Here is a 57671-nt window from a genome sequence, read left to right on the forward strand (position 1 = left end):
CCACGACCAGGCCGAGGCGATGACGCTCGGCGACCGGGTCGTCGTCCTCGACCACGGTCGGGTCCGCCAGATCGGCCCGCCGCAGCAGGTCTACGACGAACCCGCGGACACCTTCGTCGCTGGCTTCCTGGGCAGCCCGCCGATGAACCTGGTACGCGGTGGCGGCGTGCTGGGCGGCGCCACCGACCTGATCCTCGGCGTACGCCCGGAGGATCTGAGCCTCGATCCCGGCGGATCGGTCACGGCGGTCGTCGAGGCGGTGGAGGCGCTCGGCAGCGAGGCCATCCTGCTGACCCGCTGCGACGGCGGCACGCGGCTGACCGTCCGCACCGGTCCCCGGCCCGGCGTGTGGCCGGGCGACGAGGTGCGACTGCGCGCCGACCCAGGTCGGATTCACCACTTCGACGCCGACACCGGGCGTCGCCGGTGAGCACCGGCCGGGTCAGCCGGCCACTGACCGCGTGGGCGTTCCTCGCGCCGTACGCGGTGGCAGTCGCGCTGCTGATCGCGCTGCCCGCACTGCTCAACCTCGGCTACGCGTTCACCGACCACACCGGGTTGACCCGGGACCCGCAGTTCGTCGGCTTGGACAACGCGCGCCGCCTGCTCGCCGACGGCTTCCTCGCCGACAGCATCCGGGCTTCCGCGATCCATCTGGCACTGGCCGTACCGCTGCGGCTGCTGGCCGCCATCGGGCTCGGGCTGCTGCTGGCCGCGCCCCGCCCTGGCGGCCGCTGGTTCCGGGTCGCGGTCTACCTGCCGACCGTCGTACCCGACGTGGCCCTGGCGGTGCTCTTCCTGTGGGTGCTCAACCCGCTCTACGGCCCGCTCAACCAACTGCTCGGGCTCTTCGGCCACCCGGGCATGAACTGGCTCGCCGAGCCCGGCTCCGCACGGGTGGCGGTGGCGCTGATGCTCGCGTTCCCGATCGGCGAGGGTTTCATCGTCGTGCTCGCCGCCCGCCGGATGCTCGACGGACGGCTGTACGAGGCGGCGGCGCTGGAGGGCTGCGGCCCGTTCGGCCAGCTGCGCCGGCTCACGCTGCCGCTGCTCGCGCCGGTGCTGGTGCTGCTCGCCGTCCGCGACACGATCCTCACCCTCCAGGTCAACTTCGTGCCGGCGTACGTCCTCACCGACGGCCGGCCCGCGAACGCCACGCTCTACCTGCCGGTCTACATCTTCGACCAGGTCTTCGAGTTCTCCGGCTTCGCCTACGGGGCCATGATCACGAGCGTCCTCATGGTGGTCACCGGGGTCATCATCACCGGGTTGCTGCTGATGGTGCGACGCTGGCGGGTGCTGCGCTGAGCGTGACATCCTGCTGCGGTGAGACTCCGGATGTTCGCCGTCGTCGTCACGGTTCCGCTGCTCGTCGCCTGCGGCGGCACGGACGCCGCACAGCCCACCGGCCGGGGGCCGGGAATGCTCGCGAACCTGCCCAGCTGCGACCGGGTGCCGCTGGACGACGACGCCGAGGTCGACAGCCAGGTCACCGGCCTGCTCCTGCCCGACGGCGCGCGGGTCACCTCGGTGGTCGAGCAGGGCGCCCTGACCACTGTCGCGGCCACCATCCGGATGACCCCGCTGGACGTCCGCGCCCACTACGAGGGCCGTGGCGACATCGACCTGCTGCGCGCCGAGGATGAGGTGTTCGAGGCCGAGGTGCTGATGCGGGCGCAAGAACGACGGACGTACCTGCGGGCCACCGCGCTCTGCGCGGACGGAACGACGCTGACCGCGGTGGTCGGGCCGGACTCGGACGAGGCCGGCCTGCCCGAGTTCCAGAGCAACTGACCACCGAACCGGCTCGACAGATGTCCTAATCACACAGGTCGAATCGCAACAGATGCTCGGTGACGTCGGTCACTCTACTGTCTAGCGTGCGCACTGGACCACTTTCCGGTCGCCATGGCGCGTGGACAGGGAGACTGCATGAGACTCACGCTCGCCCGAAGGTACCGCGGCCTCGCGATGACAACGAGCATGGGGCTGGTCATCGCACTCGCGGTCACCGCCTCGTCCGCGCCCCGGCCGGTTCAGGAGTCGCTGGCCACCAACTCGCCCACCGGCCCGATGGAAATCCCCGACGAGTGGATGACCGCCCAGCGGATGAGCGACGGCAGCCGGGACCTCTCGGTGGCCAAGTACGCGAAGGCTCGCGGCGAGGCCCACGATCTCAACCTGCGCACCCGCCTCCTCTACCGGGACCTGGCGCAGCGAAAGTGGAACTTCTTCGGGCCCAGCAACATCGGCGGCCGTGTCGTGGACATCGCTGTCGACCCGAAGGTCCCCGACCAGATCTTCATCGCCGCCGCCTCCGGCGGCGTCTGGAAGTCCGACGACGCCGGCGCCACATTCGAGACGGCCTGGCCGGACGACTGGACGCAGAGCATGGGCGCGGTCGCAATGACCAGCGACGGCGTCCTCTTCGCCGGCACCGGCGAGGCCCAGCCGGGTGGCGGCTCGATCACCTTCGGCGGCGACGGCATCTACCGCTCGAAGGACCGAGGGAAGACCTGGCGGCACGTCGGGCTGAAGGACAGCCACGCCATCGGCCGCTTCGCCATCGACCCGAGCAACGAGGACCGGATCTTCGCCGCCGCCAGCGGCAACCTCTTCGTACCGGGTGGCCAGCGCGGCGTCTACCTCTCGGAGAATGGCGGGACCAGCTGGAGGCAGGTGCTCGCGCCGCCGAACGCCACCACCGGCGCCACCGAGGTCGTCATCGACCCGAGTAACCCGCGCCGCATGTACGCGGCCATGTGGGACCACCTGCGCGAACCACATCAGCGCACGTACGGCGGGCTCGGCTCCAGCCTCTGGCGCTCCGACGACGCCGGCCGCACCTGGTCGCGGATGACCAACGGTCTGCCCACCGACGCCGACCAGGGCCGCTGGGGCCTCGCGGTCGCCCCGGACAACCCCCAGCGGCTGTACGCGTACGTCGGCACCGCACTCGGCCCGTTCCGCGCCTTCTACCGCTCCGACGACGGCGGCGACAGCTGGACGCAGACCCCGGTCACCGCCGGTCAGGCATCCCAGTCCACGTTCAGCTGGTGGTTCGGCAAGCTCTTCGTCGACCCCGGCAACGCCGACCACGTCTTCCTCACCGGGGTCAACCTGATGCGCTCGACCAACGGCGCGCAGAGCTTCACGTCGGTCAGCGGCGTACACGCCGACCAGCACGCGATGCGCTGGGACCCGAAGGTGCCCGGCCGGGTCTACCTGGGCAACGACGGCGGCCTCTACCGATCCGAGGTGAACGGCGCAAGCGACTGGATCAAGGCGACCTACGAGCCCTACACCCAGTTCTACACGGTGGACGTGGCGCAGAGCGATCCCGTGCTAAAGGTCGGTGGCGCGCAGGACAACGGCTGCAATCGTGGCTACAACGGCGTCGGTGGCCCGTGGAACGCCATCGGCTGCGGTGACGGCCTCCAGGTGGTCATCCACCCGGAAGCCCCGAACATCGTCTTCGGGTGCAGCCAGTACGGCTCCTGCTACCGGTCGGAGAACTCCGGCGGCACTCCCCGCCAGACCATCGGCACCGGGCAGACGACCTCGGAGCGGCGCAACTGGCTGACCCCGCTGCAGTTCGACCCGAGCGACCCGAATGTCATGTACTACGCGGGAAACATCCTCAACCGCTCGACGGACAACGGCCGCACCTGGACGCCGATCAGCCCGGACCTCACCGGCGGCGGCCCCAACGATCCGAACGGCTACCCGTGGGGCACGATCACCACCGTCGCCGCCGCGCCCACCGACGGCAACAAGCTCTACGTCGGCACCGACGACGGGAGGCTGTGGTGGACCGACGACCTCGGGCAGAACTGGCAGCAGGTCGACCCGGGGCAACTGCCCGGCACCTGGGTCACCCGGGTGGCGGTGAACCCCGCCGACAAGAACATCGCCTACGCCACCTTCTCCGCCTTCCGGTCCGGTAGCGACCGGTCGCACGTGATGATGACCCGCGACGGCGGTCGCACCTGGAGCAACATCGGCCGGGGCCTGCCGGACGCGCCGGTGAACTTCGTCGTCCCGACCGCCGACGGCCTGCTGCTGGTCGGCACCGACGTCGGGGTGTTCATGTCGGCGTGGAACGGTGGCGAGTGGGCGGCGCTGGGCACCAATCTGCCGCAGGCGGCCGTGATGTACCTGCGTTACCACGAGCCGAGCCGGCAGCTCACCGCGGCGACCTTCGGTCGGGGCGTCTACGACCTGGCTGTGCCCCGCTGCCCGGCAGCGTCGACCAGGCTGCCGCTCAAGCGGACCGGTGTCGGCGTGGTCGGCGTGCTCGCCTCCTGCCGAGCGGGCTGATCAACCGGTAGTTCGTCGCGTCTCACGCGGCTCGCAGGCCACCTCCCGGACCCGGGAGGTGGCCTGCCCCTTTGTCGCGCAACGGTCATCTGCGCAGCCGGCGGGCGCAGGGGCCGTCGTGGCCGTCCCGGAGGAGGCAGCGCCGGCCGCCGGGCATCCGCAGGTCGCAGAAGACCCGGTGGCGGAGGAACTGCTGGTCCTCCTCGGAGACGGTCGTCTCCCCCGGGTCGGCCATCGGCAGCACCAGCATCCACCGGCCGATGACCCTGGCCAGCCGTTGCGCGGCAGGCAGGTCGTTGGCGACGACGGGCAGGTGAATGACGTACCGCTGGCTCATCGAGCCTGGCCCCGCTCGTTGCGGGCACGGGCCTGATCGGTCTGCCAGCGACGCAGCGCGCCCTTGATCCGGGCCGTCTCGCGGCGGCTCTCGGCGAGAGCCGCGTAGACGGCTGCCATGTCGACGGCGACCCGGTCGAGGAAGGCGTACACGTCGTCGGGGTTCAGACCGCGACGCAGGAGCCCGGTCGGCGCGAAGCGGCGCTCGCGCACCTGCCACGGCAACAGACTGGTGTACGCGGCAGAACGGTAGGTCGCGCCACCGCCGACTGGGGTTGGTCGCTGGTTGCGAGCGTTCATGTCCATCCGCCTTCCTGATCGTGGACAGGGCGGGCATGCTCGCTCATCCGGTGCGGCAGACACACCCCGCCCGGACACCGCAGCTGCTCTCGGTGGTACGGCATCACGGCCGCTCAACGTGGGTTGTTCGGGGAAGCACGGCGGCCGTTCGGGGGGACCGGCCGGCCGCCGTGCTGGGATCAGCCTGCGATGGGCGGGAGTGGAGACGCAATGTTTCAGGCAGCGATTTCGCCCGTATGCATTGATTTTCTTTGCTGCAATCAGTGTGAGTTGCAGGAGCGGCTGATGCAGTGTTGCGGGGTGGAACGTCAGCGGATTGAGAGCGGGCCGGGGGCGTCGGTGGATTCGCCCATTTCAAGGTTGCAGGCCAATGCCTGCTGTCGGCACTCCTCGACAAGATCATGCTCCTCGTCCGACTGATCGAGGTCTCGAGCCAGCGCCGCGAACGCGTGATGCGCCTGCCGGAAGTCACCTGCGAGCATCAAAAGGTTCGCGAGATCCACTCGTAGCGCCACGATCTCGGTGGCGAGCCGCTCGCCACCTTGCGGCACCATGCGGAGGGCCCGCTCCAACATCTCGGCAGCCTGCACGAAACGCTCGTTCTCGGCGAGCTCCCTCGCCTGCGCCCGCAACTCCACCAGGTTCTGTGGGGATCTCTGCGGCGGAACCGGAACGGGGGCGGTGTGCGGGGCAGTGCTGGAGAACGTGTTGTCCGTTCGGGCGGCCACCAGCCCCGGAGAGTCGCCGTCGTCGAGGAAAGGCATCAGGAGCTGACGAACCTCACCGGCCGATGCTGGTCTTTCCGCTGGGTCCTTGGCCAGCAGGCAGTAGATGAGGTGCGCCAGGTCATCGGGGACGTCCGATCGATATTCAGTGATGATGGGAATGGGCGCATTGATATGACGGCGCATCATCTCCGGGGCGTTTACCGCCTCATACGGAGGGTGCCCACCAAGCATCTCGAAAAGGATGCAGCCCAAGGCGTACAGGTCGGCAGAAGGCCCGACAGGTCCACCCTGGGCCTGCTCGGGTGCGATGTAGGCGGGGGTCCCGAGTGTCCGCCCGGTTGCGGTGAGGCGGGATGCCTCGGCCGGGCCGAGCAGCGCCGCCACACCGAAATCGAGCACCTTGACCACCCTCGACGGGGTGATCATGAGGTTCTGGGGCTTCAGGTCACGGTGTACGAGGGAGGCGGCGTGGGCGGCCACGAGCACCGAACAGACCTGCGTGGCAATGGAAGCCGCCTCGCCGACAGGCAGTCGTTCCTGCTCGGCGATGTGGTCGGCGAGGACGATCCCCGGCACGAGCTGCATGACGAGGAAGAGGTCTTCACCGTGCACGCCCAGGTCGTGCACGGCCGGCACGCCAGGATGGTCGAGCCTGGCGGTTGCTCTCGCCTCCCGCCGGAAGCGCTTGCCCGCCGTCTCGCGCTCGTCCTCCGGCACCTCCAACTGCCGGAGAAACTTGATCGCCACCGGCCGGTCAAGTCGCTCGTCGAAGCCCGCCCAGACCTGACCCATTCCTCCGCGACCGACCGGATACGTCAACTCGTACCGATCACCGATACGATCCCCCGCCTGCACCTACAGCCTCCCCGCATCCCACGCCGACCCGCTGAGCAGGAGCGGCAATCAGGCTAGCTGTCGCTGCACGAGCCGCCCGGTCAGGAACGGGCTGGGCGTGCCGTGCCAGAACACCGCAAGCTCGTCACGCGCACGGGTGGCGGCGACGAACAGCAAGGACCGGTCACGCTGGCGTTCGCGCTGGTAGCGCTTCGGGTCGGTGTCCCGGTGCCTGCTGATCATCTGCCGAGGCACCAGGCCGTCGCTGACCCCAGCGATGATCATGCGCTGGTACTCGAGGCCCTTGAACCGGTGCATCGTGCCGATGTGCACGCCGTCAGGGCGCTTCGGGCCGTCCGGGCCGATCTCCACCACCTTCAGGCCGTCAGCCTCCAGTCGGCTGATGACGTCCGCCGCCAGGTCCTTGGTCGGTACGCAGATGGCAACCGAGCCGTCCGTCGGACTGCCCCAACCGCGTAACTGCTCGACGATCAGGTCCCGCTCCTGCGCCCACGTCGCGGCGCCACGGAACACGGGTCGGCCACCACGCAGCAGCGACCGGTAGCCGGCCAGGTCCTCCTCACCGCCGTCGAGATCGTCGTACACCTCCCCCGTCATGATCTGCAGGGCGTCGGCGAGGATCTGCCGGGTCGTGCGGTAGCTCAGGGTGAGCCGGGACGACCGACCGCGAATGTTGACGCCGAGGCTGCTCAACGTGACGTGGTTGTCGTAGATGCGCTGGTGGGTGTCGCCGGTGAGGAACATGTCGTCCGGGCCCGGGGCGACCATGGCACGCAGCATCTTCCAGTGGGCGGCGCTGAGGTCCTGCGCCTCGTCGACCACCACGTGGCGGTAGCGCGGCCGGTAGAACCCGCCGGACGACTCGCCGGCCACGCCGGTGTTCTGGGCTGTGCGGTCCATTTCGAGGCGGGCAGCCCGCTGTGCCACCTGGCGCCAGGTCCAGACGCCGCGATTCTCCAGCCAGGTGGTGAAGCGTTCGGTCAACTGCCAGATCTGGTCCCGCTCGATTCGCGAGAGGCTGCGACCGCGGTTGGGGCGGCGGGCCTTGAAGTAGTCCGTCCGCGAGTTGAGCACCTGACCGAGGATCACCTGGGTCCACTCAGCGGCAAGGAACTCCGCCTCCCAGGCAGTCTCCCCGGTCTCGATGAGGAACTCGTCCCACAGCTCAAGGGCCCGATTGTCGTCCACCACCCTGCGGCTGCCACCTGCCTTGGCTTCGGCCACCACCCTGCTGGCCAGCCGGTCGATGTTGACGATGTCGACGCGCGACACCAACTCCTGTCCACCCAACGCCATGAGCCGGGTCCGCAGGTCGGCAGCCAGATTCCGGTTGAAGGTGGTGAGCAGGATCGGCTTGTCCGCTCCGTCTGGCAACTGCCGGGCGAGGTGCGCCACGCGGTGCAGGGCGACGATCGTCTTGCCGGTGCCCGGGCCACCACCGACCCGTGCCGGGCCGTTGTAGCGGCGCTCGACCAGCTTGCGCTGAGTAGGGTGCAAGAAGATCTGCCACCGCTCGAAGGCCTCGCCGAGCATCGCCTGCAACGCCTCGTCGTCGGTGGTCACCTGCGTGGCGGGCCGTTCCACTGCCGCCTCGAAGTCCTCGGGGTCGACCGGCTCGTCGGCGCGGACCGGGTCCGTGACCTGTTGCAGCACGTCGTCGTAAGGGGTGCCGTCGAAGAGCGCGAAGAGCACGTCGGTGGTGAGCTGCGGCGCCCGGTCCAGCAGTTCCAGTAGCTCGGCCTCGGTGGTCAGTTCCCGGATCTGTGGTAGCAGCGGCTCGGACACACCGAGATCCAACAGCTGGGAGTCGGTGTACGTGTCGAAGAGCGGTTTCTGCGCTGGCTCCGGTTCCACATCCGGCGGCACCACACGACCGATGATGCTGTCACCAACGGGCGCCATGTCGATGAGCTCAATGCCGCCGGTGATCCGGTTGATGCGGTACGCGTACCGGGAGAGGTCGTCGTACACCTCACCACGGTGCTTGACCGCGACGAGCAGGTAGTCGCGCTCGGAGATGTGCAGCAGCAGCGCGCGGTAGTCCTTGTTGACCCGGGCGGACATCAGCCGGGAGTCGCTGTTGAGCGCCTTCAGGTTGAGCCCCGGGTTCTCCGGGTTGTGCCGGAACTTGTGCATGAACTCGTAGACCGCTCCGATGTCGGCGCGGGTGAGCTTCATGACCTCCTTGTCTGCGCGGTCCAGCATCCGCAGTGTCGTTGCTCCGGTGGTCATCGACGTTCTCCCCCGCTCGTCGCCTTGATCTCTGCGGCCAACTCGTCAACCGACCACTCCCGAGCGGTACGGGCATGCCAGCCCGCTTCCGCGTACGCCCGGTCGCGATCTTCCGTCTCCGGGTCGTCGGACGGACCGGTGAGCACGATCGCGATCCGCCGGTCGGGCCAGGCCAACTCAGCCTGCCAGCCCTGGTCGCCCAACTCGTAACCGACGACCGGTGCGGGCAGATCCTGCCGCGCGAGCTGTTGGACGAGCTGGTCCAGGGTGTTCTCGGCCGGGTCCAGGTAGCGCAGGACGTCCCGCCACGGCGACTCCGTGTCGAGCGTTTCGGGCTCGGCGGCCGCCGGCTGCGCCGAGACGCCAAGCCACGTTGCCGTCTCCTCGTCAAGCGGCAACGCGCGTTGAGCAAGCACGAGCCCGGTGCCCTCGGTGACCGCCATCGAGGCCGGCTCGAAGGCATCAAGCGTGGACACGGCGAGCTGGCCTGCATCGCCGCCACCATTGCCGAGGAACTGGATGACGTTGCCCCAGGCGAGCCACGCGGCCCAGCGGTCCTTGTGGCCCTCGTCCGCCACTGCGGCGGGCAGATCGTCGATGACGGCGAGAGCTGACATCGTCGCCATCGGTTTGCTGCGCGCGTCGAGGACGATCGTCACCGGGCAGCCTGCGTTGTCCTGAGATCGGGCGACCATGATGTGCCGCGCGGTCGACGGGGGCAGAGAGCTTCCACGCAGAGCGGCGTTCAACCTTTCCGCGACGCCTACGGAGTCGGTGGTGCTGTTGTCCCGGGCCTGCTTGAGCATGCCCCACAGAGCGGCTTCCGCCCGCCGCTGCCAACGGTTGGGATCAGGATCGGCGAGGAAGCGCATGAGCTGTTCGATCGGATTGACCCAGATCGTGTCCTCAAGCTCGGCGGGATCCGCGCCAGGAAGCATGCCGCGGAACTTGTCCCTGGCGGTCTGCTTGCTCAGTCCGCCGTACGGCATCCACCGCCCCTGCCCCTCCGCGTTCCCCCAGGTCTTGACGTCGTCCCAGGTGGCCGCGAAGACCAGGTAGCCGTGGGCGCGCAGTCGGGCCCGCTTCTCAGCGTCGTCGGCGAGCCGGTTGTACTGGGATGAGGCGTGGTACTTGAACCCGTCCAGATATACCGCCACCTCGGGTGAGGGGGCGTCGAGGCGCTTGAAGTGGACGTCGGGGCGGGTGCCCCGAACGGTGTTCTGCAGCTTCATCTGCCAGTGGGTGACGCTCTGGCCGTTGTCCCGGACGAACCGAAGGTCGGCGATGCGCGCGCCGTCATGATCGGTGCGCCGGTCGATCCGCAGGCCCGAGTTGGGTGTCTCGCCAAGCGCCAGCAACTTGGTGAGGAAACGCATCTCCAACTCGCTCTCGACCTGGTGGATCAGCGAGATCTCGTCCGTACGGGTGCCCTCCTGGACGTCCCAACTGTCGAGGAGCTTGTCCAGCATGCCCAACGCCTCGTCGCGGCTCATCAGGGCAAAATGCTCGTTGCGCGCGTGACGGAGGAGACAGCGGTGACACACCGCCCTGCCTTCGTTTCGGCAGACGCAGTCGGCAATTCGCTGCCGCGCGAGTTCCAGGACTGCGCGGAACTCCTCCGGTTTGGCGAGGCGGTGCAGATAGCCGGTGCCCTGCGGCTGAGTGTCGTAGACGACCACGAAGTTCCGTGTTCCGTCGCTCTGCCCATCCGGCATGGTGGCCGACACGGCCTGAAGGTGCGCCGGGTCGCCCCCGTACTGCGCGGCGATGCCGAGGCGGATAGCCGCGGCGAACGACGCGATGCGCTCCTGCACGACGGCGGTCGCAGCGGGGATAAGGATGCGCAGCGCCTCGGTTTCCAGCTCGTGGGCGAGGATGAGATCGACGTGGGTGTCTGCAGCGGCAGCCGAGCGCCGGTGCGGGCACCAGGGCCGGTGGTGCTCGGCGCCCTTCACGACGGTCGACCCGGAGGCCTCTGCGGCGAGTTGTTGGCCTACTGCGGGGACGCCATCAACAGTGGTCCCGCCGCATGCGGTGCAGGTGTGGAACCGATTGATCCGCACCTCTTCGCCCGCGAAGAGTTCAGCCGCCCGGTCGTAGCGCTGCGCTCCAAGGTTGAAGTGCCGGATCATCGCGTGCCGGCTGTAGTCGACACCGAACGTGTCATGAGCGTGCCGCCAGGACGAATCAACCTTGGCCGGATCCACGTCGACGGCGACGGTGGTGGCGTAGAACCGTCGGTCCCGGTCGTCGCTGTCGTCACGGATGCGGGCGTCGTCGCGCTTGTCGCGGCTCAGCACCCGGGTCGGCTGGAGCACCTGGAACAGTCGTCCGTGATCGGCGATGCCCGGGTCCGCGCATCGCGGGCAGGCGCTGGCGTCCTCCTTGGCAAGGTGGGTGCGGACGTAGCCACATTGCGCGCAGATCCGCCACTGCTCGTACGCCGGCCGGTCCGCCGGACCGACGTCGAGCCCGGAGATCTCGTGTTTGTAGCCCCGCACGTAATAGCTGTTGCCGGGTGCGATCTCGACCAACGCCTGGCGGGCGGGACGTGCGTACTCGCGAAGTTCGCTGTGGAACCGACGGTCGCCGTCGGTCTTGTCCTCCCAGGTCAGGGTGGCTTCCAGGTCGGTCCGGCTGTCGATGAGCGCATAGTTGGGCAGCAGACCGAACTCGACCAGGGTGCCGTGGGCGGCAGCCGCGCTGACCTCTCGCAGGCGGCGGCGGACCGCCCCCTCCTCGGCCTTCAGCATCTTGATCTCGCGGGCGTGGTCCGGGTCGCTGGGCACCAACGTGCCCCGGGCGGTGGCAAGCTCCTGCATCCGGCGACGCAGGTCGGCCAACCGGAATTCCCAGATTTCGTCGGCTTCTTTGACCCGGTGGACGATGCCATCCACCGCGAACTCACGCAGTTGGTCGGCGGCGGCCCGCAGGACCTTGTCGCCGAAGAGAGCCAGGAATTCCTCCACCAGCCGGCCGCCGTCGCGTCGACCAGCTTCGGCGAGGCCCGTCAGCCAACCCGTCGGGCCGAACAGCACGTGCGCCCGCCGTGGCATCGGCAGCACTCCGGCGAGGCGGCCGCGGGCGGCCAGGTCGATCAGGTGGGCCAGGTACTGGCGGCGCAGGATCTCCACGGCGGAGAGAAAGCAGCCGGGCGGGACGATCTGGCCGGCGATCATGTCGCGGGGATCGGTGAGGTAGTAGCGATCTCGCTCGGTTCGTCCCACGAGGGTCAGCACGAGCGCGTTGCCGCTCTTGCGGCCGGCGCGGCCCGCCCGCTGGACGTAGTTGGCCGGACCGTGCGGAAGCGAGGCGAGCACCACGGCGGAAAGGGCACCGATGTCGATGCCCATCTCCAGTGTGGGCGTGCAGGAGAGCACGTTGGGGTCGGTGTAGCGCTCGCCTTCGCGGAACTGCTTCTCCACCGTCTCCCGCTGGGCGCGGGTGAGCATGCCGGTGTGTTCGCCGGTGACGACCCGGAACACCGGGCTGTCCAGGTAGAGCCGCCGGTAGTAGTCGTCGGCTGCGGTGTCGTCGTGGGCGGCCTGGAGTTGGCCGCGGCAGCGGTACTGCCGGCACGGCTGGCCGATCCAGTCGGCCACCCGGTCGGGGTGCTCGGTCTGCTGCCAGTGGCAGGTGTCGCAGCCTACTCCGGCAGTCACGGCGGAAGCGTCGTCCAGTCGGGTCACCCGCAGGTGGCCGGGCATCAGTCCGTACACCTTGTTGCCGTCCTCGGTGTCGCCAACGGCGACCACGCCGTCTGCGGCGAGGGCCGGCAGCAGCTGGCTGAGGAAGCCGGCAGCGTCACCGGAGTCGAGGCCAAGGCAGCGCGACGTCCAGTCCTGATACCAGTTGCCGCGCGCGGTGATCACGTCGAACTCCGAGCGGGACTTCGGCGTGGCGAGCAGGAACGCGGGCGCGGACAGACCCTTCGGGAACGCGGGCATCCCGGCGGGCCGGCCGCCCCAGATCTGCCATCGGGTGCCGCCGCGCTTCAGGTACGGCACCAGCCACTCGTGGAACACCGCACCCCGGGTCCGTAGCCGTTCCAGCAGACCGCGGAGGAAGGCGAGGTAACGGGCGTCGTCCGGCGCCATTCCGGCCAGGTGACCGGGGCCGGTGAGGTGGACGTCCCGGCAGATCGCGGCGGCCCGCGCCGGATCATCGAGGGCAACCTCGACGGCGACGCTGCGGGTCAACTCCAGGGTGCGGCCCTGCCGGGAACGCAGCCCGGTCTCCATCACGGTCGCGAAGACGAGCCGCTCACTGATCAGCTCCCACGTTTCCCGGCTGCCGCTGTGCTCACCGGCAAGAAGGCTGTCGACACCGGGCTGATCGTGCAGGTCTGGCGGCACCACGGTGGAGAGGATCTCCGGCTGCGCCGCCGCCTCGACCATCTTGGCGAACAGGTCGTCCAACCCGACCGACTTTCCCGACTCCAGCCGGCTGGCGAGCAGGGAACGCAGCGAGAACGAGTAGGACCGGTTCGCGACGAAACCAGCCCGATGCGCGGCATCCTGCACCGAGTCGTTGAAGAGCAGCGTCTTCTTCTCGGCCTCATCAAGTTCCCCACCGGTGAAGAGTTGCGTGATCGCCACCGAGGCGAGGGTGGCCAGGCCGGCACCGAGGAAGCGGATGCCGTGGTCCAACTCGCAGGACGGGCACCGGTCCTTCTCGGCGCCGTCGATGTCGAGAACGTCGCCGAGCACGACGACGGCGTCGTCGGTGGGCTCCCGGTCCCGCTGTTCATCGAAGGGGCGCACCCGACGGCCGTACTCCAGGACCAGCAGGCCACGGGAGCGCTGGCGTACCTCGTCTTCCGTCGCGGCGATCAGCGCACGGACCCGGCGCTTGTCCCGACCGACGCTGGCACGGTAGATCTTGTCCGGGTCGGTCTCCAGCTCCTGCGGGTCCTTCTCCGGCGACAACGCCATCCAGCCCGAGCGACCGCAGTGCCGGCAGTAGATGGCCGGCAACCGTGGGTAGCGGTTGTCGGCCACAACCACGTCCGCATCTGTGGCGTACGGATCCAGCTCGCGCGGCGCTTCGCCGTACCAACCGAAGGCGGCCTGGTGGGAGGTGCCGCGCAGCAGTCGGGAGACGGCGCGTACCCACAGGTGGGTTTCGATGTTGAGCAGCGGGCGGCCGGGAGCCTCCGGGTTCTGCGCCACGGAGAGCAGGGCGACGAAGCGGGCGAGAGCCTTCGCCGTGATCTCGGGCGGGGTCTTCATCACGCTGCCCCAGCCGGTGGCGTTCTTCCGGGGCAGCACGTCGATGATCTCGTCGAGGGTGCACGGCCGCGCCTGGAGCGAGTCGAGCACCGCCTTCGTCAACGGATGCTGCCGGAGCAGGTCACCGAGGCGGGTCGGGTTGTCGAGGCAGCGCTCGCCGAGGACCAGCTCGGCAACCTCGGCCATCATCGCCTCGGGGTCACGGTCGTCGACGGCCGCGAGCTGCTCGGGGGTGGGCAGTGGCAGGCTGAAGTCCTGGCGGGCGATGAACTCGCCAGCCTCGTAGCGGTCCTCCCCCACCAGCGACCCGGCGTCGAATGCGACGCCGAACACCTGCTCTGCGACCTCACGGATCGCGGTACGACCGTCCCGGCCGCCGCCCTCACCGAGCGTCGCGGAGGTCGCCACCGGGCAGATCGGCCCGAGCGGCCGCTCCGGCTCATCGAGGTCGAGCGCGGCGGCGAGCCGGCGCAGCAGCATCGCCACGTCCGTGCCCTGCGCGCCGTCGTAGGTGTGGAACTCGTCCAGCACCACGTACGCCGGCTCGGCGCCCTCCCAGAGCGGCAGGTCATCGGCGCGCTGGAGCAGCAGGTCCAACATCTTGTAGTTGGTGATCAGGATGTCCGGCGGGGTGCGACGCATCTCCGACCGCTTGGTGAAGACATGCGCGTACTCGATGGCCGCCACGTCGCCGATGTAGAGACCAGCAGTGACCTGGCTGAGCGCCGGGTCGGAAAGCAACTCGTTGATGCGAGACGTCTGGTCCGTCGCGAGGGCGTTCATCGGGTAGAGCAGGATCGCCTTGATTCCGGCCCTGCCCTGCTGCTTCTGCCGCCGGCAGTGGTCGAGCACCGGGATCAGGAAGGACTCCGTCTTACCCGACCCGGTGCCGGTGGTGATCAGGGTCGGCTGGGCCGCCCTGCCCTTCGTCGACAATCGGGCGAATGCGTTCGCCTGATGCAGGTAAGGGGTGAAGCCGGCCGGCGCCCAGTCCAGGCTTGCCCGCCAGTCCCCCTCCGCCGGCCGGAAGGGGGTGCGAATCCGCAGGTAAGGGCCGCGGAAGATGCCCTGCTCCGGGTGGGAGAGAAAACCCTCCAAACCATGACGTACGCCGTCCTCGGTCAACCCGAAGGTGGTGGTCAGGTACTGGGTGAGGGTTCGGCGCAGGGTGTCGGCGGCGAGGGTAGGCCTCATGAACGGATCACCGCCGCATGCTACTTCACCCCTTACCGGGGTTGACCTGCCCGACAGCCCGCCACGGCAGTGAGTCGGATTCGCGACACCGGTCGGTGTCGATCACCGCCTAGGCTGCGCATCCATGCCCCCCAACCCGCCCCGGACGCGCCGCGAGGTCCTGCTCAACGGACGCCGGGTCCGCATCTCCGACCTCAAAAACGCTGGTCTGTTGGACGAGGGCGCGGTTCTGTACTACCGCCAGTACATAGGTTCGATGCCACATCAGGCGACAGTCACGGCGCGAGGGCGGCTGCGCTTGGCCGACGGGCGGGAGTTCGACACGCCCTCGGGAGCGGCCGCCGCCGTCGCCGACGTAACCGCCGTACCAGGTTGGGAGGTTTGGCGTGTCGGACCAAACGGCCCTCTCCTGGGGGAACTCCGCCTTCGGCTCATCAAGAGTGTCGCTGCTGAGGTGACGGACCGCCAGGAACCGCAGGCGGAAGCGGTGGGACGACGCATGACAGCCTTGGAGAACGCCAGGCAGGCCGCCGAAACAGGCACACCAACAGCGATGACCGTTCGTGAGCTCATCGGACTGTGGGGCGTCGAGGACCGGGACAGCGAGGCAGCCCCCCAGATCACGACGGACCTGGCGAACTTCGGCTTGACCACGGTGCCGGACTTCAACGCTGTCGACCTTGACCAGACAGTGCGAGTCCTCCGGTTCGGCATGGCGCAGCCGCCACCCGCAGACGGCACGAGCGATGGGCCTGAGGAGACGACGAGCGAGGTGGATGAGGAGCCGGGTAGCGCTATCGGTCTGACGCTTGGAAATCTCCTGCCAAGCCGAACCCGCCTGATATCGGTAACGCCGACCTCTACCTTCGACGAGGCCATCACCGCCATGGAGTTGGACGACTTCTCCCAACTGCCGGTCCTGGCAAACCCTCACAAGATCCATGGCGTCGTATCATGGAAAACCATCACCAAGGCCAGGGCGCAAAACCCTGAGGCCACGTTCAGCGACGCGATCGATCCCGATGTCCAGGTGTTCGACTACGACCGCCGCCTGATCGACGTACTCCACGTACTGCTGGAATACGAGTTCATCTTCGTGAAGGACCATGAGCGGAAAATCGCTGGCATCATCACCGCCGCCGATGTCGTTCAGACCTACCACCAGACCGCGACACCGTTCATCCTTATCGGCGAGATCGACCGGGAGCTGCATCAGCTGATCCTCAGCACCTTCGATGAGACCACTATCCGGGAAGCATGCATCCGTGCAGGGCTGACCTTCCGCTCTGTCGACAAGATGACGATGTCCCACTACCAGGCGGTGCTTGGCGATGAGAGCTGCTGGAACGGCCTCGGCTGGAGGTTGGAGCGTAGGCGCCTCGTGAATCGCCTCAGTGAGATCCGCGAGATACGTAACCGGGTCATGCACTTCAGCAAGGACGTCGTCAGGGACGGAGACGTCAACATGATCCAGAACTTCCTGAGGACGATCCGCAGGCACAACGGGTCATGACACACGATTTTCAGCTCAACGGACGGCAGTACCAAATCGACGCCGATACGGTCCGAGCGCGGCTGCGTGGCCGAGTCCAGGAAGACGTCCGAAATCACTGGGTCGACGTCGACGGGGTCCGGTGGCCCGTCAAGCAGGCCTTCGAGGCAGCGACTGCACTTCCCCGCAACGAGTTCACCTCGCACATTGCACTACGCCACCTACGCGCGTTGGGTTTCGCGACCAGCCCGCTGCCCTTCGAATGCCACCCCGGAGAGCAGCGGCCGCCTTCTCCTACCCGCGCCCCGAGTGAGCCGCCGGCAGGGCCCATCGTTGCCGGTGACGAGCACCTGCTGGCGGATGCCTTCTCAACTTTACTGACGTTCATTAGCGCCGGTGACCTCACCTCGCGGATCTCCGCACTGGAAGCCGACCTGAACGGCGTCGATCGGGATGCTGCCGCCGCCGTGGCGGCAGCATCAGAGCTGGGATTCGACGTACTGCACGCTGCCTTGCAGGTTCGGAAGCACGCCGGCCGGCTCAGTGACGTCATCCACGCGGCCGTGATCACTCAAGTCCTCCCGCTGATCCTTGACGACGGCGAGCGGGTGCTCCGTAGACCGTCGCTGGCTGCTGGCAACGACCCGGGCCGATTGTTCGACTTGGAGACGGACCGTCGCGTCGCCGAGTTCAAGATGGCGGTGTGGAAAGGCCGGGACACCATGCGTAAGCGCGGCGTCTTCGCCGATCTTGTGCATCTCGCCCTTGCTGGGCCACCGCGCAAGGCCCAACTCTTCGTATCCGGTCCCTTGCCCATCAGGTACCTCCAAACAAGCAATGGGTCTGCCGCCTGGGCACTCGGACGCTCCGCGCCCAACCTGCGTCGGCGCTTCGACGAGAAGTTCGGCTCGGCAGAGATGACGGTCCGCGACTTCACCGCCGGGCCAGCCAAGCACGTCGAACTGATCGACCTGACAGAGCTGCTGCCCACAATCGCCCCGGCAATCACGTGACGGACCTGCGACCGCACAGCGCCCAACACCGCTGCGCCGGGAGGATCTAGACCAGCTCCTGGGGTACGTGCTGCTGGACTACTCCGATGCTCCCGCCCTGCACTCGGTCGCCATCTACGCGGTTCGTTACGGGCACCACACGGCCTGACCGCTGGTCGACCTGTGCGCTGAACTCGCCGGATGCCCTGTCAATCTCGGTCCGCTACGGCCGGAGTTCATCCAGGTAATGCGGGTCGAGTTACCGGATTACCGCAGGGCGTCGATCATCAACACGATTCGGCGGCGGGTCGCCGCCAGATAGCTGGTCACCAGTCGCGGGCCCAGTCTGGCGGCGGCACGACCGCGAGTTGCGGTTCACCGCTGATCGGTTCGAGAGCATGCACGACCCGCAGGTCCCCGTCGGCCGCAGCGTCCTCGTCGGTGATGACCCTCCCACTGCTGCCATCAATGCTGACCAGAAGCCACCGGTCGGGGTGGATGCTGCCATCGTCGACCAGCGCCCGCACTCCGAAGGTTCGGGCCAAGGTGGCGGCCAGCTCCCGCTCCCCCTGCCCGGTGGCCTCGGCGAGTTCGGCGTCACCGGTCAGAATCCAGCCGAAACCCTCGCCCTCGTCTGGAGGATTGAGCATCGCGACCGGCCGAGGGCCATCGACTGCTCGGTCCTCGGTCCTCCCCACGTAGACCGCGTCCGGCGGGATGCCGAAGTCCTCGCTCAGGCATCGGCGCAAGGCGTCTGAGGGCAACTCGCTCTCGAAGCGGATCTGATAGCGCAACGACTACCTCCGGTCTCCGCCGAACTCTCAGTGCAGTCAACCATTCGTCATCCGAGTAGGACGAACGGCCCCTTCCGACGCAACTCCGCTGTCAATAACATCGACCGGTCCGCAGCCGGCCGGCGCCGGTTATTCGTCCGGTTGTACGTGCTCCTCAGCCGGAAACCTGTTTCGCGTGCGGCGTGGTGCCGTCGCTGCTGGGGACGTGCCGCTGCTCCTGACGTCAGCGGCGAGCCGGGCCATCGCCGAGATGGATGCCGCCATGGACGTCTCGCGCCTGCACTACCGACCCGTGAACGTCACCGGAGACCGAGTTCGCGACGCCGCCGGCGCCTTCGGCAAGGGTGACCTCGACCTGCGACCACCGCGCACGCAGCTCAGCACCGAAGGCCCTGTCGCGGCGCGATTCACTGTCGAGCAGCTCGGCGAGGCGACCCACGGCCTCCGGTGACGGCTGCTGCAGAGCGCCCTCAATGACGGCATGTGAGGACGGATCGTGCTGAAATCGGGTGCGTAGAAATCCGATCAGGGAGGACACCGCCGCCCGCCCACTCTGGGCCAGCTCGGTGGTCGCCCACGCGATGAGCGTCGTCGCCGCGGTGACCATGATCGGGTCTGTCATGCGTCCGCCTTCCGCCATCGCGCCCGGCTCGTGGAGACGCAACACGGGCGACAGTCATCAAGAAGATTCGATGTTACCCTCGGTGCTCGCATGAACACCTGATCTCGGAGGTCGCCGTGAGCGGACAGCGTTGGGAAGCGGACCCTACCGCCGAGCTCACGCGCCGATGGGGCAAGTCCTCGCACGAGCTGGGCAACACCTCCGGCGACGGCAGCTGCCCCGACGTCTGGGAGTTGAGCAATGGCGACATCGCGGTGATCGGGCAGGACCTCACTGAGACGTATCAGGAACGACTCCCAACCGGTGTCTCCGTGGATCCGGGCGAGCGGCTTATCATCATTCCCCGATCGACAATGATCGCGGCGAAGGTGGATATACCTGATGCATGACCTGTTCCGCGGGGATCCTGGCGAGCAACTTCGCCTGGCGGACTACTGGGCGGACTTTGAGGATCGGTTCTGGCAGACCGGCGATCCGGGCTTCTGGAAGCTGGAACGCCAGCAGACCTTCAAGGAGCCCGGCGACGAGGGTTGGCAGGCGTTTGCCGACGGGCGGTGGGAGGATTCGCTGCGAATCCTCGACGCGCGCCGCCCTGAATTTCAGAGCTACTACCGGCGGATCGCCGACAGCGGGTTCGCCACCCGACGGGTACGGGTCGTCGAAGAGCCCCTCACGCCTTACCTTCAATGGGAGCTGCACGTGCTGCGACTGCGGCACGAGTACGGCGGTCTGACCCATGTGGTCGGCGCGGACGCGGTGGCGGCAGCCGAGTCGGGTGGACCGGTTCCGGAGATCTACACCCTCGGCGCCGAGGTGATGTATGAGGCCGTCTACGACGCCGACGGTGTGCTGGCGTCCGCCCGCCGCTGGCGTGACCCCGGCCTGGTGGCAAGCTGCCAATCCTTCATCGAGTCGCTCTACCAGGGCGGTGAGCCGCTCGACGAGTTCTTCACCCGGGTGGTGGCGCCGTTGGGACCTCCCCGCGCGGGGTGAGAGATGGAAGGCGCCGGGTCAGACGGAGCCAGGCAGCGGCCCGCTCAGGTGAACCGGTCCGCGTTGTCCGGACCGGCGGAGCTGGTCCAAGCCCGCGACGTGTACGGCGGTGTGCACTTCCACGGCGAGGCCCCTTCCCAGGAGCGACCGCAACAACTCCCCGGTGACGTCCGCGGTTTCGTCAACAGGGTGGAGGAGCTACAAACGCTCAACCGGCTGCTGACCGACGGGGAAGGGAGCGTCAATGTCAGCCTGTCGGTGATCACCGGGACGGCCGGCGTCGGTAAGACCTCAGTCGCCCTGCGCTGGGCGCACAGCATTCGGAGCAGGTTTCCCGACGGGCAGCTCTACGCCAACCTGCGTGGTTACGATCCGGGCCAACCGGCGCAGCCGGATCAGATCCTCGACCGCTTCCTGCGGGCCCTTGGCGTTCCACCTTCGGCGGTGCCAGCAGATCTGGATGAACGGGCGGCGCTGTACCGCTCTCGACTGGCCGGCCGGCGCGTACTGGTGGTGTTGGACAACGCCGCCACCGCGCGTCAGGTGCGCCCACTGCTGCCTGGCACGGATCACTGCCTGGTCGTTGTCACGAGTCGGAACATGCTCTCCGGGCTGGCCACCCGCGACGGCGGTCGACGGCTGACGCTGCGCATGTTGACCGAGGAAGACGCCGTCACCCTGCTGCGGGGCATCACCTCGCCCTACCGCAGCGGCGACGACCCCGCCGACCTGAGAGAGCTGGCCCGACTCTGCGCTCGGCTGCCCCTCGCACTGCGCATCGCCGCCGAACGGGCGGCGAGCCGGCCATTCATGCCCCTCGGCGAGCTGATTGAGGATCTACGAGACGAGTCGGCCCTGTGGGATGCACTCACCGCCGAGGAAGACGAGGAGTCCGACGCCGTACGTGCGGTGTTTGCCTGGTCCTACCGCGCCCTGAACCCGACGGCCGCCCGACTGTTTCGACTTCTCGGGCTGCACCCTGGCCCCGACTTCAGTGCCCCGTCCGCCGCCGCGCTGACCGGCATGGCGGTGTCCCGGGTACGGCAGCCGCTCGACGCTCTGGTCAGCGCTCACCTGCTGGAGCAGAGCGCTCCGGGGCGCTACCAACTCCACGACCTGCTGCGCGCCTACGCGGTCGACCAGGTCCGGCACCTGGAGAGCGCAGAGGATCGGCAGGTGGCACTGCGCCGTGGGCTGGACTGGTATCTGCACACCGCCGACGCCGCGCTGGCCCGTACCCTGCCCTTCTACCGGACCGTACCGTTGGATCCGCTGACCGACGTCACGCCGCTCGCCTTCGCGGCCAGCGCCGAGGCGGACGCCTGGTTCGACGCCGAACGGGACAACCTGGTCTCCGCCACACGAGTTGCGGCCGATGCCGGCCTACCGCGGACCGCCTGGCATCTGGCGGTGCTGCTGCGCAGCGTCTTCATGCATCAGAACGCCTTTGAGAGTTGGTTTGCCACGGCCCGGATCGGGCTGGCGGCAGCCCGCACACTCAGCGACCGGCGCGGCGAGGCGGAGGCACTGGAAAGCCTCGGCAAGGCCCACTTCCAAGCCCGCCAGCTCACCGAGGCCGCCGAACACCATCAGGCCGCACTGGTCATCCGGCGGGAGATCGGCGACGAGTACGGCACAGCAGTGTCGATCAACGCGCTCGGGTTGCTAGGTCTGCGCAGTCGTCGTCTCACCGATTCCCTCACCCACTTCGGCGAGAGTCTGGCGATCTTCGAGCGGCTCGGCAACCAGCGGTGGCAGGCCCTGCTGCTGAGCAACCTCGCCGAGACTCGCTACGAGCTGGGTGAGCTGACTGAGGCGGCAGCCTTGCTTGAGCAGGCGCTTGTGGTGCAACGGGAAATTGGCGATCGGGGGCAAGAGGGCAACTCGCTCTTCTTCCTGAGCATGACCCTGCGGGAACTCGGCCGCGTCGAAGAGGCGCTCGCCGCGATCGAGTCGGCCATCGCCACCGCCGAGGGAGCAAGCCAAGTGTGGTTGGGGCACTGGCTGGCGGAGTATGCGCGGGTGCTGCGCGCTTCCGGTCGGCAAGCCGAGGCGCTGGAGGCCGTGCACCGGGCGGCCACGATTCAACGTCGGCTCGGGGACCGCAGCCGCGAGGCGATGGCCCTCGATGGCGCCGGTGAGGCGTACCGGGAGCTGGGGCAGGCGGACGAAGCGATCGCCTTCCACCTCCGCGCGGCGGCAGTCCACCGGCAGCTCGGCGACAACTGGCAACTCGCCCTGACGCTGGACCATTTGGCCGCTGCCCTGATGGCGGCGGGCCGCCCCGAGGAAGCCGGCCAGCACTGGCGGGAGGCTCACGCCCTTCTGGCAGGTTTCGGCGACGCACGCGCTGCGGCCCTCCGCGAAGGCATCGCGGCGTCGATATCGGGGAACACCGGATAAGCCCACCAATGGGGCGTGCGCCAGTCAGAGGCGCAGCCGAGCCCTCCCAGGGCAGACAGTCGCAATCTTCCATGTTTTACTGCCCTGCGTGACCACTGAGATCACGACTGGCCTCTTCGTCTTGTTGGGCGCGCTCGTTGGTGGCGGCGCCACGTTCGCCGTCGGTTACCTGAATACCCATACCCAGCGTGCTCAGGCCGAACAGGCTCGCGGCAACGAGCTCGCAGACGCCGCACGTGGCCGCAGCACCCAACTCGCTGACGCCCGCAGCGGGGCCTACGTCGTGCTTCTGACCCGAGTGGACAGCTTCCTTGATCAGGCCCGGGAGCTTAGCGACCTGTTGAACCTGCACCCCGAGGGCGAGCAGCCAACAGACCAGCACCGGCAGTACACGGCCGAATGGAACCAACTCGTCGCCGCCAACGCCGTCGTCCAGGTCGCCGGACCTGATTTACTGGCGCAGCGCGCTCAGGCTCTGCTCGACGCGGTCGGCTCGCTCTCAGAGATCATCGACAAGCGGTATAGCGGCCGTCGTTGGCCACCTGGGCTTGAGGCCGGCTGGGACCGTGCGCGCAAGGAGCGGCTCGACTTTCTACAGGCTGCCCGCCAGACGTACGTCGAGGGCTTCGTGATGGCTCCGCCCACCACGGTCCACCCAAGCTAACGGCGGACGAGCGCCAGCACCCGGCCGCGATCCACCAGGGTTGCGATTCCCCCGGCCTCCGTCGGAGTGAGCATCAGCGTGGCGAGCACACTCGGTGGCTGTGCGTTCAGACTGCGATCGGTGTGCGGCAACAGCGGCAGCTCGGTGAAGCCGGCTTCGTTGTGACCATCGCCGGCGCGGAATCGAGGCGCGATGACGTCAGCTGTATCAGCCCGTCTTAAGTGCAGTGAGGACCACCAGCTCGTCCAGCGCGACCTTGGCACCCGCCCTCTGGGACTGCTTCTTCACTGTCCAGTTCTCCGGCAGGATCACCAGCCTGTCGAGCTCGTCATGGCTGCCAAGCTTGATGTTGGTGATGCCCAGCCGCTTGAGTTTGTCCTGAGCGATGGCGATGGCTGCATTGGACCCGACCAGGTTCGGCATGATCACGGTGGTCGGCGCGGGCGGCGGCGGCGCCTGCGAGGGCTGGAAGCCGCCGGCGTGCTCGGGCTGCGGCGTGTTGGGGGTCACGGGGTTGGTCGATCGGTATGTCTCCTGATCTCTGTACACGGCTCGCGCCGAAGATCCCTGATCGGCGTTGGGCAAAGTGCGGCAGAGCTTCGCCGATCTTGCGGATGACCTCCAGAGGGCCGAACGGCCTGGTTGCGCCTCATGCACACGGTGGCTCGCCCAGCGTTCAGGGACGCATCCCCAACGGGTCGTTTGCCGTGCCTCAGCAACCTCTGACTACGGGCTGCAAGGGGGACACCCACGTGTCGATCGACAGTGCCATCATGTCCCAGTCGTCGCAGTCGAATGGAGGTCCTCGATGAGCACTGTCACCGACCCGCTCGTCGACGGCACAACCCCGATGAGCGCGTACGAAGGACAGGTGTGGGAGAGGCTCAACGAGCACTGGCAGCGCCGCAACAACCGTCGTAGTCTCCCGAACTGGGCGAGCGCTGCGCTCGATCGCTCCGGCGGTGTCGCGCGACAAGTCGCGAGCCGGGCCACCAGGGCTGTGCCGGAGGCGATCAAGGAGCCGGTCCGTCGCGGGGGCGACGCGGTTGCCAGCGTGGCCCTGCGACCGGCGGCCGAAGCCGCGGCAGCGCTACTTGAGCTGGTCAACGCCTGGGCCTTGGAGCTCAATGACCCGAAGGGCGTCGAAAAGGTCGCGCGCAAGCGTGGCCTCGACCTCGGCAGTTTCGCTGAGCTGCGGCAGCAGGACCTCAGGGTGTGCGACCGGCTCCTGACCCGCAACACACTCAGGTGGCGGACCGCCGGCGCCGTCGAAGGTGGCGCCATGGGCCTGCTCGCCATGGTCCCCGTCGCCGGGATCCCCGCCGCGATGACCGCGGACATCCTCGTCATCCAGGTCCTGAGCGCGTCGATCGCGTCGCGCATCGCGTACTCCTACGGTTACGACGCCAAAGATCCCGCCGAGCAGCTCTTCATCGAACGCCTGGTACACCGGTCCTTCATGGCACAGGCGGCCAAGGTGGGGCCGCTGCGCGAGACCGCACGAGCGGCCAGCGCGATCAAGGGACGCGTGAGATGGTCAGAAAAGCTCCGCGCGGACCATCGCCTCGTGGCCGCCCTTGAGAAGTTGCTGCAGCACGTGGGCCCGGCCGGTGCCAAGGTTCCCGTGCAAAACGTCGCCAAGGTCGTGCCATTTGTGGGTGTCCTCATCGGTGCCGGGATGAATTCCGCAGTCCTCGGCAGCGTGGCCGCCGACGCGCAGCGATACTGCCAGACCCGATTTCTGTGCGACAAGTACGAGCTGCCGCTGCCGGCCGCATTGGCCAGCTACCGGGACGACGTCAGCCCCGAGGCCGACGCCACGTAACTGTTCGGGTGGCAGCGATTGACAGCAACGGCGACCAAACCCGGCAGATCCGGAAGCCGACAGGGCTCGGCAAACGTGCATGCGAGCCGTCCAGTAGCTGCCGTCGGCCGTGTAGTTCCGGTACGCCATACCGACCAACCTATCGACCCGGCTCGTAGGTCACCTCAGCCCTACGTCCACTTCGGAAAATTTGCCGCTTTGGCAGGCCAGAGGGAGGCACTCCTTTGCGGCATTTGGCCGCTAACTGGCAGAAGTTCAATGCGATAGTATGCAAGTTGCACTATTGGGATTTAGCTCAACTGTAAAGCCGTCAAGCCGGATAGCCGACAGGCTCATTCTTCGACCACCAGATAACCTCCTTTCATCGGTCCACACACGGCGGTCAGTGCGAAGGAGAATGTCTATGTTCATCGTGGCGACGCAGGACCCAAGAACACGCGGCAATTCTGAAGGACCCGATTCCGGTGCGGAGGCGTGGGGTGCCCTTCTGCCCATCGACGCGGGCCTCACGCAGGCCGAGGCGGATCAGCAGTTGGCCACCTACCTGGCCGGGGTACGGGCGCGTGAGCCGCTGTGCATACGCGCGCACGGCAACGACGAGGAGATCGGTGACGCCGCGGCCGGCGCCAAGGACTGGGGCTGGACCTACAAGAAGCTGGCCAGGATGCTGGCCACCCACCTGACCGCCAAACCGAGCGTCGTCCTGATCCGGTCGTGCGCCGAAGAGGTGACGAACTTCCCCACTCAGATGGCGGTTCGCCTGGAGTCGAACTGGTCGGGCGCTAACCACCTCGACGGCGTCGTCATCTACGGCTACAACACGTCAGTCAACATCAACACGCCGATCCCCTCACCACAGCAACTGACCAAGAACGTCCAGGTCCAGCCGGTCATCGTCGCGCTGTAACCGCCGTTGGGCGAAGAATGTCATCAGTACGGTGTCACCGACGTCTGGATGGTCTGCGTAGCAAGTGGACTGGGCCTCCGACGCGGCCGGGCTCTACGAGCAGCATCTTGTGCAGACCGTCGACCTGGTCGACGGTCTGCACGACTCATAGACAGCGGACCGACAACATCCCGGCCGGTCCGAAAAAGCCGTGCTACGGAAGTAGTTCGGACACATTCCCCCCGACAGTACGCCGACAACGCGTGGGAATTGCGCGTTCATGGCTCCTGTCGGGGGTGTCTTGTATGGTCAGAGACGTGCTAGATCCGCGTAGCATTGCCCGGTTGAATTAATTCTCGGAGGCAACGGCAGCGCGTTTCACCGATGGCGTCCGGATGTAACAAAATGCAACATGGAGAGGGCGGGAGCCGATGGCCGACGACATGGGATCGACAGTGCCGCGACGGCAGCTCGGGCGAGCGCTCCGCGAGCTACGTACCGAGGCGCGGATGACGCTAGACGGCGCCGCCGAGGCGATGCAGTGGAGCCGGCAGAAGATGTGGCGCATCGAGACCGGCCTCGGCCCGGTCCGCACCCTCGACGCCAAGGCCATGTGCGAGCTGTACGGGGCGACGCCCGACCTGACCGGCGCCCTCACCGCCCTGGCCGCCGAGACCAAGGCCAAGGGCTGGTGGCACTCGTACGGTGACGCCGTCCCCGACTGGTTCGAGCTCTACGTCGGCCTGGAATCCGCCGCCTCCCGGCTGCGGGAGCACGACGACACCCTGATCCCAGGACTGCTCCAAACTCCCGGCTACACGCGCGGCGTCCACCAAAACCGTCCGAACATGCCGGTCGACGAGTTGGAAGAGGTTCTGGAAGTCCGCCGTCGCCGACAGGAGATCCTGGTTCGCCGGCTCCCGAAGGCACCCAAGCTGGAATGGGTACTGTCGGAGGCCGTCTTGCTTCGACGCGTTGGCGGCCCTGCGGTCATGGCCGAGCAACTGGACCGACTTCTTGAACGGGCCGAGCTACCCAACGTGTCGATACGCGTGCTGCCACTGTCGGCCGGTGCCCACTACGGCGCACTGGCGGGAGCGTTCGTCATGCTCGACTTTCCGCTCGTCAACCGAGTCGTCCCCGATCAGTCCCTTGTCTACAGCGAGTCGGTGACGGGGGCCCTCTACCTCGACAGGCCGGACGAGTTCGCGGTCTACGAGAAGGTCTGGGCGAGCCTCCTCGACCTCGCACTTGATGAGGAACAATCAAGAAGGATGATCGGCAAGATCAAGGAAGAGGTCCACCATGGCTGACGACCTGCTCGGCGCCCAATGGCGGAAGAGCACCCGTAGCGGCGACAACAACGGCAACTGCGTGGAGGTCGCCGACAACCTGCCCGGCCTCGTCGCTGTCCGCGACAGCAAGGACCCGGGACCCGCCCTCACCTTCTCCCCCGCCGCCTGGACGAGGTTCGTGCGGGCAACCAAGCGCTGACTTTCCACCCCACGTCACGACGGAGCGCTCGATCATGGAGCGCGCTCCATGCCCGGAGCAGACGTTAGGCAACTGAGCAGAACACCTCACGCTCTACCCTTACACGGAAATCACTTTCTCACACTCCGCAGAAAATGGCGGATAACGGCGAATGCCATGAGTGCCACGACCGCATATCCCACAGCTTCCCCAGCGCTTCCAAACAGCTCCTCGGTCGCCCAAAACAGGCACCCTAGCAAAACCACCAGAACGAACACCGCGATGAGACATCCGCCGAAATCGAGTCCTTTGCCGTTCACTGGTCCTCACCAATCAAGGGGTAGTGGATTGAGGCGAGTGCCAGCCCGCGTCGATCGCATCCTGAAGCCGCTTACTGAAGACGGCATGCGCCTGCCGGTACTCGCTTTCCCGATCCGCCTTGTAGAATGGGGCGGCAAAACCTACGGGCGCCGAATGGCGGGTCGGCTCATCGAGGTGCGCCACCAGTTGCTCGTAGTGCCCTTTCGTCTGCCCGAATCCAAAGGTGTATCCGTCTGCAGCGATTTTCCGCCCGCCTGCGTCGAACCACATCTGACTCTCACGTTGTGTAAGGATTGGATATCGTGCACGTAGGATCGCGAGCAACTCATCAATTCCGATCCCAAGCCATACCGCGACAAGTGCGTCTATCTCAACGAGCGCGGCGCGACGCTCCCGCTCGACCCGGAGTGGCGTTACCCAATCCCATTCCGCGTTTCCACGTCCGAGCGGTTCCATTCCAGCCCGCTCTACTGCCCAATGCTCGGTGCGCCAGTCACGGTCGAATAGCTCGCTCCATAGCTCCCCGTAGGCGCCGGTGAGGCAATTCAGGCGCAATGTTCGAAGTAGAAGCCCTGACGCGAGCGGATGTTCTTCATCGGGCGCCGGCATAACTAACATCTCACTGACATCCAAATGCGCTTTTCCGGAGATCCGAAGGCGGTAGTCCAGCGGAAGTGCGGCCATGAATCCACCCATTAATGCCGTCGCACGATTCGAACCCAGGGCCAGCGTACAAACAGAGTCGACATGCGACGGACCCGGAGGAACGAGCGCGGCGAACAATGATCGCTCGATGTCGAAGGCAATCATTCTTCGCCACGCCACTCTATAGTAATCGGTGTACCGACGCCCATCCCACATGTCCTGATTGTCTCGACCATCGGACTCCTGCGAGCTAAGAACATAGTTCGTCCTAGGAACATAACCCTCTGCAAGGTTTGTTAGATCGAGCAAATCCCAGTCACTCCTGGCGAGACAAGGGACGCGTGGGCGCTTAGAAAACGGCGTCGCCACACCGAAATGCGGGCCTTGCAGGACCGTTTGATGGAGATCGCCGGACGCTACCTGCTCCCAGCGAATAAGTCCCCTGCTTTTCGCACTTCCCTCATGATACCCGCTTGTAATGCGCGGCAGATCTACTGCCAGCCTACGAGGAACAGCCGCAAGCGCCGCGATAGCCCGCTCCTCATCTACTGTCACAGGCTGAAGCAACGGCGTTTGATCGATTGATGAAGTATCGCTATTCCCGCGGAAGCGCTGCCAAGCAGCCAGTACCTGCTCGTCAACTTCAATTACTCGTGAACGATGCGGGCGATTGTCCCATCCCGCTCGATTGCGCTGCCCGGGAACGGGACCATTCCCGGAATGTTCCAAGGAACCTGGCAATACAGACGCCGCATAAAGTCGACTCAGGTGACTGAAGCAGATCGACCCAGGATCCCCGTAGACGTGCAGGCCGAATTCCGTACTCCGTGTAGCATCCGCAAAGGCCCAGTTGGCCGCGTTGATAAAGCCAGCATGGACGCGCAGTCGGCGATATGCGGCGGCTCGAAGCGCCCCTTCCATCGTCCCGCTGAGATGCGTGTCAGGATGTAGTAGCCCGGCCACCCCGCCAATAGCAGAATGCAACCAGACCTGACAGATCATCGTGCGGTAAAGGTTCGGCTGCGTCCCGACAAGCAACGGATACGTAACCGCATGACCCAATGCGGCCACCACTCCGGCATTTCTCGTCAATTCAGCAAGATAGTTTGATCGAATGCCGGAAGATCGCTCAATCGTAGCCTTCTTGCGGACCCGGAAGACTTCAATAGGCGTTTTCTCGATGAGCCGAAACCAAGGGTCGTACTCGGCGAGAATCACATCGTCAAGCCAGCGAGGTCGAACCCAAGGCGGGTTGCCGACTTGGAGGTCGAAACCCCCATTGGCGAAGGCTTGGGCGAAGGTCAACTCCCAATGGAAGAAGCCCTGCTGCTCGGCAATCTCGTCGGTGGCGAGGAGCCAAGGAAACCTGTCGGACAGAGTCCACGGCGAGTCGACCCCGATGACGCCGTCAAGCCTCTGTTCGAACTCGCTCATCTCGCTCAGACTCGTAAGCTTCCGGCCGTAGAACCGCTCGGTGTTTTCGTCCACATCACTGCGGCCGATGAGCGCTTCGGCAAAGGTCAGCCAGTCGTCCAGGTTGGACAATGGCACCTGCTGGCGGAGCTGTTCCGCCACCGTCATCCGCCGCGTGCCCGTAGCCCTCATCGGAAACTTCATCTGCTGCGGCTGCACGTTGCCGAAGATGTCCGCGGTTTCGTAGACGGCCGGTTCCTCGTACGCCGGCTCGTCCTTGATGTGCGAGACCTGGACGGGCGCAGCCGGGTAGACCGGGTCGGTGCCGTCGAGCAGCCCGATCTTGTCCAGCGGCCAGAACCACAGCGCGCACCACACGTCCATCAGCGTCTTGAGCCGCCAGTACGGCGTCCCAGGCGCGGTCAGGTCGGCAAGGATCTCCTCCCGGGGCACGGCTTCGGTGACCGGCGGCAGGTCCTCGGCGCCCCAGACCTGGATGTCGCGGCGGATCTCCCGCTCGGAGATGTCGAGGCGCTGCTGCACCAGCCCCCACAGGAACTCGACCCGTCGAGCGAGGGCCTGCAGGCGCTGGACCTGCGAGTTCTTGCCCTTGGCGGACGGTGTGCGCTTCATCGCCGTACGCCATGCCTTCAAACGGGCGGTCTCGGCCGGCGCCAGCTCCCGGGCCTCTTTCTCCCCCGCTACCGCGCCCCAGCCGTCGGCGGGGAGCAGGAAGTGGTGGATGGTGCCCTCGTCGATCGGCCCGTCCCGGAAGGGCTGCTCCTTCGGGGCGGTGGTGAGCCACGACTTGTCGGCGAGCTGCTTCGGGCCGTAGGTCTTGCGGCCGGCGCCGATGAGCGAGTTGCCGCGTTGCAGGTGCAGGCCGAACCAGGGGGCCTGGAGGCCGGCGTGCATGACGTTGAGCCAGAGCGACACCTCGGCCAGCTCGACGGCGGTGCGGTTGAGGTCGACGCCGTAGCTGTTGTGCAGGGCGATGTACGCCTTCACCCGCTGGAGTTCGAGGTGGTAGTCCTCCGGGTCGAGGGTTACCCCCAGTTCCTTCTGGCGGCGGCGTAGGTATTCGGCGGCGACCTGGTTGATCGCCTCGTTGAGGAACGCGCCGGAGCCGAGTGCCGGCTCGCAGATCGTCCAGTCCAGCAGTTCGCGGGCCGGGGTGATCGTGTCGTCCTGGTCGAGCCGGTACTTCAGAGCGAGCTGGACGGTGACCTCGGTCAGCGACTGCGGGGTGTAGTAGGAGGCGCTGGTCTGCCGGTCCCGGCCGGCAAGCCGGTAGACGAACTGACCGGGCTGGTAGCTGACCCGGCTGCGGACGCCGGTGTAGGGGTCTTCCTTGTAGACGAAGACACCATCGTCGTACTCGTCGACCTTGGAGGCCGGAATCATCCACGAGCCGTCCTTCGGGTCGCCGTTCTTGGCGACCTCGTAGAGCTGCTCGGTCGCAACGAAACCGGTGTACGACATCAGGCCCTCATAGACCGCGCCGAGCTGGTTGATGCCGAGCTGGGCGTACGAGATGAAGCCGCCGCGGCGCTTCTTACCGCCCTTGGTGAGCATCAGCCGGCGCAGCACCTCGTAGAGGACCTTGTTGCGCAGCCGCGTGTCGATCTTCGGGGTTTCGTCATCGTCCATGTCGTCGTCGAGGTTCGGCACCGGGATCAGCCGGCCGATGAGCTTGGTCTTCTCCGGCAGGAACAGGTCGGAGCGCATGGGCTCGAAGCGCAGCCCCTCCCCCTCGCTGGCCTTGTCCTCGACGTCCGCGCCGCCGCGCGGCCGGTGCCCCTCGTTGACCATGCGGAAGAGCAGGTCGAGTGACTCGTACAGGTGGGTGCCGTCCTCGCCGGAGGGGGCGAGGCGGCGGGAGACGAGGTCACCGAGGCGGGCGAGGCTGTAGCCCTCGACGTACTGGGGATCGTTGACCGGCAGCACACCCAGCTCGGGGCGGGCCTCCGCGTAGAGCAGGAACAGGATGCGGTACAGGTAGCGCAGCGACTCCCGGCCGAGCTCCTTGGCCAGCTCGTCGAGGTCCATCACCTGCTGCGGCTGGTAGCCGGCCCGCCGGATCTGGTCGAGGACCTCGTTGGCGATGAGTTCGACGGAGACCTTCAGGCCCTCGCGGAGTTCGCTGGAGACACCGACGGCGTGCTGGCGGGAACCGGCGACCAGGTCGGCGAGGGGTTCGGTGCCGCCCTCTGCCGGCGGGCGCAACGAGTCGGCGCCGAAGAGCGCGGCGACGACGTCGAGTTCCTTGTCGTCGTTGCGGGCGTACGCGGTGTCGAGGCTGACGGCCAGGTAGCGGCCCTCACCCCAGACGGTGCGGTCGGCGAGGGTGATCACGCCGCCGCTGAGGATCAGCACGTAGCGGGGCTTGGGGCTGTCGGCGGCGAAGAGCAGCGAGGCGAGCTTGGCACCCGTCTCGATGGTCTCGGTGCTGGACAGGGTGAGCGGGTCGAGCAGGCGGCCGGCGTCGTCCGGGTCCTGTGCTGCCTCGGTGTCGACCGCCCAGCCGCAGTCCAACGCGACGATGCCGTGTGCGGTGGTCAGCTCGGCGTGGGCGACGCTGACCTCGTACTCCTGACCGTTTCGTTCGACGGTGATGGTCTGCGGCCGCGGGTCGAAGCCGAGCGCCCGCAGCACGTCCTGGTGCTGCTTGCGCAGCCGTTCGGGGTCGAAGAAGTCTGCGTCGGTCAGCTCGGTCTTGGCGTCGAAGTACTGCCGGCGTATGCCGCGCAGCCCGGCGCGTGGGGTGACCCGGTTGGCCTTCTCCTGCTCGGCCCAATGCTTGAGCAGGCCGCCCTTGAGGGTGGTGGGCAGGATCTCGGCGAGGTAGTGCGCGGAGAGATACTCGCCGCGGTTGGTCAGCGACTCGAAACTCATGCCGGCACTCCGCTACGCTCCGTGCCGCCCTGAGGCACCATCGCACTCAGCCTGATGATTCGCTCGCTACGCTCGCTCATGCGGCACTCTCCTGCGACGGTACGAGGACGGCCAGCACCCGCAGCAGCGGGTCGCCGGCGGTTTCCAGGCGGTCGAGCAGGTCGTGCTGCTCCTGGACGGTGGTGTCGACGCGTTGGCGACGCTTCTCCCGATGCGCGGCGGGCAGCTCATCGAGGAGGCTTGCCTGCTGGAAGGTTCTCAGCTGCTCGCGGTGCCGCTGCAACGGCTCGGCGTTGGCCTCGGCCCACTCGGCGCGCTTGCCCTCCAGATACTGCCGGGCAACCTGGACGGCCTCCGGCAGCAGATCCTTGAGCGGGTCGATCGCGATGGCCTCGGCGCGGTTGACCATCGCCGGACCGACGTTGGCCTCGCGCAGCACCTCGTCCATCGGTCGGATGGTCGGCGACGCGGGCAGGTCGGAGACGGCCATCCACTGGACGACCGTGGGTTGGCCGAGGCGGTTGGCGTAGACGCCCTGGATCAGGAACGTCGGCGCGGTCACGTCGGCGGTGAGCACCGGGGCCTGCTGGCGGCCGAGCCGGATCAACACCTTGTCGACCAGCCAGTCGACCATCGGGTGCACGTCGCTGAGGAAGGCGATGTCCGGCCACATCGGGGTCTTGCTCTGCCGGGCCTGGTCGAGCTTGCGCTGGGCGAGCGCCCGGTCGAAGGTGACCTTGAGTCGCAGGTCCTCGCCCTCCCGGTGTGCTCGCAGGTAGGTGCGGGGCAGGTCGGTGAGCCGGTGCACCAGGTCGTCAGGGGCGAGGAAGGTCATCAGTTCGTCCTCGCGGCGCAGGTCGATGTGGTCCTCGGGCCGGTCCTCGTAGATCTCGTACAGGGCGGCGTCGACGAAGTCCTGCGTGGAGCCGAAGAGCTTCGGCACCTTCGCGCGGGGCACGTCCGCCGCCACGGGAGCGGTGCCGACCTCCCCGAAGAGGTCGGCCATCACGTCGACCTCGGCGTGGGCAGCTTCGTAGGACTCGTCCACCGACTTGCCGGCGAGCAGGTCCCGGACCAGCCGGTCCTCCTCGGCCTTGGCGTCGTACTGGCCCGTCACCGCCTCGACGCTGCCGAGGCTGCGGTGGGCGGTCTCCTCCCGGTTGAGCAGCTTCTCGGCGACCGTGCGATCGTCCTTGGCGTCGTCACGGTCGGAGGTGAGGATCAGCGCGCGGAACTGCGGTTGGTGCTTCTGCCCGTAGCGGTCGATCCGGCCGTTGCGCTGCTCGATCCGGATCAAGCTCCACGGAATGTCGTAGTGGATCAGATGGTGGCACTGCTGGTGCAGGTTGACGCCCTCAGAGGCGACGTCGCCGGTAAACAGCAACCGGACGTCGCTGCCGGCCAGCTCGAACTCCTGCAGGATCGTCTGCTCGTCCTTGTCAGCCACACCGCCGTGCAGCACCCGGATCGCGTTCGGCTTGAGGCCGAGCATTCCGGGGACGACCTCGGCGAGCCACTTGATGGTCGGCACCCGCTCAGAGAAGACCACGGCCCGGGTTGCGCTGTTCTTGCCGACGCCGATCTTTCTCAGCTCGTCGACCAGTCCCTTGAGCTTGCTGGAGTCGGTGTCGGTCATCGCCGAGGTCAGCTCCGCGAGCCGGTCCAGGGCCGCCCGCTCGGTGCCGGTGGCCTTCTTGCGCCGGTTGGTCACCGTCTCGTGCAAGGCCCGGTGCGAGGACAGAAACGACTTCAACAAGGTGTACGGGAAGAGCCGGTGCTGCCCGGTGATTGGCTCGTCGGTCCACTTGCCGGCCAACCACACATCGGTCAGCTCGTCGAAAATTTGTTCCTCGATCGTGGTCGCCGTGCAGTGCAATGCCTCGGACGGGCCGCGGTCGGCCCAGCGGTCGCCGATCTGGTCGCGTACCTCCGGGCTGATCTTCGTGCGGCGCAGGTAGAGGTGCGCGATGTCGCTGGCCTGGTAGTCCTTCTCGTTGGCGATCGCCGCCGGGTCGAGCAGCGAGATCAGCTGGGCGAAGGACTCCTTGTCGCCGTTGTGCGGGGTCGCGCTCGCCAGCAGCAACGCGTCGGTCTTCGCGGCCAGGCGGCGGGCCAGCTCATTGCGCTGGGTGCCCTTGTTGATGAGGTTGTGCGACTCGTCGATGACGACGGCGTCCCAGGTCGTGGCATCGAGGTGATGGCCGAACTGGCCGGCGTCCTTGAGGGTGTCGACCGAGATGATGGCCCGTTTGAAGTAGGTGAACGGGTTACGCCCGGCGGGGATCTCCTGCTGAATGCGCTGGATGCCGGTCGAGTCGAGCCGGACTAGCGGGATCGCGAACCTGGTCCAGAGCTCCCGCTGGAACTGTTCGAGGACCTGCTGCGGCGAGACGACCAGGATCCGCTCACCTCGGCCCCGGCGGATCAGCTCGGCGAGGATCAGGCCGATCTCCAGGGTCTTACCCAGGCCGACGACGTCAGCGAGCAGGATCCGCGGCCGCAGGCCGGACAGGGCCAGTTCGACGGGTCGCTGCTGGTAGGTCAGCGGATCCAGCAGGAACCGGTCGGCGAGGGCCAGCCCGCGCTCGGTGCGGGGCAGTGGAGTACGCCGCAGCACGGCCTCCAGGAAGAGGCGGCTCTGCCGGAACCGCGACGAGGTGTCCTGGATGAGGTCCGTCTCCTCGGGCACCAGCGGCGTGATGTCCTCAAGCTTGGTGAAGAAGGTGGCCTCGACGTCCTGCACGAACTCGGAGACGCCGACCGCCTTCACCATCGTGCCGTCCGCGGTGCCGGTCTTGACGCTGCGGATCAGCCACTCCTCGTCGCGGACGACGATGCGGGAGCCCGGGGCGAAGGTCGCGGCCTGGGTGGTGGTCATCGGTGGTGCCTTCCTACAGGGTCGAGCGGCGGGCGTACTGGCGGCGCATCTTGTCGACGAGCCACGTCACATCGGCTGGTGCGTTGGACCGCTTGGCGTCGACCTTCGTGGGTGTCGTCACCGGCACCGGTACGGTGTCCGACTCGATGACCGGCGTGCTCTCCGGGTCCTCCCGCGGATCATCCAGGTCCGGAGGGACCAGCAGCTCCGTGCCACCGTCGTAGGTGAGTTCGGCGACTTCCTGGCGCAGGGCGTGAACGCTCTTGCCGCTGGCGGCGGTGGCGACCGCGAGCAACCGGGCGCGAACGTCGGTCAGACCGGGTCGCGCCGTGGGGTCGAAGGCGAGCATCGTGCCGAGCAACTGCACCAGCTCGGCCGGCACGTCGGAGAGGTCGGGAAGGTCGCCGGGCTCGCTGATGCGCAGCAGCAGGTTCCAGGAGTTGGTCGGCGGGTAGAGCCCACGCCCGGTCAGGGCGAAGACCAGCGTCGCGGCGAGGGCATAGACGTCAACCGCCGGAGTGAGGTCTCGCTCACCCTTGACCTGCTCGGGCGACATGTAGGCGGGAGTGCCGACCAGGGCGCCCGGCTCGGTCAGGTAGTCGTCCCGCTCGATCAGCACCGCCAGACCGAAATCGATCAGTTTGGGGCCGTCGGGGCCGAGGATGATGTTCTGCGGCTTGAGGTCGCGATGCAGCAGCTTGACCTGGTGCACCTTGGCGAGACCTTCGGCGAGCATCGCTCCGGCCATAGCGGCCGACGGCAACGGAAGCGGCCCTCGTGCGTCGACATGCTGTCGCAGCGTTGCGCCGGGAACGTACTCCACGGCGAGCCAGGCCGGATTCGCGTACGGGTCGGCGCCCTCAAGGCGGGCCACCCGGGAACCGAAGACCAGCTTGAGGCTGTCGACCTCGGCGGCGAACCGCTCGCGCACCGTCGGCGCCTCAATCAGGTGTTGCTTGATCACCTTTACGGCGACTCGCTCGGCGGTAGGCGACACCGCGAAGAACACGTCGCCCATACCACCTGAGCCAAGCGGCCGGACCAACTCGTAGCCGCCGATTCTGCCCAGCGTCATTCGTCCCCCTCACGATGACACCCGCCAAACTGCTCGTCTGCCCTCTCGGCTCGACCCATGGCGGACGCATGACCGTACAACGTTGAACTTTCGACGAGGAAGTGTCCGAATGGCGGTTCCTGTGAGACGTTGAATCCAAACTTCAGACGACTCGATGCGCCGCCGTCGGATATCTGACGACACCAGAAAGCTTGTCAGCTGTTCCAGAACATCAGGTCGCGGGCCTGCCGCGAACAAGCCGTCAGCTCCGGCACGCCCCGCGAAGGGACGACGTAGTCACGCTCGCGGATGAGTGCGAGGAAATCCGCCGGCAATGCGACGCGGTGACGCCGCACGTAGTAGGCGAGGTCCTTCCGCCAGAGCCAGTCGCCGTCGGTCATGACGGTCGAGCCGTTCATCACCTGCCGGGTCGAGTCGAAGGCGTCGTTGGCGACGTCCATCACGTCGATGAGGATGTGCCCCGAGTTCAAATAGCTGACCACCTGGGTGAGGTCGGGCAGTTCCTGGTCGGCGACGCTGTCGAAGATGCTCTCCTGCGGCTCGGCGGAGCGGACCGGTCCGAATTCGCGGAACATTCCCGCTGCCTTCAACTGACCGCCGCTCATCAACGCCCACCATTCGGGTAGAAGGTCTTCCACACTCCGTCGCCCCGGATCATCGGGGTCTGCCCCACGGGACCATACCGGTCGACACCGACCGCGTCCGTCGGCGCTGTCACCGGCACCCCGAGGGCGTCGGCGACCTGTTGCGCCGCTGGTGGCACGCCGGCTTCGGGGGCGACGGTGCCGGTGTGACAGGAGACCAGCCGCACCGCGCCACCGTCGTAGTGCGGGTTGGCGCGGATGGCGTCGGCGATCTGCTGTGGGTGGGTGAAGTTGGCAGGGTGGTCGGCACCGTCAGCGCCCACGAGGCCCGGCCGGAACAGACCGGTGCGTTCGCCGTGCACGACCACATCGTGATGGCCGGGGACCGGTGCCACGGCGTCGAAGTTGCGCATCGTGGCGCTGTCGTAGCCGATGGCCGTGCTGTTCGGGCGGTGGTAGACCGGATCTCCCGCCGGGAGGTTCGCATCCGGTGGTGGCGGCGTCTGCGGATGTGCGGAGGGGTCCTCCCAATCCGACCGGCGCCCCATCGAATCCAGGTCCGGCTCTCCCCAGGCCCCAGGGCGCCCGCCGGGTGTGGCGCCGTTCGCCGGGCTGGCCGGGTCGGCCCGGGCCGCCCGCCGCAACAGGCCGTTCAGCTCGTCGATCAGGTCGCCCAGGCGGCTGAGCAGCGGGGCCAGCCGACGAAGGCTGCTGATCAGGGCGCTGATCAACCTGCCAATCCGCGCCGCCCACTTGGCCACCAGGCTGCTCACCTGGGAGATCACCAACGGAGTCGCGATGCCCAGCGTCGCGCCGGCCTCGGCCAGCCAGAGCGGCAGCCGGACCGCCAGCACCGACACGAAGTCCGCGATCAGGTCCCGGACCAACTCGCGGACCAGCGCCACCAGCAGCCCCGCGCCCTCCACCAGCGAAGCGATGCCGCCGGCAGCCCGCGCAATGCCTTCCATCGCCCGCACCTGGCCCGACATGTGCGCCCGGTAGGCGCGCGCCGAGGCACCATCCCACTCGGCGAGCTGCGACGAAATCGCCGCCTGCAGATCAGCCGCCGCGTCGGTGCTCTGCTTCGCGACGTTGCGCCACGTGGCCGCGTACGCGTCGATCTGATCCGGGTCGCCGGCCAGCCAGTCCAGCGCGTCCGAGAGCGGCTTGACGTGTTCAAGCAACCAGCCGACGCCCCAACTGACCAGCGAGCCGAGCGGGTCGAGCACGGTGGCCAACGCGTCCATCGAGGTGGCGACACCACCGATCGTCGAGTCGATCCAGCTTCCCGACTCGATGCCTGCCACGGTGTCCGTGACGTCCTCCACCAACCCGAGCCCCGTGTACCACTGGGTCGAGTCATGGCGCTCCACCACCAGCGGGTTGGCGGCCATGTCGGTCACAGCGGCAGTTCCAACCGGCCGGCACTGTCGGCAAGTCGTCGTGCGCTCGCCCCGTCGGCGGCTTCGGTCGCGGCAGCAACCGCCCGCAGGTTGGCTGCCGCCTCACGCAGTGCCGTGGCAGACTCTCCGAGCGCCGTCACCGCCCCGTCCGCCACCGGGTCGATCAACCGAGGCAGGAACCCGCAGATCTGCCCGTACGCCTCAGCGCCCATCTGCACGTACGCCGCCGCTCCACGAGCGGCTTCCATGCTGTCGGCGGTGTCGTTGACCGTCGCGGCGTGCCGGATCACTGCCGCCACCGACATCTGCATCTCGGCGTCACCAGCCATTTCTGGCGTCCCGCTCCCACCGATCGGGCTGCTCATCGGCGGGTTTGGGGAACCGCCTGGCGAAGGTGTCGGTGATCGCCCTCCCAGTCTCCGAGTCGGCGCCGACGGTGTCGTGCACTGCAATGCTCACCTGCTCGGTCAACCCGGCCTGTGCACGGGCGATCGCGGCCATGATGATGCTGGCAAGTTCGGCGCCGGGTATCCGCTGAACGCGGTCGTCCAACCGAAGGTCTGTCAGCGCCCCCGAGGCAGCGACTGTCACGCGCACCGCACCGTTTGCGCCGACCGCCGACGACGCGATGGTCGCGACCCGGTCCGACAGATCGGTGGCAGCCTGAGCTCGCGCCGACAGCTGGGCTGCCCAGGCATGCATCAACTCCTGTGTCGCGTCCGGATCTTGACTTAGCAAGTCCGCCACCTCCCCCGCGACGCATCTCGGCGCCGTCGTTCGACCGACGCCTTCCCGCTCAGCCCTCCACTGTGCACCACGACCGCGATGGACGCTGCCCCTCAGCCGTCACGTGCAGAGTCGGCAGGAACCGGCCAGGGGCCCCGAACGGTGACTCAGCACGCCGGACCGTGTGGTTGGCGGCCAGCACGGCCCCTCATCGGACGGCGTCGTCCGGCCGCACGACCCCCCGCGCCAACCCGTCAGCGGTGAGTTGCACCAGCTCCGCCCCCAACACCGCCGTCTCCCGCACTGCCGCCTCGAACGCCTCAAGCCGCCGGAACGCTGCCCCGTACGCCCGCTGCTCGTCCAGCGGCAACCGCCGCACCTGAGCCCGCCGGATGTCGAGCCGCAGGGTCCCGGACAGGCTCGACGACTGCTTCTCGTTCGCCGACGTCCGCAGTTGACCGGCCAGGAACCACGGATCCAATGCCGCCGGGTTGGGCCGCAGCAGGTAGAGGTTGCGCCCCAGCAGCGCCCCCTCGGCGGTGACCACCCGGGCGGTGAGCTGCCGCGCGATCATCGGCACCACCACGTCCCCGACAGCAAGCGGGATCTCCTGTCCGAACCGGTCGTCGACCCGTCCGGACGCCTCCACCCCGGCGAGCACGTCCGGCACGGTGAGCACCGGCGGCCCGTCGGGCGCGGGTGCGGACGTGCCGGCGCGGACCGGGCCGATCAGTTGAAGGGCCCCGGTCTTCGCCAGCTCCCCCACCGTGAGGAAGAGGCCGTCCGCCCCGTCGGGAGCGGGTGTGACCTGCGGTAGCAGCGCCGGCAGCTCGCCGACGATGGCTGCCAGCCGTTCTCTGGTGCGTACCAGATGCTCTCCCGAAGCCTCGCCCACGACGGCGGGTTGCCGGCGCGCGGGGGTGAGGTCGACGTCCTCGTCGAGCAGTTCGATGACCGGGACCGCGCGGGCGAACCCGGCTTCCTCGACGTCGCCGTCCGGGGCGGCGGCGAAGGTCCGCCACGCGGCCAGCACGCGTGGTGCGGTGTCGGCCAGGTCGGCGCCGGCGGCGTCGATCAGCAGCGCCCGTGGTGGTGGCGGCGCGTCGGTCGCGGCGCGTCGCAGCACCCACAGGTGCAGGGGTACGCCGTGTGGCGCCGCCACGCCCGGTGGAAGCGCGATGACGGCGCGCAGGTGACCTCGGCGCAGCAGCTCGCCGCGGATGCGTTTGCCGGCGCGGCGGCTGGCGACGGTGGGTGGCATCAGCAGGACGGCGTGTCCGCCGACCCGCAGGTGGGCGAGGGCGTGTTGCGCCCAGGCCAGCTCCGGTTCGGTACGGGGTGTGGTGCCGACGATCCAGCGGGGGTCGTGGCCGAGTTCCTCGTCGCCCCAGTTGGTGGCGCCGAACGGTGGGTGGCAGACGACGGCGTCGACGGTTCGGCCGGCAAAGGCGTCGGTGCGCAGCGAGTCCCCCGTGCTCACCTCGCCGGACACGTCGTGCAGGGCCAGCCACAGGCTGGCGAGTTTGGCCAGGTCAGGGTCGAGTTCCTGCCCATAGACGGAGGTGCTGCCGGCGCGGACGGCGGCTCGCAGGATGGCGCCGGAGCCGGCGGCCGGGTCGAGCACTGAGCCGCCGCCGACGCTGGCGAGCCCGATCATCAGGTCGGCGAGGTCGTCGGGGGTGGCGAAGGGGCGGCCGGGGCCTGGTGCGGAGAACCGCTGCCACAGCTCGTCGAACGCGCCCTGCGCGCCCAGCTCGTCGGCGAGGGCGTCGACGTCGGGCAGGAGTGGCGCGAGCTGGGCATCGGGGTGGCCGCTGCGGGAGCCGCGCTGTCGGGCCAGCAAGAGGGCGCCGACCGCGGCGAGACCGGCGGCCGGGGAGTCGCTGGCCGCGGCGAGGTGGCGCCAGAGCCGGTCGGCGGTGGCGAGCTCGGGGAGCTTGCCCTGGGTGCGTAGCCACTGCTCGACCTGGATCAGGTCGAACTCGGGGCTCGCCGTCGTCCCGCCCACCGGGGCGGGGAAGTCGGGATGCCGTTTACGCCAGTTGCTGACCGCAGCGCGACCGACGCCGGCGAGCCGGGCGATCTCCGCTGCCGTGATGGTCGGGTTCTCCTGCACGCCGAAAGTCTCGCACATCTGTCAAGCACGGAATGTCTGTTGACACTGTTGTCGGACGGTGCTCTTATTGACCCCGCAACGCTCACTCCAGGAGGACAACGATGCGCAAGACCACGACTCTCGCTCTGATCGCCACCGGCCTCATCGCCCTGGGCTGCGGCTCCGGTGCCGCCGACAAGGCGAGCAGCTCCAGCGGCGACGAGGGCGGCACCAAGGCGGGCGCCTCCACCAGCGACAAGGGCGACGCCAAGGGCGAGGAGAAGCCGGCGGCGACCGCCAAGATCGGCCAGCCGGCCCGCGACGGCAAGTTCGAGTTCACGGTGAAGTCCGCCAAGTGCGGCGTCGCCAAGATCGGCAACGACATGCTCGGCCAGAAGGCGCAGGGCCAGTTCTGCCTGGTCACGGTCAACGTGAAGAACATCGGCAAGGAAGCGCAGATGTTCGACGGCAGCAGCCAGAAGGCGTACGCGGCCGACGGCACCGAATACTCCGCCGACTCCGGCGCGGCCATCTACGCCAACAAGAACGCCGAGACGTTCCTCAACGACATCAACCCCGGCAACCAGGTCAACGGCGTCGTGGTCTTCGACATCCCGAAGAACGTCAAGCTCACCAAGCTCGAGCTGCACGACTCGATGTTCTCCGGCGGCGTCGACGTCGCCCTGAGCTGACCGCTCGCGCCGAGGGCGGGACCCGCGAAGCCCGTCCTCGGCGCACCCCTCCCCCGCACCACCGCCACCCCGATTCTCAACGCGAGGAGATCGACGTGCGCCGTGCGAGCCAGCCGACCACGACCAGACCCACCAACCGCCGTGTCGTCCGCAAGGACGTCACCCATCCGCCCTACGAAGCACCCACCCTCTTCGACCTGGACCTGCCCGAACGGCAGGAGGGCACCTACCTGACGTCGGTCTACCAGCTCGAACGGGTGGCGCCGACCGTCGACGGTCTGCATGACGCGGTGAACCACCGGTATGTGCGACGGCACGACTTCATGGTCGACGAGCGCATGGTGGCCGGCTCGCCGGCGCTGCTGGTGCACGGGACGGTGCCGCGTTCGCGCGCCGACTGGTGCGACGTGCTGGCCTCGGTGACCGGGGAGACGATCGACCTGGGGTTCAGCAGCGGCGGTGCCGCGCTGCTCGTCGCGGTCGACGATCACGTCTACGCGCTCGCCTATGGCACCGTCGGCCGTCACATGGTCGATCTGGACCTGGCCAACTCCGGCTTCGGGATCGGCTTCGCGGTGCGTTCGCTCGCCCCCGACGAGATCAAGCAGGTACGTCGGCGGGTGTTCGGCACCACCAGCCGGGTCGACCGCAACATGGTCCCGGGCGGGCAGCACATCCGGATGTACGGCATCGACAAGTGGGGCGAGATCGTCGGCCAGGTCTGCGGTCGGACGTTCAACCCAAACCTCACCGTCTGCCGGTCGACGGGTAAGGCCACCCCGGTCGAGGGCAGCGACACCCTGCGCATCCACCTCGGTGTCGAACCCGCGAGCCTGCTCGCCGACCTGCGGGAGATCGACCGGGTCTGCAAGCAGGAGGCACCCTTCGCCGACCTGGAGTTCATCACCCAGATCCGACCGGTGCCGGCCACGGACCCACGGCTGTCGAAGGTGGAGGAACAGCTGGACCGCCTGCTCCGGTTACCGGATCCTGCGGACGTCGGGTTGGCCGTACCGGGCCGGGTCTTCAGCGAGATCGAGCGGGTCAAGTCGTACAAGCTTCGGGTGCCGAAGTCCGGCCTCCGCCCGGTGCGCCTGCCGGAGCTCACGATGGCGGACGTCCTCGCGCAGACCGAGGGCGTCCCGGACGGCGAGCGATGGACGTCGCTCTCCAACGGGCGCGTCACCCTCTACGCGGACGCAGCCGGCGAGGAGGAGGTCGGCTCCACTGCCGTATCGCGGTGGATCACCGCACAGCTCGCCCACGGTGAGAGTCAGCTCCTGCTGCACGAGGGCGGCTGGTACGAAATCGGTGACCAGCACCGCAAGTTCCTCCGCGACGAGATCGAGCAGATCCTGGCCGGACCGGCCAGCTTCGCGCTCCCGGCCTGGACCGCCGACCTGTCGGACGAGGAGGCGTACAACATCCGCGCCGCGCAGGTCTGCGGTCTTACCCTGCTGGACCGCAAGCTGCTGCGGACGGGCCAGCACCACCGCGGCTTCGAGGCCTGCGACCTGCTCGGGCCCGGCGACGAGCTGATCCACGTCAAGCGGGCCAAGGGCAGCTCGGCCTTGAGTCATCTCTTCGCCCAGGGCGCTGTGTCGGTCGACGCGCTGCGGTACGAGCCTGACGCCCGCACCGCACTGGTCGAGATGGTCAAGCGGCAGCCGTCGGGGCGAGCCGTCGACCTGAACTTCCAGCCCCGCAAGGTCATCTACGCGATCGCCCTCGGCTCCGGCAAGCCACTCACCGTGAAGTCGCTCTTCACCTTCGCCCAGGTCGCGCTCTACCGGGCGATGAAATCCCTGCGCAACGAGGGCGTCGAGGTCGAGGTCGTCGGCATCCCGTCCGCCTGATCCGTTCACGACATCAGCTCCACAGCATCCCGCTCAACAAAGGAGAGAACCATGACCGAGCCCCACCACCAGCCGGATCCGCCGGCCGAGTCCTCGGCTCAGCTCGAGTCCCCGGCTCAGCCCGAGACTTTGGGCGCAACGGATCCGCAGCCCGCCGTCCGCAAGAGGCCCCAGGTCCGGTGGGTCATCGCCGGCGCTGCCGTTCTGGTGCTGCTGCTCTGCTTCGGCGGCTGGCTGCTGGCCACGACGAACGGTGATGAGTCGCCCGATCAAGGGAAGTCTGCCCCCACTGCTGCTTCCCAGTCGCGGGCCGGCACGTCCGCCCCGACCAGTGCCGCCGCACCGACTACCGCGCCCGCGACGACGGCACCGCCCGCACCCGTCTACGACAAACCGACGAAGGGCGACTTCAAGCTCAAGGTCAAGACCCTGCGGAAGCAGTGCTTCGGCAGTGCCGGCTGCAACATCACCTACCGGATCGACGTCACCTACACCGGCGAAGGCCTCGATCCGTCCGGCACCTACGAGGTGACGTACGAGGTCAAGGGCGCCGAGGATCCGATCATCAACACCTTCGAGGTGACCGGTGACTCCGCCTCCGTCCAGCAGGAGGAGACGGCCAGCACGAAGCGCTCCGCCGACAAACTGACCGCCGTCGTGACCGACGTGTCGGAGCTGTGAGAACTCAGTGAGCGTGTCCCGATACCAAAACGTCAGGAGGCGTCGTGCGCCCCGATGAGTTCCTCCGCACCCTGGCCCTGCTCCCCCCTCCGCTGCACGACCGCGCCCTCACTCTGCGCGCCTTCACCCGTCCCACCCACTGCGACGACTGCCAACGCATCGGCGACGCCGTTCGCATGGCCCTCACGGCCGCCCACTACGACGAGCTGACTTCCACCGGCGAACTGCTCGACACCGCCGAGCGGCTGGCCGCCGGCCACGACATCCACCGCCGGTCCGGCGACGACCAGCAGCGCGGGCGCGGCCAGGTGCTCCGCTGGGCGACGGCGTCTGCGCCGCTGGTCGCCGCAACCGACGCCAGTTGGAAGGGCCGCGCCGGTGGCATCGGGTACGTCGTCAGCGATGGCCACTACGGCCTGCTCGGGCGGGGCACCGGCCGGCTCGACCCGACCGGCAGGTCCCGAGTGCTCGTCGACGAACTGCGCGCGGTCGACTATCTGCTCACCGGGTATGACGAGGTGTCAGTGGGCATGACCGTGCTGCTGGACAGCCTGACGGCCGTACGGTATCTGCACCGCTGGCAGGGCGGCGAGACCGATGCGATGCCCGCCGGCTACAACCTGCGGCAGCGCCGCTGGTCGGATCAACCGACCCTGGTCCGGCTCGCTGATCAGGTGGCCAACCGACGCGACCTGACCTTCGCGCACGTGAAGGGCCACAGCGGCCACCCGCTCAACGAGGCTGCCGACGGACTGTGTCACATGGCCCGCCGCCGGCGGGAGGAGTCCTTCGACCTGCGTCCTCGGGCGCACGCCCTGGTCGACGCGTTCCTGCGCGACTGGCACGCGAACGCCACGGTCTGACCCGCGCAACCGCGGTAGCCCGCACATCCACCGCTCCCCCGGGCGGGCCGACGAGTCGTCGGTCCGCGGACACCACACGCCTGGAGACCACCATGACCCAGCCTCCGCAGTCCACCGCGCCCCTGATCGAGCTGATCTTCGACCGGCTCGCCGCCACTGACGTACCGACCGAGACCGCCGAGTTGGTCCTCGCCGCGCTGACCAGCGACGACGACCTGGCCGCCGCCCTCGCCGGCACCCCCACCCGGCTCGACCCCCGCTCCCCCACCGGAGATGGTCCAGCGGAACGGATCTGGCTGAAGTCGGTGACCGTCGCCGGGTTCCGCGGCGTCGGCCCGGAGCGGACCCTCCAGGTCGACCCCGGCCCGGGCCTCACCCTGGTCGTGGGCCGCAACGGCTCCGGTAAGTCCAGCTTCGCCGAGGCCGTCGAGCTCGCCCTCACCGGTGACAGCGCCAGGTGGGCCGACAAGACGAGCGTCTGGCGTACGGGGTGGCGCAACCTGCACAGCCCGGACCCGTGCTGGGTCGACGTGGAGCTGCGCGTCGACGGGGTGGCCACGCCGACGCGGGTGAACCGTGCCTGGCCGGTCGGGGCCGGGCTGGCCGACGCCGAGGTGACCGTCACCAGCGCTCAGGGTCGACACACCGGCCTCTCCGAGCTGGGCCTGGCCCGCCCGCTGGAGCTCTACCGGCCCTTCCTCACCGCCGCCGAGCTGGGCAAGCTCGCCGCTGGCACGCAGAGCCAGCTCTTCGACGCGCTCTTCGCGATCCTCGGCCTGGACGCGCTCACCGACGCCGACCAGCGTCTGCTGCGCGCCGCCCGGCCGCACGACACCACCATCAAGGAGGTACGCGCACAGCGCACCGCCCTGGTCGACGCGCTTGCGGGGATCGCCGACGACCGGGCCCGGCGGACCGCCGCGCTGCTGGGCGGCCGGGGTGCGGTTGACCTCGCCGCGGTGATGGCGATCCTCGACGAGCCGGACGAGGCGACGGCCGACCGGGAGGTGCTGCTCTGTCGGGAGCTCGTCGCTCTCGACATGCCGCCGGTCGACGAGGTGAACCGGCTGGCCGGTCAGCTGCGGGAGGCGGCGGCTGAGGCCGTGCGGTATGACGGTGGTCGGTCGCGGGCCGCGCTGCGCAGCGCCGAGCTGCTCCGTCTCGCCCTCGAACACCACGACGACGAGGGCGACGGGTCGTGCCCGGTGTGCGCCGCCGGCACCCTCGACGGTGGGTGGCGTGCCGCCGCCGCGCAGTCGCTCACCGAGCTGCGGCGGCGCAGCGTCGCCGCTCAGACGGCGACGACCCGGTTGACGGCTCTGCTGCGGCAGACGCACCACCTGATCGACGACCTGGCGGTGCCCGAGGGGCCGGGGTCGGAGGTGACGGTCGGGGCACTGCGCGACGCCGTAACCGCGCTGCGACGCGTACCCGGGAAGCCGGCCGACCTGGCCGCCCACCTGGCCGCGCGGTACCCGGCGGTGGTGACGGCGGCGGACGCGGCCCGCGCGTACGCGGAAGGGTTTCTGCGGCAGCGCGACACCGGTTGGCGGGCGGCGGCGGCCGACGTGCGCGAGTGGGTGGCCGCCGTCGACGGCCTGCCGGCGCGGGAAGCGACTCTGACCCGGTTGAAGGCCGCACGCGCGTGGCTGAAGGACACCGGTACGGGGATCCGCAACGAGCGGGTCGAGCCGTTCGCTGGGCACTCCCAGCGGATCTGGGCGCAGCTGCGGCAGGAGAGCAACGTCGAGTTGGGCGCGATGACGCTGGAAGGCGCGAACACCCGACGGCGGGTGGTCTTCCCGGTCAGCGTGGACGGCGCCGACAACGGCACCGCGCTGGGTGTGATGAGCCAGGGTGAGATGCAGGCGCTCGGGCTGGCCACCTTCCTGCCGCGCAGCTGCGCCCCGGAGAGCCCGTTCCGGTTCATCGTGGTCGACGATCCGGTGCAGAGCATGGATCCGTCGAAGGTGGACGGTCTCGCGCGGGTGCTCGCCGAGCTGGCCGAGCAGCGGCAGGTTGTGGTCTTCACCCACGACACGCGCCTGCCGGACGCGGTCCGCCGGCTCGACCTGGGCAAGGCACGGGTCATTGAGGTGACCCGGGCGGAAAAGTCGGTGGTGACGCTGCGGCCCGGCTCCGACCCGGTGACCCGCTACCTGGACGACGCCCACGGGTTGGCGCGCAACGAGGAGATCACCGCCGAGGTACGCGGGCCGGTGGTCGCGGAGCTGTGCCGGTCGGCGCTGGAGGCGGCCTGCCACCGGGCGGTCTGGCGGACCCGGGTGGCGCGGGGCGTACCGCACGCCGACATCGAGAGCGCGATCGAGGACGCGTCCCGACGGGTCGCCACCACGGTCGCTCTGGCGGCGTTCGATGACGCCGACAAGGGCGGCGACGTGCTCGGCTGGCTCGGCCGCCGGCACGGACGACGGGCGGTGAACGCCTACCAGGCGTGTCGGGAGGGCGTGCACGGGGCGTACCTGGCGGACCTGCCCGGACTGGTCGCGGACGCCCGCTTCCTCGCGGCGGCGTTGTCGTGACCGCGCCGACGCCCCAGCGCTGCCTGGCGGCGGCCGACCAGTTGCTGCGCGGCACCGGCCTGCTCGGCGCCGCGGCGATCACCGCGGGCTGGTGGCCGCGGGCCTGCGCCTGCCTGATCCGGCTCGCCCTCGAAGGCGGCATCGACGGCTACTGGCGGCGGGTCAAGCCTCCCGTCGCGGCGTGCCGGCAGGGTCGCGCGAAGCAGCTGATGCTGCGTGGCCGGCTCGGCCCGGGTGCCGAAACCGCCCGTCGGGTGGCCTTCGCCTGGGCGACGTTGTCCGCCGCCACGCACCACCACTGCTACGAGCTGGCCCCCACAGCGGCGGAGCTGCGGCGGCTGCACACCGAGGTGAGCACGTTGCTCGAACGACTGGAGCCCACGACGCGCGCCACGAACTGACCTCTGGCAGACGACACGATCAAGAGGGATGCCACCTTGTCCTACCAGCCCGGATACGACCCGACCCGACCGCAGCCGCCGATCTCGGCCGTGCCCGCCGGCCCCTACCCTCCGACCCACTACCCGCCGCTGCTGCCCCAGATGGTCGTACAGGCCGCGCCGTCGTCCGACCTCGCCACCGCGTCGATGGTCCTCGGCATTCTCGGCTTCCTCGGCGGCTGGTGCCTGTTCGGACTGCCGTGCGTCCTCGCGGTCCTCCTCGGCCACATCGGCCTGCACGAGACCCGGGACGGCAGGAAGTCCGGGCGGGGTATGGCTGTGACGGGTCTGATCCTCGGGTACGTCTTCGTCGGCCCGATGATCGCGCTCACGGTCCTGATCTTCTTTGGCGGCGTCATCGGCGCCGCCGCCCCGATGGCGAACCCGTGAGTACGGAAGCCACCGCCAGCCGAGGCGACGTCCCAACCGGCGCGTGTGATCTGTTCAGTCATTCGCGTGTGGACACTACGCGCGATGAGGTACCGCTCCGGATGAGCCGGGGCGACCACGTTGACACCTACTGTGATGCTCCCGTTATCGATCATGAAGGTTGTGAGATGGCGCCTGAGGCTGAGGAACCCCAGAACGAAGATCCCACACGCGACGACCACGACGCCCTCGATGGACCGGTTCCGGAGGCGGCCGTACGTGGGCAGAGGGTCCTCGACGTCCTGGACAAGGCAATCACCATCCAGAGCCCACTGGTGCGAAAGAACATCGCCCGGGCCCGCCAACGGAACCCAGAGGCGACACCAGCGGAGGTGATCCGCAATCTGGAGCGGATGTACGTCAGCGCCCTGGCCGGGACGGGCGCTGCGGTTGGAGGAGCTGCAGCTGCGCCGGGCGTCGGCACGGGCGTCGCACTGGCACTGTCGGCCGGCGAAGTCCTCTCGTCTCTTCAGCTGAGCGCCCTCTTCGCGCTCTCGGTCGCCGAAGTCCACGGAGTCCGCATGGACGAGGTCGAGCGCCGCCGAACGATCGTCATGGGGATCATGCTTGGCGGATCCGGATCCGCCACCATCACCAAGGTCGCCGAGCGCACCGGGCAACACTGGGGACGTCAGGTTGTCGCCAAGGTGCCCATCGAAACGCTACGTCAGATCAACAAGGTCTTGGGGAAGCACTTCATCACGAAGTACGGGACCAAGCAGGGAATCATCGTTCTCGGTCGAGCGGCGCCGTTCGGCATCGGCGCTGTGATTGGTGGTGGGGCCAACGCTGCCCTCGCCAGTTTGGCTGTGCGGGCCAGTCGTCGCGCATTTGGCCCACCTCCGCCGTCCTGGCCATGACTGACGCGACCGAGTTGCCCGGCCAACTGCCAACTCGTCAAGGGACGTCTGGGCGAGCAGGTCAGCGTGACGGGTCCGGTGGCTTATGGTGAGAAACCGGGCGGTTCTCGAAGCCGGACGAGGCGGGTGTCCGGTCCGGGCCGCGGGTTTCACGCTGTTCGACCGGAGGGTGGACCGATGACGGAGAACGCCCGCGACGTCGACGACTGTTGAGATGGACTGGGCCGGATGGGCGTTGTTCGGGTTGGTCGCCACTGCGGCGCTCACCGCGGCGATGATCACCGCTCAACTGGCCGGTCTCACTCGGCTCGACCTTCCCCTGGTGCTCGGGGCCTTCGTCACCGGGGATCCCGACCGGGCCCGGGTCGTCGGGTTCTTCCTCCACCTCTGCGCCGGGCAGGGTTTTGCCCTCGGCTACGCGGCCACGTTCGCGCTGTTGCACCGCGCGACCTGGTGGATCGGGGCGCTGTTGGGGATTGTGCACGTCGGGATCGCGCTGACGGTGATTCTGCCGCTGCTTCCTGGTGTCCACCCGCGCATGGCCTCGCAACGGGCGGGGCCGGCCAGCACGGCGGTGTTGGAGCCGCCCGGGCTGTTCGCCCTCAACTACGGCATCCAGACCCCGCTGGTCACGGTTGTCGTCCACGTCGTCTACGGGGTCTGCCTCGGGCTGCTCCTGCAGGCCAGGTGACCCGCTGCTCGCGAGCGCGGCTCATCGAGGAGCGATCTCCATGACTGGCGGGCCACCGATCAGCGACTACGGTCTGTTGGGCGACACGCGCACCGCCGCCCTGGTCGCGAGTGACGGCGGGATGGACTGGCTCTGCGTACCACGCTTCGACGGCGATCCCCTGTTCGGTCGGCTGATCGGGGGCCCGGACGCCGGAACGTTCCGGGTCGGCCCGGCGCGGCCGGCCACGGTCGTCGAACGACGGTATCGGCAGCACACCGCCACGCTGGAGACCACCTGGGCGGTGGGCAGCGGCCGGCTCCGCCTCACGGAGGCGATGGTGGCCGAGGTCAGCGGTCGCCTGCTGCCCACGTCGCTGATCGTGCGACGGCTGTCGGCCGAGCGGGCGGCGGTCGACGCGGTGGTGGAGTTCGATCCTCGACTTGGCGCACGGCACCGCCGGCCCCGAGCGCAGCACCGGCGCCAAGGGCTCGTGTGTGAGTGGGGGGCGCTTGCGGTCGCGCTGGACAGCACGCCCACGTTCAGAATTGAACCGGGTCGGCCAACCTCGATCACGGTCCGGCCAGGTCGTCCGGTCACCCTCGTACTGGCGGTGGCCCACCGCGAACCGCTGATCCACGTCGACCCGACAGTGGCCTGGGAGCTGCTCGTCGAGGACGAAGCTCGTTGGCGGGCCTGGACCGCGGAGATAGATGAGCGGTTGCCGTTCCGGGAACACGTCGTACGAAGCCTGCTCACCTTGCGGCTGCTGACCTACTCGCCCTCGGGAGCGCCGGTGGCCGCACCCACCACGTCACTGCCCGAGGATCCCGGTGGGGGACGAAACTGGGACTACCGCTATGTCTGGCCCCGTGACGCCAGCATCGGCGTCAGCGCCTTCCTCAGCGTCGGCAAGACCGACGAGGCTCGGGGTTTCCTCGCGTGGCTGTTGCACGCCAGCCGCCTGCAACGGCCACGCCTGCCGGCGCTGCTGACCCTGCACGGCAGGCACGTGCCAGCGGAACGAGAACTGTCCGGTTGGCCCGGCTACCTCGACAGCCTTCCGGTGCGGATGGGCAACGGTGCCGCCGGTCAGCACCAGCTCGACGGCTACGGCTGGGTGATCGACGCCGCCTGGGCGTTCGCTCAGGCCGGACACCTCCTCTACACCGAGACGTGGCGGGCGGTACGCGGTTTCGCCGACGTGGTCGCCGACTGTTGGCAGGAGCCCGATGCCGGCATCTGGGAGGTACGGGAGCCCGCCCAACACGTCCACTCCAAGCTCATGGGCTGGCTCGCCCTGGACCGTGCCCTGGCCATCGCCGACACGCACCACCTGCCGGACCGTCAACGTCGACGCTGGCAGGAAGCCCGGGATGCCATCGCCGCCGAGGTCCGGACGCGCGGCTTCGACCCGACGGCGGACAGCTACGTCCGCAGCTACGGCTCGCAGGACCTCGACGCGGCCCTGCTCGTCCTGCCGCTGCTGGGGATGGACCGGGCCGATTCACCCCGGGTACGGGGCACCATCGACGCCATCCGGGACCGGCTGTCCGCCGGCGGTCCACTGCTCTACCGCTACCCGCCCGGACGTGACGGCCTCCCCGGCACTGAGGGCGCGTTCCTGCCCTGCTCGTTCTGGCTCGTCCAGGGCCTTGCCCGCATCGGGCGTCGCGGCGAGGCCGTCGAGCTGTTCCAGGCCATGGTCGACCACGCCAGCCCACTCGGCCTCTACGCCGAAGAGGTGGACCCTACGACGGGTGCCCACCTCGGCAACTACCCCCAGACGCTGACCCACGCCGCGCTCGTCCAAGCCGCACTCGCCATCCGAGACGCCCCCACTGGTGATCCCGGATCCGCCTGAGGCACCGTCCTGGCTGAAGACACAGCCTGCGGGACAGCTCGCACGAGTAGGGTTCCGATCATGACGATTCCCCACCTGACGGCAGCCGACGGGACCACTCTGCCGACGATCGGGCTCGGCACGTACCAACTGAACGGCTCGGCTGGTGTCGACGCGATCGGGCAGGCGATCCGGGCGGGTTACCGGTTGATCGACTCCGCGGTGAACTACGAGAACGAGGGCGCGGTCGGCCGGGCGGCTCGTGCGGCGGGTGACGTGCGCGACGAACTGGTCGTCACCTCGAAGCTGCCGGGGCGGCACCACCGCCACGACGAGGCGCTGACCACCATCGAGGAGAGCGTGTTCCGCACCGGCCTGGACCGGATCGACCTGTATCTGATCCACTGGCCGAACCCCACTGTCGACCTGTACGTGCAGGCGTGGCAGGCGCTGATCGAGGCGCGCGAGCGCGGCCTGGTCCGGCACATCGGCCTCTCCAACTTCCTGCCCGAGCACATCGACCGGCTGGTGGCCGAGACCGGGGTCGCCCCGGTGGTCAACCAGATCGAGGTGCATCCGTACTTCCCGCAGCAGGAGGCGCTCGACCACCACCGGGAGCACGGCATCCTCGTGCAGGGGTGGAGCCCGCTCGGCCACGGCAACGACCTGCTCCAGCACCCCGTCATCGTGGAGATCGCGACCGCCCACGGCGTCAGCCCGGCGCAGACCATCCTCGCCTGGCACGTGGCCCGCCAGGTGATCCCGCTGCCCAAGGCCGCCTCCCCGCAGCGGCAGGCCGAGAACCTGGACATATTCGGCATCAAGCTCACCGACGGTGAGGTCGAGGCCATCACCGCGCTGGGCCGCCCGGACGGGCGGCTCGCGGACCAGGATCCCGCGGTGTACGAGGAGTTCTGATCACCCTCGACCGTGCGCGACCAGCACCACGGAGCGTGAGGTCTGAGGGAGCGGACGCGGTGATGAGCGTGATGACTGTGAGGCATCAATATGCCTGTGAGTCATCACGCTCATCACCACATCGGTCGGCAAATCCACGGCGCTCGAACGTCGCCGGTCAGGCGGCCCTTTCGCCGTCGCGGGCGAGCCGGCGGTGCCCGCTCGGGCTCATCCCGTGGACCCGTTTGAAGGCCGCGCTGAAGCCGAAGGCGTCCGCGTACCCGAGTTGGTGTGCCACGGCGGCGACGGTCGCCGTGGATTCGGCCAGCATGTCCGCAGCCAGGGTCATCCGCCAGTCGGTCAGGTAGGTCAGCGGCGGCTCGCCCACCAACGCGGTGAACCGTTTGGCCAGTGTGGACCGTGAGACTCCGGCCTGCCCGGCCAGGCTCGCCAGGGTCCACGACCTGCCCGGGTCGTCGTGCATGGCCCGCAGCACCGGGCCGACCGTGTCGTCGCTCAGCGCGCGGTACCAGCCGGGAGCCTCGGCGTCGGGCTGGTCGAACCAGTCCCGCACCGTGCACACCAACAACCAGTCCAGGAGGCGGTCCAGCACGATCTGCCGGCCGGGCCGGCCCGCGTCGAGCTGTGCGTCCAGGTAGTCGCGCAGCGCGGCACAGTCGTGGTCGTCCGGTACGACGACCACCGGCGGCAGCGCGCCCAGCAGCCGCTGGGGCACCCGACCCCGGACGTGGTAAACGCCGACCAGCAGCACCAGGCGCTCGGTGTGATCCGCGTCCACCGTCCCGGTCCGGCCGCGCCGCACGTCCCGAAGCTCGCCGGGGTCGAAGCTCGACCGCGGCTCGGCGGAGAACGTGAACGGCGTCGGCCCGCGTACGGCGGCGACCTCACCGACCCGCACCAGGCGGGGCTTGTCGCTCTCCGGGTGCGAGATCCAGCCCTCACCCCGCATGGGGACGCAGAGCGTCAGCGGTGCGCCGTCGGTGAACCGCAGTGCCCACGGCGGCGTCAGCTCCGATCGGCCGAAGGCCGCACCGTCGGCGTGTACGCCCCGCAGCAGGGTGTCGAACGGGTCCATGGCCCGACGATAGAGCCCCGGCGACAGGGCGCGGACGATCGGACATGCGCGGCGTACGACAGCGCATGTCCTGCCGGCAGCCGGGCGAGTTGACTCGTGACCATGACGACGGACGCACCTTCGATACTTGTGATGGCCGGGACCGGCAAGACCGGTCGCCGGCTGGTACGGACGCTGCGGGCGACGGGCCGGCACGTTCGGGCGGCCTCCCGCTCCGGTGAGGTGCGGTTCGACTGGTCGCGGCCGGCCACCTGGCAGCCGGCGCTGGCGGGAGCCTCGGCGGTCTATCTGCTGGCTCCGGAGGACCCCGCGCTGGCGGCCGACTTCGTGACGCAGGCCGTCGAGTCGGGTGTCGGCCGCTTCGTGGCGCTGTCCGGGCGCGGGATCGACCAGATCGGTGACTTCTCCCCCGGCATGGTCGCCGCCGAGGAGGCGGTGCGGAAATCCGGCGTCCAGTGGACGATTCTCCGGTCGAACAACTTCAGTCAGAACTTCAGCGAGGACCTGTGGCGCCAACCTCTGCTCGACGGTCGGCTGGCCCTGCCGATGGGCGCCACCCCGGAGCCGTTCGTCGACGCGCAGGACATCGCCGACGTGGCCGCGACGCTGTTGACGTCGCCCGGTCACCACGAACAGGTGTACGACCTGTCCGGTCCTCGCGCGCTCACGTTCACGACGGCGGTGGCGACGATCGCGGAGGCGACCGGTCGCCCGATCCGCTACGTGCAGCTCACACCGGAGCAGTACCGGGCCGAACTTCTCGCCGAGGGACTTCCGCCGGAGGTGGTCAGGGCGATGGACGTCCTGTTCACCGGGATGCGCGCCGGTCATCTCGCCGAGCCGGCCGACGGGGTGCGGCGGGTGCTCGGGCGTGACCCGCTCGACTTCGACACCTACGTCGCTCGGGCGGCGGCAGTCGGCGCGTGGTCATGACTGCGGGCGGCGCTGGTCGGAGCTGCGGGCGGTGTGAGAGCGGCCTAACAGGTGATCTGCCCGCGTACCGAGAGCACCCCGACGTACCGTGAGATCGTGCCGACGAGAGACGTACTCACCAAGGCTGACCTCGCTGAACTTCGCCGCTCAGCGCTTGGGACGGCCAACCCGCTCGGTGTCGCCGCCGACCTCGCCGAGGCGGCCGAGCAGGGCCGGCTGGAGGATCCGGACGACGCCGGGGACGCCCTGACCCTGGCTGCCGAGATCGCCGAGATCCGGGCGAGACCGGATGCCGCCCTGCGGTACGCGGAGCAGGCTCTGGCGGCGTACCCGTCCGGGGACGATCCCCGGGCCGGCTTCGCCCGGGCGCTGCGGGCCCGGGCGCTGTTCCGGGCCGGCGGTCGGGACGACGAGGCGGTGGCGGAGCTGACCGCGCTGCGCCCGTTGCTGCTCACGCAGCCCGACGCTGCCGCCTACGTGAGTGCGGCGCTGGACGTGGGTGGTCGTTCGGCGACCGCCGAGACGTGGCTGAGCGAGGCGGTCGACAGCCTGCTCAGCGAGCGCGCGACCGCGGCGTCCGGGCCGGCCAGCACCGCGATCGACCCGGTGGTGGATCTCGGTCCGCCGGAAGCGCCCGGTGTCGTCTTCTTCCTGCTGCAACAGCGGCACCGGGTACGCCGGAATCTCAACCTGCCGCACGACCGGCAGGACGACCTGGCGGACCGGTTGGAGACCCAGCTCGTGCGCCGGGCCGGAGAGCGCAGGGACGCCGAGTCGGACCTGCTCTTCTGGCCTCGGGCCGAGTTCGACCGGCTGCTCGCCGAGCACGCCGCGCTGAGCGAGGTGTACGGGCCGGACTGGGACGCGCACCGGGGCCGGCTGGAGAAGGAGCTGGTCCGGCTGAGGGGTGCCGGTCAGGCCGGGTTGGGCATGTTCCGCGCCACAGTGGACGGGTTGAACGCGTTCGCCGGTCGACGTGACGGCGACCCGGCCGACGCGGCGGTCCGGGCGGGGTACGCGGCCGAGGTGCAGGCGCGACCCAGCGCGCGGATCGCCTGGCCGCCGGAGCGCAACGACGCCTGCTGGTGCGGCTCGGGTCTCAAGTACAAGAAGGACTGTCTGCCGCGCTCCCGGTAGCCGAGGGGACATCGGCGCGGTCCCGACTGCGACATAATCCCGTCCGTGGAGTGCCCGGCCAATGATCCTCTCCAGGTCAGGCAGGACCCGTCGCTGGACGGGGTCGACGACCGCCTGAAGAGCGCTCTGGACGCCGTCGACCCGGACGAGTCCGCCATCCGCGCGGCGATCGCCGACCTGAAGCTCGACCCTGCCATCACGCTGGAAGTGGCGGCGAAGAACGGCACCGTCGGTGTGGCCCTGCGGGCCGCGCAGTACGACTGCATCTTCGCCCGCGTCACCGAGGAGGGTGCCGAGTTCTGGCAGCCGGCGCACATCCAGTTGGCTCCCGGCGAGCTGCCCTGCGCCTCGTGGGTCGCCCTGAGCAGCAATTTCGGTAAAGGCCTGCGCTGAGCACCTCGTGACGCGGGGCCGGGTCGACGCCGTCGGCAATCTTGGGGGCTGACACGTCCCTTCGGTACCGTTAGCGTCCTTTCCTGGACGATCGACGTCCGGCCCGTGTCAGGAGGAGACGCCGATGTTCGAGGAGTTCATGGGCATCCCCGCCCACCCGCTGGTGCTGCACGCCGCTGTGGTGTTCGTGCCGCTGCTGGCCCTGCTGACGGTCGGCTACGCGTTCGTTCCGCCGATCCGGCCGCACACCCGTTGGGTGCTGGGGCTGCTCGCCGTGGGTGCGCCGCTCGCCGCCCTGCTGGCGAAGCTGTCCGGTGATGCCTTCTTCGAGCGCATGCGCGCCGCCAACCGGGTCACCCCGGAGTTCGCTCCGACGATCGAGGCGCACCAGGAGTTCGGCGACATCACGCTGTGGGCGACCATCGGGCTGGCGATAGTGGCGCTGGCCCTGGTCCGTTTCGTGCCGCCGAGGGGCGGCGAGGCGACCACCACCGACGGCGGGCGGTCCAGTCGGTTGCTGACTCCGGCGTTGCAGGTGTTGTCGCTGCTGGCTGCCGCCGTCACCGTGTACTACGTGATCCGTACCGGCGACTCTGGCGCGAAGGCGGTCTGGGAGGGTCAGTGACCTGCCCCGTCGCGGGTGCCGGATCGACGCGGAGCTGCAAGCGGAGGTGCGGCCCAGCGGGAGCCGGGCCGCACCAGTACGCGGACCGTCAGCCGGCGTTGTACGCCCGGATGATGGTCTGGTCGATGCCGCTGCCGCCGTTGGCGGCGGCCTTCACCCGCAGTGAGACGGGCTGTCCGGTGACGGCCGTCGGCAGCGCGACCCGGTAGCTGTCGCCGGTGCCGGTGACCCGGACCGACGTCCAGGTGGCACCGTCGTCCGTCGAGGTCCAGACCTGGAACGACGTCACCTTCTGCGCCTTGATTCCCCGCAACTGCCGCACGGCCAGCTCGGCCGTC

Annotated in this window: 47 protein-coding genes (2 of these 47 only partly in view); 29 read left to right on the forward strand and 18 right to left on the reverse strand. The window is 68.5% G+C overall.

The window, feature by feature from the left end:
* From CLT68_RS25000 to CLT68_RS25015, 4 genes are all read left to right on the forward strand, one after another.
* Positions 1-430 carry the final stretch of an ABC transporter ATP-binding protein gene (locus CLT68_RS25000; RefSeq protein ID WP_486482306.1) on the forward strand. The gene continues 566 nt to the left of window position 1, outside the view, so only the last 430 of its 996 coding nucleotides appear in the window; the start codon falls outside the window, past its left edge; it ends in the stop codon at positions 428-430.
* Positions 427-1308, forward strand: coding sequence for a carbohydrate ABC transporter permease (locus CLT68_RS25005; RefSeq protein WP_158240925.1), 882 nt, complete (start codon positions 427-429; stop codon positions 1306-1308). The genes CLT68_RS25000 and CLT68_RS25005 overlap by 4 nt, the downstream gene beginning before the upstream one ends.
* An 18-nt stretch (positions 1309-1326) precedes the next feature.
* Positions 1327-1794, forward strand: coding sequence for a hypothetical protein (locus tag CLT68_RS25010; protein ID WP_143743235.1), 468 nt, complete (start codon positions 1327-1329; stop codon positions 1792-1794).
* A 177-nt stretch (positions 1795-1971) separates the two neighbouring features.
* On the forward strand, positions 1972-4320 hold the full coding sequence (locus CLT68_RS25015; protein WP_486482307.1) for a WD40/YVTN/BNR-like repeat-containing protein: 2349 nt from the start codon (positions 1972-1974) through the stop codon (positions 4318-4320).
* A gap of 85 nt (positions 4321-4405) precedes the next feature.
* Here the strand turns inward: CLT68_RS25015 and CLT68_RS25020 are convergent, their stop codons facing one another.
* The 5 genes from CLT68_RS25020 to CLT68_RS25040 form a co-directional block, all read right to left on the reverse strand.
* A complete protein-coding gene (locus CLT68_RS25020) occupies positions 4406-4657 on the reverse strand; it encodes a hypothetical protein (RefSeq protein ID WP_099854547.1) in 252 nt (83 codons plus the stop codon).
* Positions 4654-4962, reverse strand: a complete 309-nt coding sequence (locus CLT68_RS25025; protein WP_099854548.1) for a DivIVA domain-containing protein — start codon at positions 4960-4962, stop codon at positions 4654-4656. The genes CLT68_RS25020 and CLT68_RS25025 overlap by 4 nt, the downstream gene beginning before the upstream one ends.
* Positions 4963-5264: 302 nt before the next feature.
* Positions 5265-6539 carry a serine/threonine-protein kinase gene (locus tag CLT68_RS25030; protein ID WP_099854550.1) on the reverse strand — a complete coding sequence of 425 codons (1275 nt, stop codon included), beginning with the start codon at positions 6537-6539 and terminating at the stop codon, positions 5265-5267.
* A 48-nt stretch (positions 6540-6587) separates the two neighbouring features.
* Positions 6588-8771, reverse strand: a complete 2184-nt coding sequence (locus CLT68_RS25035) for a UvrD-helicase domain-containing protein (protein WP_099854551.1) — start codon at positions 8769-8771, stop codon at positions 6588-6590.
* Positions 8768-15196, reverse strand: a complete 6429-nt coding sequence (locus CLT68_RS25040) for a DEAD/DEAH box helicase (protein WP_099854553.1) — start codon at positions 15194-15196, stop codon at positions 8768-8770. The genes CLT68_RS25035 and CLT68_RS25040 overlap by 4 nt, the downstream gene beginning before the upstream one ends.
* Before the next feature lie 124 nt (positions 15197-15320).
* Here CLT68_RS25040 and CLT68_RS25045 point away from each other — a divergent pair, with 124 nt between their 5' ends.
* On the forward strand, positions 15321-16709 hold the full coding sequence (locus CLT68_RS25045; RefSeq protein WP_099854555.1) for a restriction system modified-DNA reader domain-containing protein: 1389 nt from the start codon (positions 15321-15323) through the stop codon (positions 16707-16709).
* Positions 16706-17701 (forward strand): hypothetical protein, encoded by a 996-nt coding sequence (locus tag CLT68_RS25050; protein WP_199177136.1) that lies wholly within the window; start codon positions 16706-16708, stop codon positions 17699-17701. The genes CLT68_RS25045 and CLT68_RS25050 overlap by 4 nt, the downstream gene beginning before the upstream one ends.
* 305 nt (positions 17702-18006) lie before the next feature.
* Here CLT68_RS25050 and CLT68_RS25055 read toward each other — a convergent pair whose 3' ends face one another.
* Positions 18007-18330 carry a hypothetical protein gene (locus tag CLT68_RS25055; RefSeq protein ID WP_486482308.1) on the reverse strand — a complete coding sequence of 108 codons (324 nt, stop codon included), beginning with the start codon at positions 18328-18330 and terminating at the stop codon, positions 18007-18009.
* A gap of 367 nt (positions 18331-18697) precedes the next feature.
* Positions 18698-19096, reverse strand: coding sequence for a hypothetical protein (locus CLT68_RS32675; protein WP_143743236.1), 399 nt, complete (start codon positions 19094-19096; stop codon positions 18698-18700).
* Positions 19097-19212: 116 nt separating this feature from the next.
* Between CLT68_RS32675 and CLT68_RS25065 the strand changes: the two genes are divergently transcribed.
* The 4 genes from CLT68_RS25065 to CLT68_RS25080 all read left to right on the forward strand — a co-directional run bounded on the left by CLT68_RS25065 (position 19213) and on the right by CLT68_RS25080 (position 23156).
* Positions 19213-19485 (forward strand): hypothetical protein, encoded by a 273-nt coding sequence (locus tag CLT68_RS25065; RefSeq protein WP_099854561.1) that lies wholly within the window; start codon positions 19213-19215, stop codon positions 19483-19485.
* A complete protein-coding gene (locus tag CLT68_RS25070) occupies positions 19478-20089 on the forward strand; it encodes a DUF6879 family protein (RefSeq protein ID WP_099854563.1) in 612 nt (203 codons plus the stop codon). Before CLT68_RS25065 ends, CLT68_RS25070 begins: the two co-directional genes overlap by 8 nt.
* Before the next feature lie 63 nt (positions 20090-20152).
* Positions 20153-22492 carry a tetratricopeptide repeat protein gene (locus tag CLT68_RS25075; protein WP_199177137.1) on the forward strand — a complete coding sequence of 780 codons (2340 nt, stop codon included), beginning with the start codon at positions 20153-20155 and terminating at the stop codon, positions 22490-22492.
* A gap of 88 nt (positions 22493-22580) precedes the next feature.
* Positions 22581-23156, forward strand: coding sequence for a hypothetical protein (locus CLT68_RS25080; RefSeq protein WP_099854567.1), 576 nt, complete (start codon positions 22581-22583; stop codon positions 23154-23156).
* A 207-nt stretch (positions 23157-23363) separates the two neighbouring features.
* On the opposite strand, the gene CLT68_RS25085 is transcribed toward CLT68_RS25080, so the two are convergent.
* A complete protein-coding gene (locus CLT68_RS25085) occupies positions 23364-23666 on the reverse strand; it encodes a PASTA domain-containing protein (RefSeq protein WP_099854569.1) in 303 nt (100 codons plus the stop codon).
* 298 nt (positions 23667-23964) lie between these two features.
* Here CLT68_RS25085 and CLT68_RS25090 point away from each other — a divergent pair, with 298 nt between their 5' ends.
* The 4 genes from CLT68_RS25090 to CLT68_RS25105 all read left to right on the forward strand — a co-directional run bounded on the left by CLT68_RS25090 (position 23965) and on the right by CLT68_RS25105 (position 27361).
* Positions 23965-24981: an EcsC family protein gene (locus tag CLT68_RS25090; protein ID WP_099854571.1), complete on the forward strand. Its 1017-nt coding sequence runs from the start codon at positions 23965-23967 to the stop codon at positions 24979-24981.
* Positions 24982-25384: 403 nt separating this feature from the next.
* Positions 25385-25888 carry a hypothetical protein gene (locus tag CLT68_RS25095; RefSeq protein WP_099854573.1) on the forward strand — a complete coding sequence of 168 codons (504 nt, stop codon included), beginning with the start codon at positions 25385-25387 and terminating at the stop codon, positions 25886-25888.
* Between the two features lie 410 nt (positions 25889-26298).
* Positions 26299-27180: a Scr1 family TA system antitoxin-like transcriptional regulator gene (locus CLT68_RS25100; RefSeq protein ID WP_099854575.1), complete on the forward strand. Its 882-nt coding sequence runs from the start codon at positions 26299-26301 to the stop codon at positions 27178-27180.
* Entirely contained in the window at positions 27173-27361 is a 189-nt protein-coding gene (locus CLT68_RS25105; RefSeq protein WP_099854577.1) for a DUF397 domain-containing protein, read from the forward strand. The genes CLT68_RS25100 and CLT68_RS25105 overlap by 8 nt, the downstream gene beginning before the upstream one ends.
* A gap of 312 nt (positions 27362-27673) precedes the next feature.
* On the opposite strand, the gene CLT68_RS25110 is transcribed toward CLT68_RS25105, so the two are convergent.
* The 8 genes from CLT68_RS25110 to CLT68_RS25145 all read right to left on the reverse strand — a co-directional run bounded on the left by CLT68_RS25110 (position 27674) and on the right by CLT68_RS25145 (position 41396).
* The gene (locus CLT68_RS25110; protein ID WP_099854579.1) at positions 27674-32614 is read right to left on the reverse strand and encodes a restriction endonuclease; all 4941 of its coding nucleotides are present in this window, start codon (positions 32612-32614) and stop codon (positions 27674-27676) included.
* Positions 32615-32690: 76 nt separating this feature from the next.
* Positions 32691-35492, reverse strand: coding sequence for a DEAD/DEAH box helicase (locus CLT68_RS25115; protein ID WP_099854581.1), 2802 nt, complete (start codon positions 35490-35492; stop codon positions 32691-32693).
* A gap of 13 nt (positions 35493-35505) precedes the next feature.
* Positions 35506-36567, reverse strand: a complete 1062-nt coding sequence (locus tag CLT68_RS25120; RefSeq protein ID WP_099854583.1) for a serine/threonine-protein kinase — start codon at positions 36565-36567, stop codon at positions 35506-35508.
* 194 nt (positions 36568-36761) lie between these two features.
* Positions 36762-37172, reverse strand: a complete 411-nt coding sequence (locus CLT68_RS25125; protein ID WP_143743237.1) for a hypothetical protein — start codon at positions 37170-37172, stop codon at positions 36762-36764.
* A complete protein-coding gene (locus CLT68_RS25130) occupies positions 37172-38545 on the reverse strand; it encodes a WXG100 family type VII secretion target (protein WP_486482456.1) in 1374 nt (457 codons plus the stop codon). The genes CLT68_RS25125 and CLT68_RS25130 overlap by 1 nt, the downstream gene beginning before the upstream one ends.
* 5 nt (positions 38546-38550) lie before the next feature.
* On the reverse strand, positions 38551-38883 hold the full coding sequence (locus CLT68_RS25135; protein WP_099854590.1) for a hypothetical protein: 333 nt from the start codon (positions 38881-38883) through the stop codon (positions 38551-38553).
* A complete protein-coding gene (locus CLT68_RS25140; RefSeq protein ID WP_143743238.1) occupies positions 38873-39256 on the reverse strand; it encodes a YbaB/EbfC family nucleoid-associated protein in 384 nt (127 codons plus the stop codon). The genes CLT68_RS25135 and CLT68_RS25140 overlap by 11 nt, the downstream gene beginning before the upstream one ends.
* Before the next feature lie 232 nt (positions 39257-39488).
* Positions 39489-41396, reverse strand: coding sequence for an N-6 DNA methylase (locus CLT68_RS25145; RefSeq protein ID WP_099857599.1), 1908 nt, complete (start codon positions 41394-41396; stop codon positions 39489-39491).
* Positions 41397-41497: 101 nt separating this feature from the next.
* Here CLT68_RS25145 and CLT68_RS25150 point away from each other — a divergent pair, with 101 nt between their 5' ends.
* The 11 genes from CLT68_RS25150 to CLT68_RS25200 all read left to right on the forward strand — a co-directional run bounded on the left by CLT68_RS25150 (position 41498) and on the right by CLT68_RS25200 (position 53170).
* A complete protein-coding gene (locus CLT68_RS25150; RefSeq protein WP_099854594.1) occupies positions 41498-42067 on the forward strand; it encodes a DUF4352 domain-containing protein in 570 nt (189 codons plus the stop codon).
* 95 nt (positions 42068-42162) lie between these two features.
* The gene (locus CLT68_RS25155) at positions 42163-43923 is read left to right on the forward strand and encodes a DUF6119 family protein (RefSeq protein ID WP_158240926.1); all 1761 of its coding nucleotides are present in this window, start codon (positions 42163-42165) and stop codon (positions 43921-43923) included.
* 51 nt (positions 43924-43974) lie between these two features.
* Complete coding sequence (locus tag CLT68_RS25160; protein ID WP_099854598.1) at positions 43975-44604, forward strand: hypothetical protein; 630 nt, start codon at positions 43975-43977, stop codon at positions 44602-44604.
* Positions 44605-44648: 44 nt separating this feature from the next.
* Positions 44649-45467 carry an RNase H family protein gene (locus CLT68_RS25165; RefSeq protein WP_099854600.1) on the forward strand — a complete coding sequence of 273 codons (819 nt, stop codon included), beginning with the start codon at positions 44649-44651 and terminating at the stop codon, positions 45465-45467.
* Between the two features lie 92 nt (positions 45468-45559).
* The gene (locus tag CLT68_RS25170; RefSeq protein WP_099854602.1) at positions 45560-48010 is read left to right on the forward strand and encodes an AAA family ATPase; all 2451 of its coding nucleotides are present in this window, start codon (positions 45560-45562) and stop codon (positions 48008-48010) included.
* A complete protein-coding gene (locus tag CLT68_RS25175; RefSeq protein ID WP_099854604.1) occupies positions 48007-48411 on the forward strand; it encodes a hypothetical protein in 405 nt (134 codons plus the stop codon). Before CLT68_RS25170 ends, CLT68_RS25175 begins: the two co-directional genes overlap by 4 nt.
* 36 nt (positions 48412-48447) lie before the next feature.
* On the forward strand, positions 48448-48840 hold the full coding sequence (locus tag CLT68_RS25180; RefSeq protein WP_099854606.1) for a DUF4190 domain-containing protein: 393 nt from the start codon (positions 48448-48450) through the stop codon (positions 48838-48840).
* 167 nt (positions 48841-49007) lie between these two features.
* Complete coding sequence (locus CLT68_RS25185; RefSeq protein ID WP_099854608.1) at positions 49008-49739, forward strand: hypothetical protein; 732 nt, start codon at positions 49008-49010, stop codon at positions 49737-49739.
* Between the two features lie 214 nt (positions 49740-49953).
* Positions 49954-50430: a hypothetical protein gene (locus CLT68_RS25190; protein WP_088948745.1), complete on the forward strand. Its 477-nt coding sequence runs from the start codon at positions 49954-49956 to the stop codon at positions 50428-50430.
* A 40-nt stretch (positions 50431-50470) separates the two neighbouring features.
* The gene (locus tag CLT68_RS25195; RefSeq protein ID WP_099854610.1) at positions 50471-52273 is read left to right on the forward strand and encodes a glycoside hydrolase family 15 protein; all 1803 of its coding nucleotides are present in this window, start codon (positions 50471-50473) and stop codon (positions 52271-52273) included.
* A 60-nt stretch (positions 52274-52333) separates the two neighbouring features.
* Positions 52334-53170 (forward strand): aldo/keto reductase, encoded by an 837-nt coding sequence (locus tag CLT68_RS25200; RefSeq protein ID WP_099854612.1) that lies wholly within the window; start codon positions 52334-52336, stop codon positions 53168-53170.
* Between the two features lie 157 nt (positions 53171-53327).
* Here the strand turns inward: CLT68_RS25200 and CLT68_RS25205 are convergent, their stop codons facing one another.
* Positions 53328-54245, reverse strand: a complete 918-nt coding sequence (locus tag CLT68_RS25205) for an AraC family transcriptional regulator (RefSeq protein ID WP_099854614.1) — start codon at positions 54243-54245, stop codon at positions 53328-53330.
* Positions 54246-54377: 132 nt separating this feature from the next.
* Here CLT68_RS25205 and CLT68_RS25210 point away from each other — a divergent pair, with 132 nt between their 5' ends.
* The 4 genes from CLT68_RS25210 to CLT68_RS25225 all read left to right on the forward strand — a co-directional run bounded on the left by CLT68_RS25210 (position 54378) and on the right by CLT68_RS25225 (position 57333).
* Positions 54378-55178: an NAD(P)H-binding protein gene (locus CLT68_RS25210; protein WP_486482309.1), complete on the forward strand. Its 801-nt coding sequence runs from the start codon at positions 54378-54380 to the stop codon at positions 55176-55178.
* Between the two features lie 96 nt (positions 55179-55274).
* Positions 55275-56315 carry an SEC-C metal-binding domain-containing protein gene (locus tag CLT68_RS25215; RefSeq protein ID WP_099857603.1) on the forward strand — a complete coding sequence of 347 codons (1041 nt, stop codon included), beginning with the start codon at positions 55275-55277 and terminating at the stop codon, positions 56313-56315.
* A gap of 45 nt (positions 56316-56360) precedes the next feature.
* Positions 56361-56708, forward strand: coding sequence for a hypothetical protein (locus tag CLT68_RS25220; protein WP_099854616.1), 348 nt, complete (start codon positions 56361-56363; stop codon positions 56706-56708).
* 124 nt (positions 56709-56832) lie between these two features.
* A complete protein-coding gene (locus CLT68_RS25225) occupies positions 56833-57333 on the forward strand; it encodes a DUF2231 domain-containing protein (RefSeq protein WP_099854618.1) in 501 nt (166 codons plus the stop codon).
* An 88-nt stretch (positions 57334-57421) separates the two neighbouring features.
* Here the strand turns inward: CLT68_RS25225 and CLT68_RS25230 are convergent, their stop codons facing one another.
* On the reverse strand, positions 57422-57671 hold the 3' end of the coding sequence (locus tag CLT68_RS25230) for a S8 family peptidase (RefSeq protein WP_099854620.1). 3095 nt of this gene lie beyond the right edge of the window; 250 of the gene's 3345 nt are visible here — the last part of the coding sequence; the start codon falls outside the window, past its right edge; its stop codon occupies positions 57422-57424.

The sequence above is a fragment of the Micromonospora sp. CNZ299 genome, assembly GCF_002754415.1.

Bases quoted from the DNA above. Each gene is read 5' to 3' on its own strand.
- CLT68_RS25015 (WP_486482307.1), top strand. From the start codon at position 1,972: ATGACAACGAGCATGGGGCTGGTCATCGCACTCGCGGTCACCGCCTCG.
- CLT68_RS25020 (WP_099854547.1), bottom strand. From the start codon at position 4,657: ATGAGCCAGCGGTACGTCATTCACCTGCCCGTCGTCGCCAACGACCTG.
- CLT68_RS25025 (WP_099854548.1), bottom strand. From the start codon at position 4,962: ATGGACATGAACGCTCGCAACCAGCGACCAACCCCAGTCGGCGGTGGC.
- CLT68_RS25035 (WP_099854551.1), bottom strand. From the start codon at position 8,771: ATGACCACCGGAGCAACGACACTGCGGATGCTGGACCGCGCAGACAAG.
- CLT68_RS25040 (WP_099854553.1), bottom strand. From the start codon at position 15,196: ATGAGGCCTACCCTCGCCGCCGACACCCTGCGCCGAACCCTCACCCAG.
- CLT68_RS25045 (WP_099854555.1), top strand. From the start codon at position 15,321: ATGCCCCCCAACCCGCCCCGGACGCGCCGCGAGGTCCTGCTCAACGGA.
- CLT68_RS25050 (WP_199177136.1), top strand. From the start codon at position 16,706: ATGACACACGATTTTCAGCTCAACGGACGGCAGTACCAAATCGACGCC.
- CLT68_RS25055 (WP_486482308.1), bottom strand. From the start codon at position 18,330: ATGCTCAATCCTCCAGACGAGGGCGAGGGTTTCGGCTGGATTCTGACC.
- CLT68_RS32675 (WP_143743236.1), bottom strand. From the start codon at position 19,096: ATGACAGACCCGATCATGGTCACCGCGGCGACGACGCTCATCGCGTGG.
- CLT68_RS25070 (WP_099854563.1), top strand. From the start codon at position 19,478: ATGCATGACCTGTTCCGCGGGGATCCTGGCGAGCAACTTCGCCTGGCG.
- CLT68_RS25090 (WP_099854571.1), top strand. From the start codon at position 23,965: ATGAGCACTGTCACCGACCCGCTCGTCGACGGCACAACCCCGATGAGC.
- CLT68_RS25095 (WP_099854573.1), top strand. From the start codon at position 25,385: ATGTTCATCGTGGCGACGCAGGACCCAAGAACACGCGGCAATTCTGAA.
- CLT68_RS25100 (WP_099854575.1), top strand. From the start codon at position 26,299: ATGGCCGACGACATGGGATCGACAGTGCCGCGACGGCAGCTCGGGCGA.
- CLT68_RS25105 (WP_099854577.1), top strand. From the start codon at position 27,173: ATGGCTGACGACCTGCTCGGCGCCCAATGGCGGAAGAGCACCCGTAGC.
- CLT68_RS25110 (WP_099854579.1), bottom strand. From the start codon at position 32,614: ATGAGTTTCGAGTCGCTGACCAACCGCGGCGAGTATCTCTCCGCGCAC.
- CLT68_RS25115 (WP_099854581.1), bottom strand. From the start codon at position 35,492: ATGACCACCACCCAGGCCGCGACCTTCGCCCCGGGCTCCCGCATCGTC.
- CLT68_RS25120 (WP_099854583.1), bottom strand. From the start codon at position 36,567: ATGACGCTGGGCAGAATCGGCGGCTACGAGTTGGTCCGGCCGCTTGGC.
- CLT68_RS25125 (WP_143743237.1), bottom strand. From the start codon at position 37,172: ATGAGCGGCGGTCAGTTGAAGGCAGCGGGAATGTTCCGCGAATTCGGA.
- CLT68_RS25130 (WP_486482456.1), bottom strand. From the start codon at position 38,545: ATGGCCGCCAACCCGCTGGTGGTGGAGCGCCATGACTCGACCCAGTGG.
- CLT68_RS25135 (WP_099854590.1), bottom strand. From the start codon at position 38,883: ATGGCTGGTGACGCCGAGATGCAGATGTCGGTGGCGGCAGTGATCCGG.
- CLT68_RS25140 (WP_143743238.1), bottom strand. From the start codon at position 39,256: ATGCATGCCTGGGCAGCCCAGCTGTCGGCGCGAGCTCAGGCTGCCACC.
- CLT68_RS25150 (WP_099854594.1), top strand. From the start codon at position 41,498: ATGCGCAAGACCACGACTCTCGCTCTGATCGCCACCGGCCTCATCGCC.
- CLT68_RS25160 (WP_099854598.1), top strand. From the start codon at position 43,975: ATGACCGAGCCCCACCACCAGCCGGATCCGCCGGCCGAGTCCTCGGCT.
- CLT68_RS25170 (WP_099854602.1), top strand. From the start codon at position 45,560: ATGACCCAGCCTCCGCAGTCCACCGCGCCCCTGATCGAGCTGATCTTC.
- CLT68_RS25185 (WP_099854608.1), top strand. From the start codon at position 49,008: ATGGCGCCTGAGGCTGAGGAACCCCAGAACGAAGATCCCACACGCGAC.
- CLT68_RS25190 (WP_088948745.1), top strand. From the start codon at position 49,954: ATGGACTGGGCCGGATGGGCGTTGTTCGGGTTGGTCGCCACTGCGGCG.
- CLT68_RS25195 (WP_099854610.1), top strand. From the start codon at position 50,471: ATGACTGGCGGGCCACCGATCAGCGACTACGGTCTGTTGGGCGACACG.
- CLT68_RS25200 (WP_099854612.1), top strand. From the start codon at position 52,334: ATGACGATTCCCCACCTGACGGCAGCCGACGGGACCACTCTGCCGACG.
- CLT68_RS25205 (WP_099854614.1), bottom strand. From the start codon at position 54,245: ATGGACCCGTTCGACACCCTGCTGCGGGGCGTACACGCCGACGGTGCG.
- CLT68_RS25210 (WP_486482309.1), top strand. From the start codon at position 54,378: ATGGCCGGGACCGGCAAGACCGGTCGCCGGCTGGTACGGACGCTGCGG.
- CLT68_RS25225 (WP_099854618.1), top strand. From the start codon at position 56,833: ATGTTCGAGGAGTTCATGGGCATCCCCGCCCACCCGCTGGTGCTGCAC.